Genomic DNA, 55760 nt, shown 5'->3' with positions numbered 1-55760 from the left:
GCATCTCGGGCGCGAGCGTCCTGGTCGACCCGGCCCGCTCCTGGATCTGCTCCCACTGGGCACGCAGCCGGTTGATGTCGTGGGTGAGCTCCTGCTCGGAGGCCCCCTCGGCGGCGGTGCGCACGATGACGCCCGCCCCGTCCGGCAGACGGTCCTTGAGGATCTTCTTCAGCCGGGCGCGCTCGACGTCGGGCAGCTTCCGGGAGATCCCGGTCATCGACCCGCCCGGGACGTAGACCAGGTACCGGCCGGGCAGGGAGATCTGGCTCGTGAGCCGGGCGCCCTTGTGCCCCACCGGGTCCTTGGTGACCTGCACCAGGACCGAGTCCCCGGACTTCAGGGCGACCTCGATCCGGCGCGGCCCGCCCTCGAGCCGCGACGCGTCCCAGTTGACCTCGCCGGCGTAGAGCACGGCGTTGCGGCCCCGGCCGATGTCGATGAACGCGGCCTCCATGGACGGCAGCACGTTCTGCACCTTGCCCACGTAGACGTTGCCGATCAGGGAGTCCTGCTGGGTGTGCGAGACGAAGTGCTCGGCCAGGACGCCGTCCTCGAGGACGCCGATCTGAATCCGGTTGTCCTTCTGCCGGACCAGCATCTGCCGCTCGACCGACTCGCGGCGGGCCAGGAACTCGGCCTCGGTGATCACCTGGCGGCGGCGGCCCGTCTGGCGGGATTCGCGCCGGCGCTGCTTCTTGGCCTCGAGCCGTGTGGAGCCCTTCACGGCCACGACCTCGTCGACCGTGGCGGTCTCCGCGGCGCGGGGCGCCCGGACCCGGGTCACCGTGTTGGGCGGGTCGTCGTCGCTGCCGCCCACGAGCTCCATGTCGACCTCGCCGCGGCGGCGGCGCCGACGGCGGCGGCTGGTGGCGCTCCCGCCGGTCCCCTGGCCGGCCTCCTCGCCCTCGTCGGCGAGCTCCGCCGTGTCCGGCTCCTCGGGGCCGTCCCCCGGGTCCTCGGCGGAGGCGTTCTCCTCCTGCTGGCGGCGCCGCGCCTCCCGGCGGCGGGCGGCGCGCTGCTGAGCGGCCTCGCGCAGCTCGTCGAGGTCCGGGGCGTGGAACATCAGCGAGGTCGCCGTCACCGCGGCGGCCGGCGCCGTGCGCGGCTCCCTGTCGTCGTCGGTGTCCGCCTCGTCGTCCTCGGCGGACGGGGCGGAGTCCTGCCCGGCTCCGGCCGGCGCGTCGGCGGCCGGAGCCTGGGCCCCGGGGCCCAGGTCCTCGGTCTCGCCGGCGGGCTCGACGCCCTCGGCGGCCTCCTCGGCACCGGGCGTGCCGGGCGCGGGGTTCGCGGGCGCGGCGGCCTCCTGGGCCACCGCACCGGGGCGCTCGTCGCCGGGGACCGCGGTCCCGGGCGCGATGTCGAGGGTGTCGGTCCCCGCGGCGTCGCCGGTGGCCGGCGCGGACGGCGCGGCCTCCGACGGCTCACCGAGGACGTCGCCCGGCGTGTCGGGCCCGGCCTCCGGAACGGCGTCCGGAGCGAGTCGCGCGTCCTCCGACGGCTCCTCGGGCACGTGGCCCGAGACCTCCGGGACGGCGTCCGGCACGGCCGGCGCGTCCTCCGACGGCTCCTCGGGCCCGTGGCCCGGGGTCTCGTAAGCGGTGTCCTGCACCGTTGCCTCCGCCACCGGGAGGTCCCGGCGGGCGTCGTGCGATGTGTTCTCCTGACCAGCGTCCAGGGCGTCCTGCGCCCCGGCCTGGTTCACCTGTTCGGCATCCATATACAGCTGTGCTCCTGCCGCGGTACGCCGTCCGTACCCGGTCCCCGCAGCTGCTTGGTCGGCGTATCGCCGGTGGGGGTCCACGCGGCGGCCAGAAGTCCTGTGCGTACCCGTCGCGTCCCGCACACCTCGCGAACGGGCGGGGACGGCAGCGAGCCAGTCCGGGGCTTCGAGCCGCTGCTCACGAGGGCAACGGTCTTGGGCCGGCGGCGGACGCGCTCAATCCGATGAGAGCCGCGGGTCCTGCCGACCTGGGGTCGAAGTCCGACTGGGCCGAGATCCCGCGTACGGGCGGGCTCGACCGTGGCCAGTATCTCACAGACGCCCCGGTGCGGGCCGGATTGGCCTCGTCACGGCCCGCAACCCGCGGGCACGGGGCCGGGAGAGCCCCGGGGGCGCATCGGGGCGCATCGCCTAGGATCGGCGTGTGACCTCCACTCCGCCCACCCTCGATGACTCCCCCGCCGTGTCCCGCGGCCCGGACGCCCGCGCCGACCGGCGCTGGGGCCTCGTGGCCCTCGTGACCGGGCTCCTGGGCTTCTACGGTGCCGCCACGCTGGTGTACGAGCGGCTCCAGCTCTTCCTCGACGCCGGCCACCGCACCAGCTGCGACATCAACTCGTGGCTGTCCTGCGGCACCGTGATGCGCACGCCCCAGGCGGAGGCCTTCGGCTTCCCCAACCCCTTCATCGGCATCGTCGCCTACGCGGTCGTCGTGGCCGTGGCGCTCGCGGTGCTGGCGGGTGCCCGGTTCGCCGCCTGGTACTGGTGGGGGCTGCAGATCGGGGTGACCCTCGGCTGGGTCTTCGTGCTGTGGCTGTGGTGGCAGACCACCTTCGAGATCAACGCCCTGTGCCTGTACTGCATGCTCGTGTGGGTGATGCAGACCGTCCTGCTGGTGCACACCACGTCCCGCAACCTGCGCGGCGGGGTGCTGCCGGCGCCGGCCGGCGTGGCGCGCGGCGCCGAGCAGTGGGCGTGGTTCGTCTCCGCCGCCCTGCTCGTGCTGCTCTTCGGGACGGTCCTGGTCCGCTTCGCCGGGGTCATCTTCCCGGCCTGAGCCCGCCCGGTGCAGTGCGGCTCCGCGGGACGCGGCACGGCACCGACGAGGACGGCCTCCGCCCGTGCTGGGCGGAGGCCGTCGTCGTCGGTGCGCCCCGGGTTCCGGCGGGCTGAGGGCTCAGGCGAACCAGATGCCGATCTCGCGCTCGGCGGACTCCGGGGAGTCGGAGCCGTGCACGATGTTCTGCTGGACCTTCTCGCCCCAGTCCCGGCCGAGGTCGCCGCGGATCGTGCCCGGCGCGGCGGTGGTCGGCTCGGTGGTCCCGGCCAGGGACCGGAAGCCTTCGATCACCCGGTGGCCCTCGACGACGGCGGCCACGACCGGGCCGCTCAGCATGAACTCGACGAGCGGCTCGTAGAACGGCTTCCCCTGGTGCTCGGCGTAGTGCTGCTCCAGCACGGATCGCTCCGCGTGCAGCAGGCGCAGGTCGACGAGGCGGTAGCCCTTCGCCTCGATCCGGGCGAGCACCTCGCCGGTGAGGCCGCGGGCCACGCCGTCGGGCTTGATGAGGACGAGGGTGCGTTCCGTGGTCATGGGGGTCCTTCCGAGGTGCGGGTCCAGGATGTCGGTGCCCAGCCTAGCCGTCCGGGTGCTCCCGCTCCCACTGCGCCTGGGCGGCGTCGCGGGCGGCGTTCTCCCGGTCCAGCCGCGCCCCGGTGCGCACGGCGTACCACCAGGCGAGCACGGACAGGCCGCCCACGAAGAACATCGTGGGCAGCACGAAGCCGGTGGCCAGGAACACGGCCTGCAGGACCCAGCCGACCGTGTACCCCCAGGGCCGGCCCAGCACAGCGGGGGCCAGCCCCAGGAGCAGCGCGAGCGCGGTCCCGCCGGCCAGGATCGCCGTCCGGGCCCCGTCCCCGAGCTCCCGGCCGAGGACCCCGTAGGCGGTGAGGGCCGCGAAGAACGCGATGAACGCCTCCATGACCAGCACCGAGGAGGCAAACATCGTGCGGATCGAGCGCCGCGGCCGCGGCTGCCCGGGGCGCCGGTCGCGCTGGGCTCTGGTCATGCGTGCCACGTGGGACGGGTCCTCTCGTGCGGGGGGGGTGCGGTCGGTGCGGGGCGCGGGGCACGGTCACAGCCCCAGCAGCGTGCGGGCCTCGCCGACCACGGTGATCGAGCCCGTGACCAGCACGGCGCCGTCGAACTCCGGGCGGGCGGCGGCGTCCTGGACGGCCTCGGTCATCGCGTCGTCGAGCTGCGGGACGGCGTGGACCACGTCCTCCGGGAAGCCGAGGTCCACGGCGAGCTCCACGAGCTCCTGCGGGTCGACCGCCCGGGGCGAGGAGGACCGGGTGAACCAGAACTCGGTGTGGAACTCCTCGTACTCGTCGAGCAGGACCCGCAGCATCGCCTCGGCGTCCTTCTCCCGGAGCATCCCCACCACGAGGTTGAGCTTCCCGAACGTGAAGGCCTCCTTGAGGGCGGCCGCCGCGGCCGTGAGCCCGTGCGGGTTGTGCGCGGCGTCGAGGACCACCGGGGGCGCCTTGCGGGCCAGCTCCAGGCGTCCCGGGGACTCGACGGCGCCCAGCCCGGTGCGGACCAGCTCGGGGTTGAGCTCCTTCTCCCCACCGCCCAGGAAGGCCTCCACGGCGGCCAGGGCCAGGGCCGCGTTCTCCGCCTGGTGGGCGCCGAACAGCGGCAGCAGGACCTCGGGGTACCGCCCGGCCAGGCCCTGGAGCGTGAGCACCTGACCGCCCACGGCCGTGGCGCGGGCCTCCACGCCGAACTCGACGCCGCCGAAGCGGAACGGGACGCCGAGCTCCCGGGCCCGGGCGAGGAGCACCTCGGCGGCCTCCGGGTCCTGCGCGGCGGAGACGAGGAACCCGCCCGGCTTGAGGATCCCGGCCTTCTCGGTGGCGATCTCCCCGAGCGTGTCGCCGAGCAGGTCCGTGTGGTCGAGGTCGATCGGGGTCACCACGGACACCGCGGCGTCCGCCACGTTCGTGGCGTCCCAGGAGCCGCCGATGCCCACCTCGAGGACGACGACGTCGACCGGCGCGTCCGCGAAGACCGCGAACGCGAGCGCCGTGACGGTCTCGAAGTAGCTGAGCCGAGGCTCCCCCCGCTCGGCCAGCTCGGCGTCCACGAACCCCAGGTACGGGGCGATCTCGCCGAAGACGCGCACGAAGGTCTCGTCGTCGACGGGCGCGCCGTCCACGCTGATCCGCTCTGTGACCCGGGAGAGGTGGGGGCTGGTGTAGCGGCCCACCCGCAGGTCGTGGGCGAGCAGCAGGGCCTCCACCATCCGGGCGGTCGAGGTCTTGCCGTTCGTGCCGGTCAGGTGGATCACCGGGGCGGCGCGCTGCGGCTCCCCCAGGACCTCCATGGTCCGGTGCATCGCGTCCAGGCGCGGGGCCATCCGGTTCTCGGGGGCGCGCTCGAGCAGCCGGGCGTAGACCTCTTCGACGGTCCCCGCCCCACCGGTCCCGGCGAAGGGGGCGCTCACGCCCGCACCGCCCCGGTGCCGGCGGAGGTGCCGGCGGAGGCCCCGGTCGGGGCGCCCACGACGGACACGGCCACGGCCGGTTCGCCCACGCGCAGCTCGAGCTCGGCGGAGAGCGTCTCGCCGGCCACGAGCCCGCGGTTGGCCTCGAGGGCGGCGACCGTCCGCTCGTCGGCGGTGACGACGGTGCGGATCCGGTCGGATACCTGGAGGGCGGCGTCCTTGCGGGCCTGCTGGATCGCCCGGACCATGTCCCGGGCGGTGCCCTCGGCCTCGAGCTCGGGAGTGAGCTCGGTGTCGAGGACGAGGAAGCCGCCGCCGGGCAGGACCGCCACGGCGCGGGACCCGGCCGCGGCGTCCTGCGCCACGACGGTCTCGAGCTCGTACTCGCCCTCCTGCAGCGCCGTTCCGCCAGCGGTGACGGTGCCGTCCTCGGCCGTGCTCCAGTCCCCGGACTTCGCGGCCTTGATCACGGCCTGCACGCCCTTGCCCAGGCGGGGTCCCGCGGCGCGGGCGTTGACCTTGAGCTGCTGGGAGATGCCGAACTGCTCCGCGGAGGCCTGGTCGGCGTCGAGCAGGGTCACCGACTTGAGGTTCAGCTCGTCCGCGACGATGCGCTCGAAGGTGCCCGCGAGCTCGTCGCCCCCGGGCACCACCACGGTCATCCCGGCCAGCGGCTGGCGCACGCGCAGCTGGTGGGCCTTGCGCAGGGCGGAGCCGTTGGAGCAGATCGTGCGGGTCGTCTCCATGCGCGCCACCAGGCCGGCCTCGGCGGGGAACAGCGAGGCGTCCGGCCAGTCGGTCAGGTGCACGGAGCGCCCGGCGGTCAGCCCGCGCCAGATCTCCTCCGCAACCAGGGGCAGCAGCGGGGCGGCCACCCGGCAGACAGTCTCCAGGCAGGTGTACAGCACGTCGAAGGCGACGGTGTCCTCGTCGAAGAACCGGTCCCGGGAGCGGCGCACGTACCAGTTGGTCAGGGTGTCCATGTAGGAGCGCAGGCGCTCCGCGGCCCCGGAGACGTCGTAGCGGTCGAAGGCGTCCTGGACGTCCGTCACGAGCCGGCCGGTGGCGGCCAGCACGAAGCGGTCCATCACGTGCTCCGAGTCGTGGCGGGTCCGAGCCTCGTAGCCGGCGCCGCCGTTCGCGGCGTTCGTGTAGAGGCCGAAGAAGTGGTACACGTTCCACAGCGGCAGCATCATCTGGCGCACGCCGTCGCGGATGCTCTGCTCGGTGACCACCAGGTTCCCGCCGCGCAGGATGGGGCTGGACATCAGGAACCAGCGCATCGCGTCCGCGCCGTCCCGGTCCAGGACCTCGTTGACGTCGGGGTAGTTGCGCAGGGACTTCGACATCTTCTGCCCGTCCGAGCCCAGCACGATGCCGTGGCTGATGACGTTGCGGAACGCGGGCCGGTCGAACAGCGCGGTCGCCAGGATGTGCAGCGTGTAGAACCAGCCGCGGGTCTGGCCGATGTACTCCACGATGAAGTCGCCGGGGTTGTGGGTCTCGAACCACTCCCGGTTCTCCATGGGGTAGTGCACCTGGGCGTACGGCATCGACCCGGAGTCGAACCACACGTCCAGCACCTCGGGCACGCGCCGCATCGTGGCGGCGCCCGTCGGGTCGTCGGGGTTCGGGCGGGTCAGCTCGTCGATCCAGGGCCGGTGCAGGTCGACCTCGCCCCGGTCGTTGACGGGCAGCCGGCCGAAGTCGGCCTCCAGCTCGGCGAGGGACCCGTAGACGTCGCGGCGCGGGTGCTCGGGGTCGTCGGACTCCCACACCGGGATGGGCGTGCCCCAGTACCGGTTGCGGGAGATCGACCAGTCGCGGGCGTTCTCCAGCCACTTGCCGAACTGGCCGTCCTTGACGTTCTCCGGGATCCAGGTGATCTGCTGGTTGAGCTCGACCATCCGCTCCTTGAGCCGGGTGACCTCCACGAACCAGGAGGACACGGCGCGGTAGATGAGCGGGTTCCGGCAGCGCCAGCAGTGCGGGTACGGGTGCTCGTAGCTGGCCTCCCGGACCAGCCGGCCCTGGGCCCTGAGGTCCCGGACCACCGTGCGGGCCACGTCCTTGTCGAAGACGTTGCGCCCGGCGATCCCGGCCAGGGGCGCGCCGGGGGCGAGCCGCTCGTCCTCGAAGAGCCGGTAGAACACCCCGGACTCGTCGAGGGAGAGCACCACGGGGATGTCGTAGCGGGCGCAGACGTTCTGGTCGTCCTCGCCGTAGGCGGGCGCCTGGTGCACGAGGCCGGTGCCGTCGGTCGTGGTGACGTAGTCGGCCACGACGAACTGCCAGGACGTGCCCGTGCCGAAGCGCTCGGCGTCCGCGAAGTAGTCCCACAGCCGCTGGTAGCGCAGCCCCTCGAGGTCGGCCCCGCGGTGCCGGGCGGTCACCGCCGCGGCCGCGGCCGCCGCCGGGTCCTCGGCCTCGCCCCAGCCGAGGTCCTTCGCGTAGGCGTCCAGCAGCTCCTCGGCGACCAGGAAGCGCCGGCCCTCGAGCTCGCCAGCGCCGGGGACCACGGCGTAGACGATCTCGGGGCCCACGGCGATTGCCTGGTTGGTCGGCAGCGTCCAGGGCGTGGTGGTCCAGGCGAGGGCCTCCACCCCGGCGAGCTCGGCGGCCAGTTCGGGCCGGACCGCCCACGAGGCGTCGTCGAGCACGGGGAAGGTGACGGTCACCGTCTGGTCCTGGCGGTCCTGGTAGACGTCGTCGTCCATCCGCAGCTCGTGGTTGGACAGCGGGGTCTCGTCCTTCCAGCAGTAGGGCAGGACGCGGTAGCCGGAGTAGACGAGGCCCTTGTCGTCGAGCGCCTTGAACGCGGCGATCACGGACTCCATGTAGTCCGGGTTGAGGGTCTTGTAGTCGTTGTCGAAGTCGACCCACCGGGCCTGGCGGGTGACGTAGTCCTGCCACTCGGAGGCGTACTTCATCACGGAGGACCGGCAGGCGTCGTTGAACGCCGCCACGCCCATCCGCTCGATCTCCTGCTTGTCCGCCATCCCCAGCTGCTTCATCGCCTCGAGCTCGGCGGGCAGGCCGTGGGTGTCCCAGCCGAAGCGGCGCTCCACCCGGCGACCCCGCTGGGTCTGGTAGCGGGCCACGAGGTCCTTCACGTAGCCCGTGAGGAGGTGCCCGTAGTGCGGCAGTCCGTTGGCGAAGGGCGGGCCGTCGTAGAAGACGAACTCGTTGGAGCCGTCCCGGCCGGGGTCGCGCTGGTCCACGCTGGCCTGGAACGTGCGGTCCTGCGCCCAGTAGGCCAGGACGCGCTCCTCCACGGCGGGGAACGCGGGCGCCGCGGGGACGCCGCGGGCCGCGGGGTCGGTGGTCGCCTTGGGGTAGACGGGCTGGTCTGACACGGGGTCCATCCTCGTTCTGACGTCGGTGCTGCTCGTGCGGGTCAGGGTGCAAGGACGCTGCCGGCCGGTCGCCCGGGGCGGAACGCGGTACCACCTCGCTTGCGCCCCGGCCCCCTAGGGGACGCGGGTCGCCGCTCGTCGACTGCTGTGACGGGCTTACCCGTTCGGTTCTACTGGGGCGCGCCCCGGGACGGGGCGGGCCTGTTCTTCCGAAGGCTCCCCGGTGATGGCCGGATCGACGCCGTGATGACTGCACCCATGTTAACCCACCCGGGAGCGCGCCGAGGCTGCGGCTGCCGGCCGGCGGAGTGCGCCGGGTCGTCGGCGGCCGCGACCTCGGCGGGGGTGGGTGAGTTCGCGGGGAGGGCTACCGGCCGCGGATCAGCTTGTGCGGGGCCGCCTGGGCGACCGGCTTGATGGTCACGGTGTCGAGGTCCACGTGGTGGGGCAGGTTCACCGCGAAGGCGCACACCTGGGCGACGTCCTCGGCGGTGAGGGGCTTGTCCACGCCCGCGTAGACCTTCTCCGCGGCCTCCTGGTCCCCGCCGAGGCGGTTGAGGGAGAACTCCGGAGTGTGCACGAGGCCCGGGGCGATCTCGACGACGCGCACGTTGTGCTCGGCCTCCTCGAGCCGCAGCGCCTCCGTCATGGCCCGCTCGGCGAACTTCGCGGCGTTGTAGCCGCCGCCGCCCTCGTAGGCCCGGTGCGCGGCGAGGGACGTAAGGTTCAGGACGGTGCCCTCGCCGTTGGCGCGCAGCGCCGGGAGGAAGGCGCGGGTCAGGCGCATCGTGCCGAGCACGTTGACCTGGTACATCCACTCCCAGTCCTCGGTGCTGGCCTCGGCCACGCGGTCCGTGCCGCGGGCGCCGCCGGAGATGTTGAGCAGCGCGTCCACGCGGCCCTGCTCCTCCAGCACCTGGTCCCGGAGGGCCTCGACGTCGGCGTCCGAAGTGATGTCGCACGGCGCGGGGACGGCCCCCGTCTCGCGGGCCAGGGCCTCGAGCCGTTCGGCGCGGCGGGCCACCGCGTAGACGGTCCAGCCGGACCGGCGCAGCTCGCGCGCGGTGGCCTCGCCGATGCCGGTCGACGCGCCGGTGACGACGGCGACCCTGCCGGTGTGCGTGGTGGAGCTCTGCTGATCGGTCATGGGTCCCACGCTAGCCGGGCGCCGGGCGCCGCCCAAGCACCGGGACGTCGGGGCGCGCGCCAGGGCTCGTGAGAGACTGGTCGGCATGGCTGACAACACGCAGGGCACAGACACGCCCGGAACCGCACCGGAGACCACGCCCGAGAGCACGCTCGTGACCGTTCCCGACAAGCCCGCGCTGGAGGGCCTGGAGCAGAAGTACGCGCGCAGGTGGCGCGAGGAGGGCACCTTCGCCTTCGACGAGGACACCACGCGCGAGCAGGTCTACTCCATCGACACTCCCCCGCCGACCGCCTCGGGCTCCCTGCACGTCGGCCACATGTTCTCCTACACCCAGACGGACGTGATCGCCCGCTTCCAGCGGATGAGCGGCAAGAACGTCTTCTACCCGCTAGGCTGGGACGACAACGGCCTGCCCACCGAGCGCCGCGTGCAGAACTACTACGGCGTGCGCTGCGACCCCACGAGGCCCTACGTCGAGGACTACCGCCCGCCGGAGAAGCCCGCGAAGAACCAGCGCGACTGGGACGTGGTCTCCCGCAAGAACTTCATCGAGCTCTGCGAGGAGCTGGCGGTCGAGGACGAGTTGGTCTTCGAGCAGCTGTTCTCCACCCTGGGCCTGTCCGTGGACTGGACCCGCACCTACCGCACCATCGACGCCCGCTCCCGGGCCGTCTCCCAGCGTGCCTTCCTCCAGGACCTCGCGGCCGGCAACGCCTACATGGCCGAGGCCCCCACCCTGTGGGACGTCACCTTCCGCACCGCCGTGGCCCAGGCCGAGCTCGAGGACCGGGAGCGCGAGGGCACCTACCACCGGGTCGCCTTCCACCGTCCCGACGGCGAGCCGGTGCACATCGAGACCACCCGCCCCGAGCTGCTGCCCGCGTGCGTGGCCCTCGTGGCCCACCCGGACGACGAGCGCTACCAGCCGCTGTTCGGCACCACGGTGCGCTCCCCCCTGTTCGACGTCGAGGTCGAGGTGCGGGCACACCCGCTGGCCAAGCCGGACAAGGGCTCCGGGATCGCCATGATCTGCACCTTCGGAGACCTCACCGACGTCACGTGGTGGCGGGAGCTGGACCTCCCGACCCGGGCGCTGATCGGCCGTGACGGCCGCTTCGCGAGCGAGACGCCCGAGTGGATCGCCGCCGGCGCCCCGGCCGAGCGCTACGCCGAGGTGGCGGGCAGGACCGTGTTCTCGGCGCAGCAGGCCGTCGTGGAGATGCTCCGGGAGTCCGGGGACCTGGTGGGCGAGCCCCGGAAGGTCATGCACCCGGTGAACTTCTACGAGAAGGGCGACAAGCCGCTCGAGGTCGTCACCTCCCGCCAGTGGTACATCCGCAACGGCGGCCGCGACGCCGACCGGCGCGAGGCGCTCATCGGGCGCGGGCGCGAGATGGACTGGCACCCCGCGTTCATGCGGTCCCGGTACGAGAACTGGATCGAGGGCCTGCACGGCGACTGGCTGATCTCCCGCCAGCGCTTCTTCGGAGTGCCCTTCCCGGTCTGGTACCGGCTCGACGGCGACGGCAACCCGGACTACGACGACCCCGTCCTGCCCGCCCTCGACCAGCTGCCCGTGGACCCGGCCGCCGACCCGGCCCCCGGCTTCGACGAGACCCAGCGGGACCAGCCGCACGGCTTCACCGGCGACCCGGACGTGCTCGACACCTGGGCGACGTCCTCGCTGTCGCCCCAGATCGCCACCGGCTGGGCGTTCGACGAGCGGCTGCACGCCAACACCTTCCCGATGGACCTCCGGCCCCAGGGCCACGACATCATCCGCACCTGGCTGTTCTCCACGGTGGTGCGCTCCGAGTCGCTGGCCGGCACGGTGCCCTGGACCAACACCGCGCTCTCCGGGTGGATCCTCGACCCGGACCGCAAGAAGATGTCCAAGTCCAAGGGCAACGTGGTGGTCCCCACCGAGGTGCTCGAGAACTACGGGGCCGACGCGGTGCGCTACTGGGCCGCCTCCGCCCGCCTGGGCGCGGACACCGCCTACGACGAGGGACAGATGAAGATCGGCCGCCGGCTGGCCATCAAGCTGCTCAATGCCTCGAAGTTCGTCCTCGCCCAGGGCGTCACCGAGGCCTCCGTGCTCGGCGCCGGGGCGTCCGCGGACGTCGTGACCGACGCGGTGGACCGTGCGCTGCTCGCCCAGCTGGCCACAGTCGTGGAGCGCGCCGGCCAGGCGTTCCGGGACTACGAGTACGCCCGGGCCCTGCAGCTCACCGAGCAGTTCTTCTGGACCTTCACCGACGACTACGTCGAGCTCGTGAAGGACCGGGCCTACGGGGCCCGCGGGGCGGCCGCGCAGGCGTCCGTGCACGCCGCGCTCGCCACGACCCTCGATGCGTTGCTGCGCCTGTTCGCCCCCGTCCTGCCGTTCGCCACGGACGAGGTCTGGTCCTGGTGGCGCACCGGCTCCGTGCACCGGGCCTCGTGGCCGGGCGTCGAGGGCTTCGCGGAGGCGGTGACCGACGCCGACCCGGAGGTGCTCACGACCGTGGGCGAGGCCCTCTCGGGGCTGCGCAAGGCCAAGTCCGAGGCCAAGGTCAAGCAGCGCACCGAGGTGCGCTCGGCGACCATCACAGCCGCCGCCGAGGACGTCGCCCGCCTCGAGGCGGGCCTGGGCGACCTCAAGGCCGCGGGCAACGCCGCCGAGCTCGTGCTCGTCGCCGGGCCCGAGGGCCTCGCCGTGCGCGACGTCGAGCTGGTCCCCGCGGAGGAGCCGGCCCGGTAGCGCCGCCCCCGGCACGCAGCACGAGGGCCCGGCCGCCGCGGCGGCCGGGCCCTCGTGCGTCCGGGCCCTCCAGCGTCCGGGATCCCGGACCCGCCGGGGACCGGTCAGGAGAAGTCGGGGCCCTGCTCCCGCCCGCGCTTGAGCTCGTAGAATCCCGGGTAGGAGGCCAGGGCCAGGGACCCGTCCCAGATCCGCGCGGCGTCCTCGCCCGTGGGGGCGGGGGTGAAGACGGGGCCGAAGAAGCCGACGCCGTTGACCGCGATGCACGGCGTGCCGACGTCCTCGCCGGCAACGGCCTGGGCGGCCTCCGTGGAGGCGCGCAGCGCGTCGTCGAACTCGTCGGAGTCCTTGGCCGCCGCGAGCTCCGCCGGCAGACCGGTCTCCTCGAGCGACTCGCGGATGATCTGCTCCAGGTCCTCCACCCCTCCGGGGTGGCGCCGGGTGCCCATGGCGTCGTAGAGCTTCTTCAGGTACTCGTCGCCGTGCTCGCGCGCCGCCGCCTCGACCACCCGCACCAGCCACATCGACTTCTCCCGGCCGCGGTGGTGGTTGTCGGGGTTGTCCTCGTTAAGGATGCCAAGCGAGATGATCCGCCAGTCGACCTCGACGTCGCGCAGCCGCTCGACCTCCTCCATCCATCGGGAAGTCATCCAGGCCCAGGGGCACAGGGGGTCGAACCAGAACTCCACCTTGTCCGTCATCAGGTTCCTCTCGTCAGGGCGTCCGCCGGAAGTGGCGGACGCGTCACCGAGTAGAAGCCACGGCTCAGGCGGTTTTGTTCCGGTTCTGCTCCTCGCGGATCATCTCGTGGGTGATGATCTCCGGCTCGGCCTGCTTGGCCACGGCCTCGGCGGTGACCAGCACAGCGGCGATGTCCTCCCGGCTGGGGAGCTCGAACATGACGGGCTGGAGCACGTCCTCGAGGATGGCTCGCAGCCCCCGGGCGCCCGTGCCCCGCTGGATCGCGAGCTCGGCGACGGCAGTCAGCGCCTCGGGGTCGAACGTCAGCTCGACGCCGTCCAGCTGGAACATCTTCTTGTACTGCTTCACGAGCGCGTTGCGCGGCTCGGTGAGGATGCGGGTGAGGTCGGCCACCGACAGCTCGCGCAGCGTGGTCACCACCGGCAGGCGGCCGATCAGCTCGGGGATCAGGCCGAACTTCAGCAGGTCCTCCGGCATGACGTCGGCCATCACCTCGTGGCGCGGCCCGCTCTGCTTGAGCTCCGCGCCGAAGCCGATGCTCGTCCGGCCCGCCCGGGAGTCCACGATGTCCTCGAGCCCGGCGAAGGCTCCGGCCACGACGAACAGCACGTTGGTGGTGTCGATCTGGATGAACTCCTGCTGCGGGTGCTTGCGCCCGCCCTGCGGGGGCACCGAGGCCACGGTGCCCTCGAGGATCTTCAGCAGCGCCTGCTGCACGCCCTCGCCGGAGACGTCGCGGGTGATCGAGGGGTTCTCGGACTTGCGGGAGATCTTGTCGATCTCGTCGATGTAGATGATCCCCGTCTCGGCCCGCTTGACGTCGTAGTCCGCGGCCTGGATGAGCTTGAGCAGGATGTTCTCGACGTCCTCGCCGACGTAGCCGGCCTCCGTGAGGGACGTGGCGTCCGCCACCGCGAAGGGCACGTCGAGCTTGCGGGCCAGGGACTGGGCCAGGTACGTCTTGCCGGAGCCGGTGGGGCCGACCAGCAGGATGTTGGACTTGGCGATCTCGACGTCCTCGTCACCGGCCGCCGTGGCCAGGGACAGGGGCTTGCCGTTCTCGCCGGCCCGGACCCGCTTGTAGTGGTTGTACACGGCCACGGCCAGCGCCCGCTTGGCGGTCTCCTGGCCGATCACGTACTGGTGGAGGTGCTGGTAGATCTCGTGGGGCGTGGGGAGCTCCTGCTGCTCGAGGTCCTTGACCTCGCTCAGCTCCTCCTCGATGATCTCATTGCACAGCTCGATGCACTCGTCGCAGATGTAGACGCGCGGGCCCGCGATGAGCTTGCGGACCTGCTTCTGGCTCTTGCCGCAGAAGGAGCACTTGAGCAGATCCGCGGTCTCGCCGATGCGCGCCATGAAACAGTCCTCTGGTCGGGGTACGGGAATCCTCGTCCAGGATAGGCGAGGACCGGGTCCCGCCCCAACACCAGGGCGCCCCGGTGCGCCGCGACCGGTCGGGTCGCGGCGCACCGGGGCGCTGCCGGTGGGCTGCGGCGGGTCGCCCGGGTCAGGAGGTGACGGTCGCGGGCTTGTGGATCTTCCGGGACTCCAGGACGTGGTCCACGATCCCGTACTCCTTGGCGGCGGACGCGGTGAGGATCTTGTCGCGCTCGATGTCCCGGTTGACCTCCTCGGCGGTCTTGCCGGAGTGCAGGGCCAGGGTCTCCTCCAGCCACTCGCGCATGCGCATGATCTCGTTGGCCTGGATCTCGATGTCCGAGGCCTGGCCTCCGCCCTGACCGGACATGGCCGGCTGGTGGATGAGCACGCGGGCGTTCGGCAGGGCCAGGCGCTTGCCGGGGGTGCCGCCGGCGAGCAGGACGGCCGCCGCGGACGCGGCCTGTCCGAGGCACACGGTCTGGACCTCGGGGCGGATGAACTGCATGGTGTCGTAGATCGCGGTCATCGCGGTGAACGACCCGCCCGGGGAGTTGATGTACATCGTGATGTCCCGGTCGGCGTCCTGCGCCTCGAGCACGAGCAGCTGCGCCATGACGTCGTCGGCCGAGGCGTCGTCGACCTGGACGCCCAGGAAGATGATCCGGTCCTCGAACAGCTTGGTGTAGGGGTTCTGCCGGCGGTACCCGTAGGGGGTGCGCTCCTCGAAGTCGGGGAGCACGTAGCGGCTGGTGGGCAGGGCGGCCGCGGAACCGGCCGTGGACGAAGGTCCGTGGGTGAAGGTCATGGTTGAGTTCCTCGGAAGTCTGGAAGAGCGTGCCTGATGACGTGGTGGGACCGCCGAGGTCCTACTCCTGGTCCTTCATGGTCCCGCCGCCGCCGGTCATGGAGCCGGCCGAGCTGGCGATGTGGTCGAAGAAGCCGTACTCGAGGCCGCGCTGGGCGTCGAACCAGTTGTCGCGGTCGTTGTCCCGGAGGATCGTCTCCAGGGACTGCCCGGTCTGCTCGGCGGTGAGTTCCGCGAGGCGCTGCTTCATCGACAGGATCAGCTCGGCCTGCACCCGGATGTCCGAGGCGGTGCCGCCCATGCCGCCGGAGGGCTGGTGCATGAGGATCCGGGCGTTCGGGGTGGAGTAGCGCTTGCCCTTGGTGCCCGAGGACAGCAGGAACTGGCCCATCGACGCGGCCAGGCCGGTGGCCACGGTCACCACGTCGTTCGGGATGAGCTGCATGGTGTCGTAGATCGCCATGCCCGCGGTGACGGAGCCGCCCGGGGAGTTGATGTACAGGAAGATGTCCGCCTGGGGGTCCTCGGCCGAGAGCAGCAGCATCTGCGAGCAGATGAGGTTCGCGTTGTCGTCGCGCACCTCGGAGCCCAGCCAGATGATGCGCTCCTTGAGCAGCCGGTTGTAGACGTAGTCGTCCTGGCCACCCACGGGGCCGCCGCCCTGCAGGCGCGGTCCGGTGGAGGTTGCGTGGGTCGAGCCGAACGGCGACTCGTGAGCGGAGGTCATGTAACAGTGCCTCTTTCGTCCGTGTGGTCCGGTGATCTCTGAACAGAACACTAGTGCCCGCCCCGGGTCCCGGCCGGTCCCCGTCCGGGTTGTTCGCTGATGGCGCATGGTCGGGGACGCACCCGCCGCACACGACGACGCCGCCGTCCCGGGCGGGACGGCGGCGTCGTCGGGAGCGGTGTCAGGACGTCACTTGGCGGAGTCCGGGGAGTCGGCCGACTCGGCCGACTCCGGGGAGTTCGCGGACTCGGACGAGTCCGCGAACTCCTCCTCGGTGCCGGGGGTCGGGGCCGCGGTGGTCTCCTCGGGCTCGACCTCCCCGGCAGGCTCCCCCGCCTGCTCCTCGCCCTGCGGGCGCACGAACTCGGAGAGGTCCACCGTGTTGCCCTCGGTGTCGGTGACCGTCGCGTACTCCAGCACCTTGGCCAGGGCCTTGCGGCGGCGCACCTCGCCCACCATCAGGCCGGCCTGGCCCGAGGAGTCGAGCAGCTGGGCGAACTGGTTCGGGTCCATGCCGTACTGCTGGGACATGTTGATGATGTAGTCGATCAGCTCGGACTGCTCGACGCCGATCTCCTCGGCCTCGGCGACCGCGTCCAGCACGATCTCGTTGCGGAACGCGTCCTCGGCGTTCTTCTGCACCTCGGCCCGGTGGTCCGCGGTGTCGTGGTCCGCCTCGGCCTGCGGGTTGTCGAAGTGCTGGGCGATCTGCTCGTCGATCACGGCCTGCGGCACGGGAATCTCCACGAGGGCCAGCAGCTTCTCCAGGACCTTGTCGCGGGCCTCGACGCCCTGCTCCACCACGGTGCCCTCGGCGGCCTGCTTCTTCAGGTCCTCCTTGAGCTCCTCGATGGTGTCGAACTCGGAAGCCAGCTGGGCGAACTCGTCGTCGGCCTCGGGCAGCTCGCGCTCCTTGACCGCGGTGACCTTGACCTTGACGACGGCGTCCTCGCCGCTGTGCTCGCCCCCGGCGAGCTTGGTCTCGAAGGTGGCGTCCTCGTCGGCGGACAGACCGGTGATGGCCTCGTCCATGCCCTCGAGCATCGTGCCGGCGCCCACCTGGTAGGACAGGTCGTTGGCGGCGTCGACCTCCTCGCCGTCGACCAGTGCCTGCAGGTCGAGGGTGACGAAGTCGCCCTCGACGGCGGGACGGTTCACGGTCTTGAGGGTGCCGAAGCGCCCGCGCAGCTCGTCGAGGGCCTTCTGCTCGTCCTCGGCGGAGGCCTCGCGGGCCTCCACCTCGACCTCGAGGCCCTTGTAGTCGGGCAGCTCGATCTCGGGACGCACGGCCACGTCGATCTCGACCTTGACGTCGGCCTCACGGTCCGTCTCGTCCGGCTTGGCGAGGACCTCGACCTGGGGCTGGGTCAGCGGGGTGATCTCGTTCTCCGCCAGCGCCTGCTGGAAGAAGGTGTTCAGGCCCTCGTTGAGCGCGTTCTCGACGACGAAGTCGAAGCCCACGCGCTGCTCGATCAGCCGCGCCGGAACCTTGCCGCGGCGGAAGCCGGGGACCTGGATCTGATTGGCGAGCGAGGTGTAGGTCTGGTCGATGAACGGCTTCAGTTCCGCGAACGGGACGTCCACCACGATCTTGACCTGGGTGGGGTTGAGTTTCTCGACGGCGCTCTTCACTTCCGCTGCACTCCTGAGTGGTAGGTCGGTTGGGTCTTCCGGTGCCGCTCTCCGGCCCGGGACAGTCGGGAAGGCGGCTGCCCGGCAGGACCGGGCAGCCGCTCCAACGTCGGGGCGACAGGACTCGAACCTGCGATCTCCTGCTCCCAAAGCAGGCGCGCTAGCCACTACGCTACGCCCCGGTACCTGCAGCCTCGGCTGCAACGACTGCGGTCCGGTGCACGAGCACGGACCACCGGCGAGTCTACCGGCTGGGCGGACGGGGCCGCACCTCGGCCCGCCGGACCCCGCTCCGCACGGGCCGCCGGCGTTCTGCCGGCCGCGCTCCACGGGTGCGCCGAGGCCCCGGGATTTGACACCGCGCGCGCCGGGCCGGTTAATGGGAAGGCCTCGACAGAGCGCTCCGCGGGGATGTAGCTCAATGGTAGAGCCTCAGTCTTCCAAACTGATTACGCGGGTTCGATTCCCGTCATCCCCTCTCCGTGCACGAACGCCCCGGTCCCGCTGGACCGGGGCGTTCGTCGTTCCGCCAGTACCTCGGCCCGGCTCCCGGCGCGTCTCAGCGGCGCAGCCCGACCACCCGCCACACCGCGCCCAGGTCCGCGTGCACGGGACGCAGCCCGTGCTCCTGCAGGACGGCGAGCATGGCCGCCGGGGAGTGCACGTAGGTGCGGAAGGGCGTCCCGGCGGCGCGGAGGCCGAGGTTCTCCAGGGCGGCCAGCGCCCGCAGGAGGCGGTGCCCGGGCGGGTGGCTGAACACGAGCCGGCGCGTGGCACGGTCCGCGGCGGCGCCCAGGAGCCGTTCGTGGTCGGGGTAGCAGCACACGACCCGGTGCAGCACCACGACGTCGTGCGGGGCGACCGCCTCCGGGTCCGTCGCGATGTCGAGCTGCCGGCGCACCACGCGGCCGGACACCCCGGCGGCGGCGGCCAGCTCCGCGGCCTCGGCCTCGTAGGAGTCCACGAGCTCCAGGTTCGTGGTCCGCGCGGCGCCCCGGCGCAGCAGCTCGAGCTGGATCCCGCCCACGGCGCCGCCGATCTCCAGCACGCTGGCCCCCTCGACGCCCTGGGCGGCAAGGAACTCCACCACTCGCCGGGAGGCACGGTCAAGGCCCCGGCGCGGTCAGCGCTGGCAGGAAGGGCACCAGTAGAGCGTGCGCCCCTCCAGCTCCCCCGCCGCCACGGGCGTCCCGCACCGGCGGCACGGCAGGCCCTGGCGCTTGTAGACGAGGTGGGCGTGCCCGGGCCACGCCTGCGCCTCCGAGATCCCCGGGCGGTCCGCGGCGTCGGTCGTCAGGATCCGGCCCAGCCGCACGCCCGTGCGCATGAGAGCCGCGTTCTCCGCCCACAGCTCCAGCAGCACCGGCTCGTCGAGGGCGCGCCCCGGCGTCATCGGGTCCAGTCCGCGGCGGAACAGGGACTCCGCCCGGAAGATGTTGCCCACCCCGGCCACCACGGCCTGGTCCATGAGCAGCGCGCCCACCGGGCGGCGGCTGCGCCGCACGGCGGCCACGAACGGCGCGGGGGCCGCGTGCGGGTCGAGCGGGTCCGGGCCCAGCCGCGCCCGGGCCGCCTCGGCCTCGGCGGAGCTCTCCAGCACGCACAGCGTCGGCCCGCGCAGATCGGCCCAGCCCTCGTCCCCGACCAGCCGCACGCGCACCGCCCCCACGGGGGCCGGCGGCAGCAGCGGGCCGGCGGGGGCGGCGTCGTCGTCGTCGTGCGCCTCCCGCTCCCCGATCCGGCGCGGGGCCCCGATGGAGGAGGCGCCGCGGAAGTGATCGGTGCCGCCGAAGCTCCACGCGCCGTAGAGGCCGAGGTGCGAGCGCAGCACCCGGTCCCCGGCGAAGTCGAGGAACAGCTGCTTGCCGTGGGCCCGCGCCCCGTCGAGCACGGCGCCGTCCAGGGCGTGCGCACCGGCGGCGAAGCGCCCCTGCGGGGAGCTCACGGCCAGGGCCTGTCCCACGAAGCAGTCGGCGAACTGGCGGGCGAGGCGGTGGACCGAGTGGCCCTCCGGCACTCAGGCCTCCCGGGCGGCCGGGAACTCGCGCGGGCGCAGGTCCTCGAGCCTGCCCGCGACGGTGCCGGTGGACTCGTACTCGCCGATCTGCGCGATCCGGCGCTCGTGGCGCTCCTCGCCGGAGAAGGGCTCCGCGAGGAACGCCCGGACGATCGCCAGCGCCTCCTCCTGAGGGTGCTGGCGCCCACCGACCGCCACGACCTGGGCGTCGTTGTGCTGGCGCGCGAGCCGGGCGGTGTCCAGGTTCCAGGCCAGGGCGGCACGGATGCCCTCGACCTTGTTGGCGGCGATCTGCTCGCCGTTGCCCGATCCGCCCAGGACGATCCCGAGGGAGTCGAGCCCCGCCTCCCGGTCCGCCCGGACGGCGCGCGCGGCGCTGATGCAGAACGCGGGGTAGTCGTCGAGCGCGTCGTACTCGGCGGGGCCGTGGTCGACGAGGTCGTAGCCGGCGGCGACGAGCTCCTCGACCAGGTAGCGGGAGAGGTCCAGGCCGGCGTGGTCGGTGGCGATGTGGACGCGCATGGGCGGCGTGCTCCTGGGGTTCGCGGGAACGGGGCGGGATCGAGGCGCAGGGCCCGCGCGAGCGGACCGGCCGCCCTCCAGCGTAGTGCGTGCCGCGCACACCGCAGGGCCTCCCCGGGCGGCCGGGACCCGGCTGACATAATGGGACGATCCCCTGCGGCCCACCGGTCGCGGACGCCCCGATCCCGAGCCATCCCGACCCGACCCCGACCCCGACGAGAGGACGGCACTGAAGTGCCCGGAACCAACCTGACCCGCCAGGAGGCGGCCGCGCGGGCCGAGACCGTGGCGGTGGACGCCTACGAGGTGGTCCTCGACCTGACCCGCGGCGAGCGCGTCTTCCGCTCCACGACCACCGTGCGCTTCCGGGCGACCCCGGGCGCCTCGACGTTCATCGACGCGATCACCGACGCGGTGCACTCCGTGGTGCTCAACGGCACCGAGCTCGATCCCGCCGAGGTCTCGGACGGCGTGCGGATCCAGCTGCCGGGGCTCGCCGCGGACAACGTGCTCACGGTCGAGTCGGACTGCCGGTACATGAACACCGGCGAGGGCCTGCACCGGTTCGTGGACCCGGTCGACGACGAGGTCTACCTCTACACCCAGTTCGAGGTGGCGGACACCCGGCGCGTGTTCGCCGTGTTCGAGCAGCCGGACCTCAAGGCGCGCTTCGCGTTCACGGTCACAGCCCCCGCGCACTGGACGGTCGTCTCGACCCAGCCCACCCCGGAGCCCGTCGCCGCCGGCGAGGGCGCCGCCACGTGGTCCTTCACCCCCACCCCAGTGGTCCCCTGCTACGTCACGGCGCTGATCGCCGGCCCGTACGCGTCCGTGCACGACGAGCTCACTAGTGCCGACGGCCGCACGATCCCCCTGGGTCTGTACGCCCGCCGTTCGCTCGTGGAGCACGTCGAGGCGGAGGAGATGTTCGGCATCACCAAGCGCGGCTTCGAGTTCTTCGAGGAGCAGTTCGGGGTGCCCTACCCGTTCGAGAAGTACGACCAGCTGTTCGTCCCGCAGTTCAACGCCGGGGCCATGGAGAACGCCGGCGCGGTGACCTTCGTGGAGCTCTACGTCTTCCGCTCCCGGCCCACGCAGGCCCGGGTGGAGCGGCGGGCCATCACGGTCCTGCACGAGCTGGCCCACATGTGGTTCGGGGACTTCGTGACCATGCGCTGGTGGAACGACCTGTGGCTCAACGAGTCCTTCGCGGAGTTCATGTCCACCCTCGCCGCGGCGGAGAACACCCGGTACACGGAGGCGTGGACCACGTTCGCCGCCGGGGAGAAGTCATGGGGCTACGAGCAGGACCAGCTGCCCACCACCCACCCCATCAAGGCCGAGATCCGGGACCTCGAGGACGTGCTGGTGAACTTCGACGGCATCACCTACGCCAAGGGCGCCTCGGTGCTCAAGCAGCTGGTGGCCTGGGTGGGCCAGGAGCAGTTCATGGCCGGGCTGAACCGGTACTTCCGGGAGCACGCGTGGGGCAACACCGAGCTGCGCGACCTCATGGTCCGGCTCGAGGAGGCCAGCGGCCGGGACCTCGACGAGTGGGCCGCGAAGTGGCTCGAGACCGCAGGGGTGAACACCCTGACCCCGGAGCTCGAGACCGACCAGGACGGGATCATCCGCTCCTTCCGGATCCAGCAGACCGCCCCCGACGAGCACCCCACGCTGCGCCCGCACCGCCTGGCCGTGGGTTTCTACGACCACGACGGGGAACAGGGCAAGCTCGTGCGCACGCACCGGGTCGAGCTCGACGTCGACGGCCCGTCCACGGAGGTGCCGCAGCTGGTGGGCCGGGAGCTGCCGGACCTCGTGCTGCTCAACGACGACGACCTCGCCTACGCGAAGATCCGCCTCGACGAGTGCTCCCTGGACACCGCTCTGACCCACCTGAAGAACTTCGAGGACACGCTCCCGCGCGCCCTCGTCCAGGCGTCCGTGTGGGACGGCGTGCACGACGGCGAGACGCCCGCCCGCCGCTACGTGAAGCTCGTGCTCGGCAACATCGCCCACGAGACGGCCTCGACCGGCATCCAGGTGCAGCTGCGCCAGCTGGACACCGTGCTCGACGGCTACGTGGCCGAACCCGTGCGCGGGGCCACCGTGCGCGCCGCCGCCGACCGGCTCCGCCGGCTCACCGAGGAGGCGGCGCCCGGCTCCGACCAGCAGCTGCAGTTCGTCCGGGCCTTCGCCCGGCACGCCCGCACCGACGAGCAGCTGGACGTCCTCGAGCAGCTCCTGGACGGGCGGCGCGCTCTGGAGGGCCTCGCGCTGGACACCGACCTGCGCTGGAACCTGCTCACCGCGCTGTGCGCCGGCGGGCGTGCCGGCGACGCGGAGGTGGACGCGATGCTCGCGCAGGACAACACCGAGAACGGCGCGATCGCGGCCGCCCGCGCCCGGGCCGCGATCCCCACGGCCGAGGCCAAGGCCCGGGCGTGGCAGCAGATCATGGTGGACGGGTCCCTGCCCAACTCCATCCAGGACGCGGCGATCGACGGCTTCCGCACGGCCGCCGACACCTCCCTGCTGGCGCCCTGGGCCGAGCAGTACTTCGCGGCGATCCCCGGCGTGTGGCGCACCCGGACCCACGAGCTGGCCCAGCAGATCGCGACCGGCATGTACCCGAACATCCCCGCCCAGGAGACGGTCGACGCCGCGGACGCCTTCCTCGCGGACCTGCCCGAGGACCTGCACGGACTCCGCCGGCTGGTGCTCGAGCAGCGCGACGCGACGGCCCGCGCGGTCCGCGCGCAGGCCGTGGACGCCGCCTACGAGGTGGTGCGCGCATGAGCGACGAGCAGCAGCACCCCGGTCCGGCCGGGCACGGTCCCGATGGGGCCGGCTCGACGTCCCAGGCCGGCCAGAACCCGCGCACCGATCCCGCCGCGGCGGCGCCGCCCGCGGCGCGCTCCTTCGCGGTCGGGGCGCCCCTGTCCCAGCTGCGCCGCCCCGTGCCGCAGGTCGGCGACGAGCGGGAGCAGGCCGAGGCGGGCACGGCGTCGTCGTTCTACGACCAGGTGGGCGGGCACGAGACGTTCGTGAAGCTCGTGCACGAGTTCTACGCCCGGGTGGCCGAGGACGAACGGTTCCGGGCGCTCTACCCGGAGGACGACCTCGGCCCCGCCGAGGAGCGGCTGCGGATGTTCCTCGAGCAGTACTGGGGCGGGCCGACCACCTACTCGGAGCAGCGCGGGCACCCGCGGCTGCGGATGCGGCACATGCCGTTCCCCGTGGACACGTGGGCGCGCGAGACGTGGCTGACGCACATGCGCGCGGCCCTGGACACCCTGGAGCTCTCCCCTCTACACGACGGGATCATCTGGGACTACTTCGACCGCGCCGCCCACGCCATGATCAACCGGCCCGGCTGAGGTCCCGGGAGTCTCAGCGCTTGGCCAGGACGTGCCCGCCGGGGGTGCTCAGGCGCACCCAGCGGCCGTGCTCCGCGACGGCGACCTCCGCGCCCGGGCGCAGGAAGCCGAGCGAGTACGCGGCGAACGCCGCGCCGTCCGGCAGCGGCGCCCCTGTCAGCCGCCCCGCGAGCGGCTCCGCCCACCCGGACGACCGGCCCCAGACCTGCGAACGCACGGTGTCCACGACGGCGGCGCCCGCGTCCGTGGGCACCGCCCGGGCGACCTCGGCGATCCCGGCCCGGGCGACCTCGCGCAGCGCGTCCCCGGCGACGGACCCCACCGGGGTCCACCCGCCCAGGGGCGGGGCGATGCCCGCCCACGAAACGTTCGCGTCCACGGGGGGCAGGCCCACGTCCGTGGCGTCCTGGTCCTGGCGCGGCATCCGGTCGAGGACCCCGCCGAGCGGGACGGTGACGTCCAGAGCCTGCTCCCCGGCCAGCGCGGCGGTGCGCAGCCCCAGGACCGTGGGCGTGGTGTCGAGCAGGCCGTGGGGCTCGAGCACGCACACGTAGACGCCGAGGGCCCGCCCGCGCGCCTGGAAGCGCACCGCGCCCTGCGGGTCCACCCCACGGGCCCGGGACAGGTACGTCCGCAGGTCGGCGACGTCCCGCGGGTCCGTCAGGGGAAGGGACCGGACCACGGGGCTCAGGCCTCCGCCGGCGCGGGCCGGCGGGCGAAGCGGGTCGGGGCGTCCTGCCACTGCTCGAGCAGGCCCCGCTGCGTGTCGTCGAGGCGCACCGGCCGTCCGGAGGAGCGGTCGATCACGACGACGACCGTCTGGGCCACGGCGTAGACGCGCGAACCGTCCTCCTCCTGGACCGCGTAGTCCAGCACGAAGCTCGACCCGCCCACGGAGGAGACCCACACCCGCACGGACACCGGGTCGTCGCGGTACAGCAGCTGCTGCGTGTACTCGACCTCCTGCCGGCCGATCACGGTCATCAGGTCCCCCAGCAGGGTGCGGAACGTCGCGCCCTCCGGCACCCCCGCGGCGGCGTCCTCGGGCAGCGGACGGGCCATGAGCCGGACCCGGGCGTCCTCGAGGTACTGGAGCATGGTGACGTTGTTAACGTGGCCGTAGCTGTCGATGTCGCCGAAGCGCATCTGGATGGGGATCAGCAGCGAAGACATGCCCCCATCCCATCACACCCGGGCGCGCCGGACGCGCCCCGGCGCGACCGGCGGCTTGGCTAGAGTGAAGGCCATGACCTACAGCCCGATCCCGGACCCCACGCAGGCCCTGCTCGACATGCTCGACCTCGCGGACGGGGGTGGCGCGCGCACCCTGGAGGACATCTACGTGGGCCACTCCATCTCCCCCGCACGCGGCCGGGTCTACGGCGGGCAGGTCCTGGCGCAGGCCGCGACCGCCGCCATGCGCACCGTGGAGCCGGAGCGGATCATCCACTCGATGCACGCGTACTTCCTGCGCGCCGGGGACGTGTCCCAGCCGATCACCTTCGGGGTGGAGCGGATCCGGGACGGGCGGTCCTTCTCCGCCCGCCGCGTGCACGCCTACCAGGACGGGCGCGCCATCCTCTCGGCCATCGCGTCCTTCCAGGTCCCGGCCCGGGGCCTGGACCACCAGGACGAGTCCCCCCGGAACCTGCCCGAGCCGGAGTCCCTGCCCAGCGCCGTGGAGCTGCTGGGCCACGTCGACGCCCCCGAGGCGCAGGCGATCGCACACGAACGGCCCTTCGACATGCGGTACATCACGGAGCCGATCTACTTCAAGCCGGACTCCCGGGGAGAGCCGTTCAACGCGGTGTGGATCAAGACCCTCAAGCCGCTGCCGGACGACCCGAACATCCACCGCGCCGCGCTCGCCTACGCGAGCGACTACACGCTGCTCGAGCCCATCCTGCGCCTGCACGGCAGGACGTGGATCGAGCCCGGCATGAACATCGCCTCCCTCGACCACGCGATGTGGTGGCACCGGGAGACCCGCGCGGACGAGTGGCTGCTCTACGTGCAGTCCTCCCCCAACGCCTCCTCGGCCCGCGGCCTCGGGGTGGGCCGGATGTTCTCCCGGGACGGCCGGCTCGTCGCCACGACCGCCCAGGAGGGCATGATGCGCTTCCCGGAGTTCTCCTGACCGCACGGGAGCACGCCGAAGGGGCCCGCCGGGCGGGAAGGAGCAGCTCCTTCCCGCCCGGCGGGCCCCTTCGGCGGCACGGGCTCCGGGCCCGGCCCTGCGTCAGTCGCGGGTGAGGCGGCGGTGGGTGACGCGGTGCGGCCGCGCGGCGTCGGCGCCGAGGCGCTCCACCTTGTTGGCCTCGTAGGACTCGAAGTTGCCCTCGAACCAGTACCACTGGTCCGGCTCGTCCTCGGTGCCCTCCCACGCGAGGATGTGGGTGGCGACCCGGTCGAGGAACCACCGGTCGTGGGACACGACCACGGCACAGCCCGGGAACTCCAGCAGCGCGTTCTCCAGGGAGCCGAGGGTCTCGACGTCGAGGTCGTTGGTGGGCTCGTCGAGGAGCAGCAGGTTGCCGCCCTGCTTGAGGGTCATGGCCAGGTTCAGCCGGTTGCGCTCTCCGCCCGAGAGCACCCCGGCCTTCTTCTGCTGGTCAGGGCCCTTGAAGCCGAACGCGGAGACGTAGGCGCGCGAGGGCATCTCGACGTTGCCGACGTTGATGTAGTCCAGACCGTCCGAGACGACCTCCCACAGCGACTTGCTGGCGTCGAGGTTCGCGCGGTTCTGGTCCACGTAGGAGATCTTGACGGAGTCGCCGATCTTCAGCTCCCCGCCGTCCAGCTCCTCCATGCCGACGATGGTCTTGAACAGCGTCGACTTGCCGACGCCGTTGGGGCCGATGACGCCCACGATGCCGTTGCGCGGCAGGGAGAAGGACAGGCCCTTGATGAGGGAGCGGTCCCCGAAGCCCTTCTGCAGGTCCTTCGCCTCGATCACGAGGTTGCCCAGGCGGGGTCCCGGCGGGATCTGGATCTCCTCGAAGTCCAGCTTGCGGGTCTTCTCGGCCTCGGCGGCCATCTCCTCGTAGCGGGCCAGGCGGGCCTTCGACTTCGCCTGGCGGCCCTTGGCGTTGGAACGCACCCACTCGAGCTCGTCGGCCAGCCGCTTGGCCTGCTTGGCGTCCTTCTTGCCCTGCACCTCCATGCGGGCGCGCTTGGTCTCGAGGTACGCCGAGTAGTTGCCCTCGTAGCCGTACAGCCGGCCGCGGTCGACCTCGCAGATCCACTCGGCCACGTGGTCGAGGAAGTACCGGTCGTGGGTCACGGCCATGACGGCGCCGTGGTAGTCCTTCAGGTGCTGCTCCAGCCACAGCACGGACTCGGCGTCGAGGTGGTTGGTGGGCTCGTCGAGCAGCAGGAGGTCCGGCTTCTGCAGCAGCAGCTTGCACAGGGCCACGCGGCGGCGCTCACCACCGGAGAGGACCGTGACGTCGGCGTCCGGCGGCGGGCAGCGCAGGGCGTCCATCGCCTGCTCCAGCTGGGAGTCGAGGTCCCAGGCGTTGGCGGCGTCGATGTCCTCCTGGAGCTTGCCCATCTCCTCCATGAGGGAGTCGAAGTCGGCGTCCGGCTGGGCCATCTCCTCGGAGATCGCGTTGAAGCGGTCGACCTTCGCCTTGATCTCGCCCACACCCTCCTCGACGTTGCCCAGGACGGTCTTCTCCTCGTTCAGCGGCGGCTCCTGGAGCAGGATGCCGACGGTGTAGCCGGGGCTGAGCCGGGCCTCGCCGTTGGACGGCTGGTCGAGGCCGGCCATGATCTTGAGGATGGTGGACTTGCCGGCCCCGTTGGGTCCCACGACGCCGATCTTCGCGCCGGGGTAGAACGACATGGTGACGTCGTCCAGGATGACTTTGTCGCCCACGGTCTTGCGGGCCTTGGACATTGTGTAGATGAATTCCGCCATGCCCTCAAGGCTACCCCGCCCGGCGGAGGCCGAGGGGCGGCCACCGGGCGGGGACGGACCGGTGGCCGCGGCACCGCGGCCACCGGCTCCGTCCCCGTGCCGGGACGGCTCTGCCCGAGGAGCTCAGGCGGTGGCGGGCTGGCGGCGCGGGCGCCGGCCCGGCCGGGCAGCGGCCCCGAGGAGCTCACCGGTCTCCGGGTCGACGTCTTCCGGGACCGCCGGGGTTCCGCCCCCGCCGTCGGGGTCGCCGCTCGACTCCGACAGGTCCCCGTCCGGGGCCGCCGGGGCGTCCGCGGCCCCGGTCGCCGCCGCGTCCTCGGGCTGCCCGGCGGGCCGGTCCCCCGTCTGCTCGGCGGGCGGCGAGGAGCTCACGGTGCGCTGGAAGCAGGCCGTGCCGAGGGCGAGGTCGTGCCCCAGGGACACCGCGTCCACGTCCACGGCCGTGTTGCGCCCGTGCTCGCCCTCCCAGAACCGGACCTTGAGCTTGCCGACCACCACCACGGGCTGGCCCTTCTTGATGCTGGCCAGCGCGTTGAGCCCCAGCGAACGGAACGCCTGGACGGAGAACCAGTTGGTGTGCCCGTCCCGCCACGCACCGGCCTGCTGGTCGAACCAGCGCGGGGTGGAGGCGAGGCGGAAGGTCACCACCACGGTGCCGTCGGGCAGGCTGCGGGACTCGGGATCCGTGGCCACGTAGCCGCGGACGGTGATCTGCTCGGTCATCGGGAACTCCTCTGGACGGCGGCCGGTGCGGCCGGTGCTGGCCCCGGTGGCGGGGTGCACCCAGCGTCCTGCCGGAGCCGGTGCCGCCGCGGCGGGCGGGCCCCGGTTGTGGGAGGCCGCGCTCCTCGGGTTCCGAGACCATGCGCTGTGCAGTGCGACCGGCGTGCGGCCGGCGCGCGGTCCGCGAGCGCCCGTCAGTCGATGTCGACGGCGTTCCAGGCGATGACGGCGAGGGGCTCCCGGTGCCGCTCCTGCTCGTGGGAGCATGCCCAGCACCACGGGCCGTAGAGCGGTGGGGCGCCGCACTGGCAGAGTCGGATCCGGCCCATCGGACTCACCTCGATGTTCGTTGCAGTGGCCTGACAGGCGGCGGCCTGCCGGACGACATCCTGCGCGGGTGTCCTTACCCCTACTACCGGCCCAGGGGCTCCTGTGGATGCACCGCGGACCGGTTTTCGGGGCCGGCACGGCGCCCGGACCGCCGGAGCCGCACCCGCCCCGTCCCCGCGCGTCGCCCCGCCGCTCGGAGCCGTCGCTCCGCGCGGCGGGGCGACGACCGCGGACGTCAGCCACGGGCGTCGTCCGCGATCTCGCCACGGCAGGCCGGTGCCGGTGCAGTGCGGGCGCCCGGACGGGAGGCGGCGGTCTGCCTCGCGCCCGGCGACCCCCGCAGTCTCCGGGCACGGCGCGACGGCGCCGCACCCGGCTCGCCGCAGGCCCCCCGTGCGTTCCGCTCAGCTAGGCGGCGTGCCCCGGCTCGACCACGATGCAGTCCTCCCGGAAGTCGAGGTTCATGCAGTGCAGCGCGACGACGCCCCGGGTGATCGCCTCCAGTTGCTGCGGATCGATGTCCGGGCCGACGTTGCGGACGATGAAGTCACGGGTGTCCTCCGTGGCCTCCTCCACCGTGTCGTAGTGGTAGTAACGGGCCCCCCGGCCGGTCCACTGCCTGATGATGGTGACGCTCATGGTTCCTCCCCCTGAATCGGATCCGGACGCGTGGTCCGTGGCCGCCCCGGGCACCCCGTCCGGGAACTGCGGCCGTCCCGGCGGGCTGCCGCCGGGGTCGTCGCGGAGGTGCTGCTCCGGCTCCTCGTCCGTCCTGGCGCGGAGCTCAGGTGGCCGGATCACTGCACCCCTCGATGTGCTACTTAACGTATGCGAATTCACAGGGTGGTGCTTGTCCACACTTTCGCGACCGCAAACTATCCAGAGGGGGGTTGCAGCTCGAGGAGAGGCATCGGCGGGACCGCCCGGGAGGGGGACTGCCGGGCCGTGCCCGCCGAGGGCCACGGAGGGGCCGGTCGTCCGGGGTGTGGCGGGGAAGGGCTCCGGCTTCGGGCGTCTGCCAGGAGGCCGCTCAGGGCCTGCCGGCTCCGCCACCGACGAAAGATGGCCCGCCCGGTCCAGTAAGACCGAGCGGGCCGCGGGCACATAGACGGCGAGATCTGCGTGCCCATCGCACAGCCTACCCCGCCCCCGCTTCGCTCGGAGGTACCGCTCCACCGAGCGGGCGCCGGCACGCTCATCCGGTCCGCCGGCCCTGCCCGCAAGGGCCGTCCACCTCGCCACCGGAGATATCCCGCCGGGCACCGCAGCACGACGTGCCTTCGGATCGGCCGTCGGAGACGACGAGATCCCCGCCACCACGGACCGTGAGGCCCGGGACGGCGGGGATCGCGAGTGTGCCCCAGGAGGGAGTCGAACCCCCGACCAAGAGATTACCAATCGGGGGTTTACGTTGGGTATCCGCACATCCCTGGACATGACATCTGCCGCACGATCCTAGGGTTATTCGGCGATTCGTCATGACGCTAACTGACGTAACATTCCGGTGTTTTCGTTGGGTATTCGTTGGGTCCAGGCGCTATTCAGCCTCCGTGCGAGTTCCAGTCTTCGAGGACGTCGTAAGGGTGCCGCCATTCCGACTCGTCCCGCGGGATCGGCTTTACCCATGTCTCGGGTATGAACACGTCGAGGATGCCGAGGACGCCGGCATCACGCCAGAACTCCACCAGGGGCCCGCGCTCCGTCATCAACACCTTTCCGTCGACCACAAGCTCCCCCAAGGCAGTGGGGATGCGGGCACGCCCGTACGGCTCCCGGTTGTACGGGTAGCGGCTGGCCCCAGCACCGGGCGTCATACCGGGCGCGGAGACGCCTTGGATAGCTGCCATGTGTTCAGGAGTGAATTGCACACAGTAAGAGGTACTCGGATCATCCGACGAGATAGTGCCCAGACAATCGCGTGGGGTGCCCCGTCTATAGAGGCCCTGGCTCCCATCACGGAGAATCGGCGCCGCACTGGGGTAACTGGGCATGGTGGATCGACGCAATGGACGGAGGTCACACTCGGGCAGATGTCGTGTCATTCCCTAAAGTGATGAGCAAAGTGCCCCCTCCAGTCAGGAAGACAACCATGTCACCCCACCCCCTGAAGAAGTTCAAGCAAGAGCGGCTCCTCGGGCGCATGGGTTTAGCCACCCTTGCACTCGTCTTGGTAGCCGGTTGCGGCGCATCTGGGGACGATGGTGGTGGAGGTTCTTCTGTTGCGCCCCCTAGCGCTTCTTCATCAGAAACCGTTGAAGCAACCCCGGCACCGGAAACCCCGTCAAGCTCGGTTCACGAGATTGGGGAGACCGTCACCATGGGGGCGTTGGAGCACACACTCCACAGCGTCCGCTTTGCTCCCGGCGACGAGTACACGACCCCGGAACCCGGCACCCGCTGGTTGGTCGCTGACATCGAGGTAACCAACAGGTCAGACGAGCCAGCGTCGATCTCGTCCATGGGGATGTGGACCCTGTACGACCCGGACAACCGCAGCGTTGACCAGACCATCACGGGCGATGAGCAGGGCAGTCTTGACAGCGAGTTGGGCCCTGGTCGCTCTCTGCGAGGCGAAATCGCGTTTGCTGTAGACGAGTCCCACGACAACTGGGAACTGATTTTTTCGCCTGAAGTGCTGGAGTTTGGTCAGTCAATTTATGGGGTGCCCGCGCCAAAGGCACCGGAGAGCGCGCCCGAAACGGAACCGGCGAACTCAGAATCCACCGAGCCTGATATGCCTGGTGCCGTCCCGGACCAGAACTTCACCTACGAAGAGGCCCTGGCCGCTTTGGAGGACGGTATGCCGTACTACGACGCCTTCTGCATCCACTACGAGCCCACCACCGACGGTGGTCGCTCCCAGTGCGAAGGCATCGAGGCCGGCACCGTCGACAGCATCACGGGCGAGTACATCGGCGGCTAGCGCCCTCCTTGCTCAGAACGAGCTCAACTAAGACAACAGCACCCCGGCATCGCTGCCGGGGTGCTGTCCTGTCATCACTGATTATGAGAGTCGCGCGACGCGAATCCGCTCCACGGCTTCGCTCAACGGCATCCCCGAATCCCCTTGTGCGTTGAAGTTGCTGAACGCCCCCCACCCCAAAAGGATGATGCCCAAGGTCATGCCGCTGCTCGCGATGGGCCCTACGACTCCACCTGCAAAAAGTGACAAAACCATGCCGACAACGGACACCAGCAACAGCAGCGCCCCGACGTTAGGTGCAATGTCGACACTCAGTTTCTTCATCAGGGACACCTTCCAAGGGGGGGGGTAGGCCGTCCACGCAGACGACCGGGGAACCATGTCAATGACATGTCATTAACTGGACCAAAGTCTAGGTAGCGCCACCCCGAACACACGCGACACGACACCCTAGTTACCGAACTGTAACCAAGTAGGGCAGGAAGACTCGCGGGCAAGTCACACTCCGGCAAACAAACTTCCGTTCCCTAAAGTGAAGAAGACACATCGCCCCCCATCAGAAGGACCGTCATGTCCCACAACCCCCCTAGCGGCCCAAGCCCTCAAGGCCCTCAGTACAACCAACAGCCCGGTCAGTACCCGCCCCCCGGCTACGGCCAACAGCCTCCCCAGAAGAAGGGGAAGAAGAAGTGGGTCATCGGTTGCCTCGGCCTAATCGTCTTGGCAATCGTCCTATTTGCCGGCTGCGCGGCTCTCTTCACCCCGGGCAGCACAGATCCCGTGCCCGTACAGAACGAAACGACCGATATCCCGCCTGAGAACGCCACTTCGGAATCTGAGGACAGCGAATCCACAGAGACTGCGGCCAACCTTGCGGTCGGCGAGACCGTCGCCATGGGAGAGCTTGAGCACACCCTCCACAGCGCACGGTTTGACACGGGGGGCGAGTTCGCTACACCGGAAGCGGGCACCCGCTGGCTGGTCTTGGACATCGAGGTGACCAACAATTCTGATGAGTCTGAGGCAATTTCATCCATGATGATGTGGACTCTCAACGATTCTGAGAACCGGAGTGCTGAGCTGTCGATCATGGCGGATACTCAGGGCAGCCTTGACGGTGAGCTGGGGGCCGGACGCTCGATGCGTGGTGAGGTCGCCTACGAGGTAAGCGCCGATGAGTCCAGTTGGGAACTGCTGTTCTCGCCGGAAGTATTCGGATTCGGCCAAGCGATCTACGACATCCCGGCGAACGCCGTACAGTAAATCTTTACTGATCAAACACGATTGGGACGCCCCCGGCGATATGGCCGGGGGCGTCCTTTTGCTATAAGGCAGAAACCTGCGCCACCACCACAGGCACCCGCGCCAAGAGGCCCAAACGAAGCTGCTCCCCCACCACAAACGGCCCGCCTGTTGCCAACAGGGGCACAGTCACATCGCGGAAGCCCTGCAAGTGCGACTACGGCGAGCTTGAACCTCAGCGCCCAGGCAAGCAAGGGCCGACGAAGCAGGGGGTCCATTACTTTCCCGGGGAAGGATCTTGCTATGCCGAGGGCGCAAGATCAGGACGGGGTCGGGAGGGTGTACGGGGTGGGGTGCCTTCGTGGTCCTGGGCGGTCGCGTGCGTACGCGTGACGGGCTTGCCTGGTCATGGTGTCCCCACGTTGCTCTGGTGAATTCGAGGCGCGTAGGCGGGCGCTGAGCGGTTCGGTTGTCTGGCGTTTTCCTGCTGGTGCTGGTCGTGGTCGCGCGTGACCTTGATGAAGAGAAGGTTTGTCTCGTTGTCGTGGTCGAGCATCACCTCTTGTTGTGGTCGAGCATCACCCCGATGTCGATGCAGTCGAACATCTCATCGATGCACGTCGTCGTCGTGATCGTTGTTGTCGCCGAAGTCCGGGCATGACGAAACGCCCGCCGCTGCGAACCGTGATGGTCTGCTGCGGCGGGCGCTGTCGTCGTGGTGCTACTGCTGTCCGTGGTGCTCGTGGTGCGGGTGCTGCTCTCTGTCCGTGCGCCGTGCTTCTCCTACTCTGTCCAGGATCCAGCGCAGCGTGACACCTCGTGCTTGTGGTCTGCCGGCCCACTCCCTGAATGCGTCGAGCCATTGTTGATGGCTCCCCCACTCCCCCGGCCGGTAAGTGGTCCAGGGTGGTGGCGCGGTGCTGGGGCGGGTGCTCCTGCGTCTGGGCATCAATACCACCTCCGCGTGGTCTTGGGTTTGGTTACTGGGGGTAGGGCCGTGGAGCCCTTGCTGCTGCTCCTGGTCGGTACACCTCCGGGGTATCGGGCCTGGAATTGTTCGACAGTGAGATCCTGCCGGCGACGGTTGCACACGGAATGGCTGCACGCGAGGTTGGACACCGCACGGAGATCCCCTCCCTTGTTGAGTGGGATCTTGTGGTCTGCCTCGAAACTAAGCGGTGCTCCGGGTGGTCCGTCCCAATCGATCGGGCCGAGGGCACCCAAACACAAGTGGCACGGCAATCCGTTCTTTTTGCCTGCGTGCTTGAGAGCTTTCCGGTTCTTCAGGAAGGTGTGGTCTGATCGTGGGCCTTGCCGTGGTGGATTCTTAGCCGGCACTGTTCCTCCTGCGCAGTTCGGTTTGTCGTATGGCCCGGGCCCGTCGTATGACGTCGAGCCAATCGCGGGCGTCGAGGGTGCTGGCGTAGATCCTGACGTCTTCCCACCACACCCAGACGTCTGGGTGGGGGTCGGGTCTGTTGATCACCCATGCGGGGTGCTGCAGCCCACGGTCGAACGGTTTACGCCTCCGAGGCATGGGTCTCCCTCCGCTGTCCATTGGTGTGGATCGTGTAGACGTGGGGGAACACGTCGAACACCGCGGCGGGGTCGGTGTCGAACAGGTGCATGACGTACTGGTAGGCGTCGTCCCACCAGGCTCCGGGGTCCTGTCCCGGGCCTGGCCCGTTGATCACCCAGGACGGGTGCCGGCTGTCCTCGTCTGGTCGTCGTCGCCGGGGCATCAGTACCTCCGCGCCCGGTAGGCGCCGCGGGTTCGGGACTGCTCGTCGGGGTCCTCGAGGCTGGGGAGGTTGAGTGTGGCGAGGATCGTGGCGAGCTGCTTGATGTGGGCACGCTGTTCGGCGAGGGCAGGGTTAGCGCGGAGTCCTTGCGGGGACGCGATGGTGTACCCGTGGTTCTCGATCTCTTTCTCTAGGGCTTGGACCTTGTCTGCGGTGCGGCACGCAATTTCGAGCAGTGGGATGTTGTGTTCTTCGATCTCAAACTCGGCGGTGACCGTGTCCCAGATGCGCCGGCCCTTGGAGCCGAGGTTTCGGGGGGTGCGCGGTTGCTGCGGTGCGGTGGTGACGGGGCGCAGGTGCCGCTGCTCCTGGCCGTCCTGCTGGTGCTGTTGCATGGGTCCTCCTGGGACAAGGCAGGGCCCGCACTCGGTGGTGAGTGCGGGCCCTGCGGGTCTTACTGGTGGTGCGGTGGACTAAGAGACAACCACGCGGGACGCGCGGCGATTCTTCGGGGCGTCTGCTTCGACAAGGTTCTCGGGGTCCTCGGGGTCCCACTCGACCTGACGGATGCCGTACCCGTTGTGCACCTGCTTGATCTCCATAGGCCGGGGTGCCCGGTATGCCCTCATGTCGTCCAGGTCAGTCGGGGCGACGATCTCCACCCCGAGTGCGAGGAGCGCGGACCAACGGCGGCAGTTGCCTTCCGTCTTAGAAAATGCTTCGTACACGCGGCGTCGGTGTGCGTCTCCGGGGTTGGTGGCGAGCGGGATGACCCGGTCCGGGGTTGCGCCGGCCCAGCCTGCGAGGTTGGCGGCGTCGGTGAGGACGGTAAGGGACTGGTCGAGGGTCGCGGCGTGCTGCTGCGCGTCCATCCACGCGGCCCGATCCTTCTGGGTCATCTTCACGACAGCGCTTGCGTCGGTCTCGGGGTCCACGAGGCTAGCTGCCTTCGTGAACTTCTGCGCGGCGTCGTTGAAGGTCGCGGCGGCGGCTTCGTACACCTCAGCGGCAACCTCCCGGTAAGCCTTGAACGCCTCCGTGTAGATCACATCGGCAACGGCGTTGCGCACGGTGGCGTCCTGCACGGTTCCGGCGTTGGCGGCTGCGAGGGCGAGGACGTGGAACGTCTGGAGGTCCTTGGAGTCACTGAGGACGGCTTCCGCCACGAGCGGGGCGAGGTTGCGGTCCACCTGCTGGTAAGCGCTCCAGGACGCAGCGATGGCGTCGAGGGGCGGGCACTGGGTCCCGGTGGCCTCGAGGACGCGGCGGGTGCTGGTGAGGTACTGGGACAGGGATGCGGCGGTGATGGTGTTCAAGGTGTTCTCCTCAGATGTTGTTGTTGAGAGCGGCCCCGACGATGCGGGCGAGAGCCTCGTCGTCGTTTAAGGCGATGGGGCGGGATGCCTGTCGGGGTGCCTGGTGGTCGCCTAGGCCGTCGTCGTGGCGGTCCTGTTCGTCCTGATTGGCGTTCTCGAGCGCCTTGCGGAGCAGAGTCTCGATGTCGTGGTTACGGGTCACGCTGCGTTCCTTCGGTTGGTTTCGATGACGTCCACGACTTCGTCCGCTAAGCGGAATGCGCCGTCTTCGGTCAGGGTCATATGGAGGAATCCGTTAGTGAAGATTGCTACCCCGGTTTCGGTGATCCCTCCGGGGCATTCGAGAATCGCGGTCTTGGCGTAGACGTTTTCCGAGTCACGGTGAGATTTTTCCCAAAATTTAGGGCGGGAGTAAAAGGGCCTATCCATTGTTCGAGTTTTCCTTATCGTGTTGTTCCGCCAAATCGATTAGCAGGTTCGATACGGCGTAAATGTCTTCGTGCGGAATGAATACGGAGTTAGACCCCCGTCTAATCCATATGCCGGGGACACGTGCCCCGTTCGCGCCGACGTGGAACTGGTAATACCTGACGTGGGTTTCCCCGGGCGTGTAATGCGTCATGAGGCTTCCCGCGCTGCTGGCAGTACTGGCACCCCGGTCATGACTGGCCCCCGTTCAACCGCGACTGCACCGGTGCGGTGGCGAGGTCATCCCGCGCCCGGCGCAACCTGACGTTGGCGGCGTCGAGACTGCGGACGAGATCTTGCAGCTCCGCCTTCGTCTTGGCGAGCTTCAGCATTTGGTCCACACGCTGCTCGTCAAGGTCGCTCATGCCGCCTCACCCTTGTCGATGCGCCGGCAGGTGAAGCAGGCCCCCGGACGAGGAGCACCCTGGTGGATGGGGCAGGTCTCCGAAGGGGTCACGCCCTCGTGCACTGACCCCTTTGACGCCTTTGACGCCTTGGGGGTGTCGGTGACACCTTCGGTGACTTCCGTGACACCTTGGGGCTGACTATGGGAAACGCCCATATATGGGGGCTCATGCGCTGCCAAGGTGTCAAAGGTGTCACTGCCTGCGTGCGCGACACCTTCAGTGACCCCTTCGTCCTCCACGCGCCACACCCAGCCGCCCTGGTACGCCCGGGACTTCTCCGAGACGATGCGCGGGTCCTTGCAGCGCTTCCGTGCATTCTTGATCTCGTCCCGGGTGAACCCGGTGGCAAGACCGGCCTTGATCACGTCCCCGGCGTTGCCCTCACGCCCGGCCTGGGACCGCAAGTGATCGAGCAGGAACGCCTGGGCCGCGTTGCGGTCCTCGTCGTCCCCACCGTCCACGTGCTCCCGGTTGATCACGTCGGAGACAGTCACGTCCGACTCACCCAGGAACCGGACCCGGGCAACCTCCGCTACCCCGTCCTCGGTTGGGACGTCCACGGACTCCAAGGCGAACTTGTAGGAGCCGGTGCCGGTGCCGTAGTTGTTCTTGTCCTGCGTCAGAATCCGTTCCCCGGTCTCCTCGTCGGCGGCGAACGCCAGGTAGGAGCGGGTGACGTCGCGCCACGCGTGGGAGCCGGACAGCTTGTTGGATACGCTGCCGGCACCTTTCCCGAAGTGATTGATCAAGCTCATGGACAGCTCGTGCCGCTGCGCCAGCGCCATCAGAGGCCCATAGGCGTTGCGGACGTCCTGCACCTTGTTCATGTCGCCGGACATCAGCGCCGGGGCCGGGTCGATGATGACCAGCCGCGCCCCGGTTTCCTTGACCGCCTCCTCGAGTTCGGTGACGTCCAAGGGGAACCGGAGTTCCCGCTGCATGCTGAACGCCTCCGTGGTGGTCTCCACGGCGATGGAGTACACCCGGTCGAGGTCCGCGCTGGCGGCGATGAGACGGGGCACGACGACGGTGTCCCAGTCGTCCTCTGGCCCCATGTAGATCACCGCGCCGCGTGTCCCGTGGAGGTCTCCGGGGAGCTCCCCCCGGGTGAGCTGCCCGGCGATATCGAGCATGAACGTGGACTTTCCCTCGCCACCCTTGCCCGCGCAGATGGTGCCCGTGCCCAGTGGGATCACGCCATCCCCACCCGGTGCCCACAACCATTTCTGCCGGCGCGGTTTGATCATCGACGCGGGCGTGAGCAACAGCCGCTTCAGTGCCTCATCGCTCATGCGGTCACCTGCCGTGCTCTGAACATTCGATGGAGCTCCTGGTGGGTCATGTTCTTGTGGACTCGCCCAGCGTGGAACTTCCGGGCGAAAGGGTAGAGAAGGTCGTCGTCCGGGCCGGTGCCACGGTCGAGGGCTGCTGCGAACTGTGCTCCTATGTCGGTCACTGGGTCCCCCCAATCAACTCGGGCGCCGGGCCGCTGAGCACTCCAGCCAGGAAGATGGCGACATGAGCGCCGGCGATGATGACGGGTAGCGCAAAGCGCTTCACGAGGCCGGTCACGTCCGCACCATCGCTTTGGAGTTGACGCCCTGCGTCGTTCCGATAATCTGGTGGTAAGACATATGGTTCTCTCCTAAAGGAATCGTTTAGGCCCAGCTGCTCGTCTTGCCGGACGTGGAAGCAGCGGGGCCTTTGTCGTTAAAAAGGCATGGTTGTTAGCGCCACCGTGGGCGCTACGCCGGGATTCTGGCTCCCGGTGAACCGTCTATTCGTCACTTCAAATAAGCGCCCGTGTCGTTTTCTGCCGGGCTGACCGCCGTCCGCTCAGCGGTTCTCCTGCCGACCCTCCTGGAGCCACCGCTCCACGTCGCTGGGAAGGTAGAAAACCAAATGGCCTCGTTTGATGAAGGCGGGTCCGGTTCCCCGGTGGCGCATCTGCGCTAGTGCCTGCTCGCTGACGCCAAGCCACTGGGCAACCTGCGGCCCGCGTACGGGCTTCTCGATCGTGTCCATGTTCACCTCCCCTCCAGATCAATCTCACGAGATGTGTTGGCTCGCGATGTAGCTTCAGCATACCCACGTGATGTGTTGGGATGCAAGTACATCTTGTGAGAAAGTTGATGCATGGCTGAAGAAGGCACGATGAATCGACGTTTCCGCGAGAACATGCGCCGCATACGGGAGGAGAAGGGGTGGTCGCAAGGGGAGCTTTCCCGTCGGCTGGTGGACTCGGGCTTGTCGGTGTTCCACCAGACCACGATCACGAGGATCGAGAATGGGTCCCGCCCCGTAAAACTCGACGAGGCCGGCGTAATAGCAGAAGCACTTGGCGTCACCCTTGAAGTGATGACCTACGACTCCATGTCCGCAGCCGTCGCGGGAATGGTCCGGCAGGCCTCTGAGATACGAAGTGAGTTGTCCGTGTTGGGACTGCGATACGTCGAGGCGCAGCACTACCTACACAAGTCGCTGACCAAGTTCGAGGGGAGCATGGAACCTGGAGCGCGCGATCTTGCCACGGAAGTACTCGGTGAGACGGCAGGGGATGCTGCGATGATCGCTGTTCGGCACCATATGTCGGAGTATGGGTTCAACGACTACGGAGAGTTTGTGCAGGTTTATGCTCGGCACAACAAGGTCCAGCGTGGCGACAATGCCTAGGCCACCGCTCCCAATCGGCGCGTACGGGAGGATTAGCCTCACACCCACCCCAGGCGGGGCGTACGTCGCGAAGGCTAGATTTCGCGACTACGACGGTCGGACAAGACTGGTCGAACGGACCGCCGGCTCTAAAGCCAAAGCGGAGAAGGCGCTCAAGGAAGCGTTCATCGACCGCGCCACGCCCTCAAACGAAGACATCACCGGTGACACCCGCATCCATGCACTCGCTGCCGCCTGGTGGGTGGGTTTCCTCGAGAAGGACCGTGCGCCAGCCACCGTGCGCCGGTACAAAGAAGTTCTCGACTCATACGTCCTGCCGAAACTCGGCGGGGTCCGTATCCGTGAAGCATCCGTAGGGCTGTTGGACAACGCGCTCCGCTCCGTGCGGGACAAGCATGGTGCGCCCACGGCGAAGCTCTGCCAAACCGTGCTCCGTCAGATGTTCGCCCTCGCTGCGCGCCGCAACGCCGTACCCATGAACCCGATGCGCGACGTCGAGCCCGTACATGTCGAGCACAAGGCCGTTCAAGCACTCACGGTTCCCCAGGTCCAAGACCTGCGTTCCAAGCTCTCAGGGGACGTCCTGGACGTCTTAGACGTGCTGCTCGCGACCGGGGGCCGCATCGGTGAAGTACTCGCGATCCGGTGGGAAGACGTCGAGCTGAACGGCACCAAGTCACGGGTGTCCATCACGGGCACCGTCGTTCGATCCGACAAGGGATTGATCCGTCAGGACAGGCCGAAGTCCGCGGGGTCCATGCACCGGCTGTTCCTGCCCGAGTTCGGCGCTGACGTGTTCCGTCGGCGGGCCGAGGTTTGCGAGTTCGTGTTTCCGAACAACGCCGGCAAGCTCTGGGAGCCAACCAACTTCCGCAAAATCTGGCGCGAAGCCACGAAGGACGCCGGCTACGGGCATGTAAACCCGCACCTGATCCGGGCGACAGTGGGCACACTGCTCGCACGGGCCGAGGGCGTGCCTGCTGCGTCTGCTCAGCTCGGGCACTCATCCGAGACGATCACGGTCCGCCACTACGTCGAGAAGCTGGCGGACGCGCCCGATGCATCGGATGCGCTCGAGGTGTTCGGGGCGTAAGCGTTGGGTTTGCGTTGAGTTGGTCACCTGCGAACGAAAAAGCAACCCCCTCTCACTGGCATTAGGCCTAGTGAGAGGGGGTCTCTTGTGCCCCAGGAGGGAGTCGAACCCCCGACCAAGAGATTAGAAGGCTCCTGCTCTATCCACTGAGCTACTGGGGCGTGCCGCCCGGGACCGCGTCCCGGGCACCGCGGTCGAGTTTATCAACTCGCGGGGGCCGCACTTGCTCCTCAGATCACGGCGCTCTGCACCGGGGGCTGGTAGTGGCCGCGGAAGAGTCGCCGGGTCGCCGGGTCGATGAACCACAGGTACACGCCGTAGGAGAGGGCGACGACCGCCGCGATCAGCCGGCCGGAGCTGAGGTCGAGGTCGAGGTACGGGAAGACGTCCAGCTGGTCGGAGACCGCGTAGATCATGAAGAAGACGGTGAGGAAGAACAGGATGTCGACCTGCCAGTCGCTGCGGATTCCCGTGACCGCGAACAGCGGGATGAGCCACACCACGTACCAGGCCTGGATCATCGGGGAGAACAGCACGATCGCGGCGAACGCCCAGGTCAGTCGGCGGATGATGCGCTCGTCCCGGCCCACGAACATCAGCCAGAGGATGACGGGCACCGCGAGGGCCTGGCCGGCCGCGTGGACCACCTCCCGCCACTGGCCCGCGTCGGCGCCCACGGCCGCGGCCAGGGTGGTGGCGAGCACGCCGGCGAGACCCACCGGGGCGTACCAGATGGACACGGAGCCGGGGGTGGACATGGCGGAGACCCAGCCGAAGCCGAAGCCGTTGAGCAGACCCATCAGCCCGAGCAGGGCGATCGCGTAGAGGAGGACCAGGAACCAGATGACGAAGCGGCGGGTCCACGACGCGTTCCGGCCCGCCCACAGCAGGCCGATGAAGGGCAGGAAGACGAGGGTGATGGGCTTGATCGCCACGGACAGCGTGACGAGCGTGGTCCCGAGCAGACCGCCCTTCCAGTTGCGGTGCGCAGCGGCCGCGTAGGTGCCGCCGAGGGCGAGGGCGATCATGATGGCGTCGTTGTGCACGGAGACGACGAAGTTCGTGAGGAACAGGGGGTTGGCCACGCTGAGCCACAGGGCCCGGGCCGGGTTGATGCCGTGCAGCCGCGCGAGCCGCGGGATCAGCCACATGCAGGCGATCACGGCGAGCACGCACATCCCCCGGAACCAGAGCACCGCGGCGTCCGGGTCCGCGCCGGTGACGGCCACCACGAACTGCTCGAGCCACAGGAAGAGCGGCCCGTAGGGCGGCGGGGACTCCGACCACATCTGGTCGGCCCCGAGCTGGAAGAAGTTGTCGATCGTGGAGACGCCGTGCTCGTAGGGGTTCAGCCCGCTGGCCATCACCCGGCCCTGGCCGATGTAGGAGTACACGTCCCGGCTGAACAGGGGGATCGTCACGAGCATGGGGGCGGCCCACGCCGCGATGGCGATGAGCACCCACCGGCCGCTGCCAGGTCCCCACGTGTTGAGCTTCTGCCCCAGGCGCAGCCACTCGCGGATCAGGAGCATCCCGCCCACGGCGAGCAGGAGGATGGAGACGATCACACCGGTGGTCGTGAAGCGCATGCCGATGATGACCGGCGCCTGCCGCAGCGGGGAGACGGAGGCGAGCCAGCCGACGCCCAGGGAGCCGACCAGGAGCATGAGCGACCCGAGCGTGCCCATGAGCACCGTCCGCAGGAGCGAGTCGGAGTCGTACCACGAGCTCCCGGGATCCGCCGGCGGCCGGACGCCGTCGGGTCCCTCGCCCGGCACCGGCGTCGTCGAAGTGGTCTGCACTGCTCTCCCGATGCGCCCGTCCGGTGGTTGCGGGCGCCCCGGCTGGGCGCAGCACGGACCCGTGGTCGCCCCGATCCTATCCCCGGCTCCTCGGGGAGTCCCCGACCGGCCCCGGCGGCGACCGGCGGCGTCGGGGCGGCACGGTAGATTGTCCGGGTGGCTAATTCGAACGGACGCATTGTGTGGATCGACTGCGAGATGACGGGGCTGTCCATCGAGGACGACGCCCTGATCGAGGTCGCGGCGCTCGTCACCGACGACGAGCTCAACGTCCTCGGGGAGGGTGTCGACGTCGTGATCCGCCCGGACGAGGCGGCGCTGGCGCAGATGGGGGACTTCGTGCGCAACATGCACACCTCCTCCAAGCTGCTCGACGAGCTCCCCTCCGGTCTGACGATGGAGCAGGCGCAGGAGCAGGTCCTCGCCTACATCAAGGAGTGGGTGCCCGAGCCCGGCAAGGCCCCGCTGGGCGGGAACTCGGTGGGCACGGACCGCACGTTCCTGGTGCGCGACATGCCGGAGCTCGTGGCCCACCTGCACTACCGCGTGATCGACGTCTCCACCATCAAGGAGCTCTCCCGCCGGTGGTTCCCGCGCGCCTACTTCCAGGCCCCGCCGAAGACCGGCAACCACCGGGCCCTGGGCGACATCCGGGACTCGATCGACGAGCTGCGGTACTACCGCCGCGCCGTGTTCGCCGCCGAGCCGGGGCCGGACTCGGAGACCGCGAAGGGCATCGCCGCGGAGATCGCCGCGTCCCGCACGGGCGCCTGAGTCCCCCGTCCGGGCCGGGACCCCGGCCCGGACGGTCGGGGGTCCCGGCGTGGTCCGGAGCCCTCCGGGAATGCGGTACACTCGTATGCGTTGCCCAGCGGAAGCACGGTCTTCCGGCGGGCGTTCATGGTGGGCGTAGCTCAGTTCGGCAGAGCGCCTGGTTGTGGTCCAGGAGGTCGCGGGTTCAACCCCCGTCGCTCACCCACCGTGAAAGGCCGTCCCGTTGACTCGGGGCGGCCTTTCGTCGTTCCCGAACCGGTTCGAAGGGGCGCAGGCCCCGGCAAGTCGAAGGAAGTGCGTCATGGCCGTCCGTCCCGTGGTGATCACCGGCGATCCCGTCCTCCACCGCCCCGCCGCCAAGGTGGCGCAGTTCGACGAGGACCTGCGCGCCCTCGTGGCAGACATGTACGAGACCATGGACGCCGCCCACGGCGTGGGGCTCGCCGCCCCGCAGATCGGCGTGGGGCTGCGGATCTTCACCTACACGTTCCAGAACGACGACGATGTGGCGCCGCGCGGGGTGCTCGTCAACCCCGTGCTGACCCCGGGCCGGATCTCGCAGGAGGCGCCGGACCCGGACGAGGAGTCCGAGGGCTGCCTGTCCGTGCCCGGCTACAGCTGGCCGCTGAAGCGGGCGGACTGGGTCCGGGTCGGCGGCTTCGACGTGGAGGGCCGGCCGGTGGACTTCGAGGCCACCGGGTGGTTCGCCCGCGTCATGCAGCACGAGTACGACCACCTGGACGGCAAGCTCTACGTGGACCGGCTCAACGACAAGTGGGGCCGGAAGGCGCGCCGGGCGGTCAAGGCCGAGGGCTGGGGCCGCGGCGGCCACACCTGGACCCCCGGCGTCGACGAGGACCCGTTCGGCCACTGATCCGTGCGCGCACCGACCTCGGTGCGCGCACCGGGCTCAGTCCTCGGTGCGCACGACGACGAGCTCGCCCGCCGAACGGGCCGTGGGCTCCGTCAGCTCGGCCCGCCAGCGCTCCTGCGCCGCCGCGAGCAGGTCCAGCGGCGTCTCCAGGCGTTCGCCGGCGGCGGCGCGCTCGACGAGGTGCCGGGCCAGCAGGCCCCGGGTGTGTTTGGCCATGTGCGAGACGATCTGACGCCTCCCGTGCCGCTCCCGCACCACCTTCACCCCCACCGTCCGGGCCCGGGGGCCTCGCCACGCCGCCGCGTAGGCGGCCGACCGGCAGTCCACGACGAGCCCGTCCCCGGCCGCGGGCTCCAGCACCGCGGGCAGGTGGTGCTTCCAGTGCGCCGCGAGCCTGCCGAGCCCCGGCAGCGCGGCGCCCATGGACAGGCGGTAGGCCGGGATCCGGTCGTCGGGGCGCACCGCGCCCCACAGCGCCGAGACGACGACGAGGGACGCTGCCGCGGCGGCCCGCTGCGCCCCGGTCATCCCGGCCGGGTCGAGGGCGTCGTAGAGCACCCCGGTGTAGACGCTGAGGGCCGGTGCGGCCGGCTCGGCGCCCAGCCGGGTGTTGCGCTCGACCTCGCCCCGCAGCCGCTCCCCCACGCCCAGCACCTCGAGCGCGTCCTCGCGGGCGCTCGTCGCGGCCAGCTCGGCGAGCACCTGCTCCCGGGCGGCCGTGAGCTCGGGGAAGGACAGGACGGCGGGGTCCACGGGGGCGCCGGCGCCGGGGGCGGTCTTGGTCTCGGAGGGCGGGAGGAGGATCAGCACTCGCAGCAGTCTAGTGACCCCGCGGGCCGGTCCGGGCGCCCCGGACCGGCGGGTAGGATGGGCCTCGGACAGGTCGGCCGGGTGACCGCGGGCCGCGCAGCTCCGGCTGTCGCGGCGCGAGGAAAGTCCGGGCTCCGCAGAGCAGGATGGTGGGCAACGCCCACTCGGGGAGACCCGCAGGAAAGTGCCACAGAGAACAGACCGCCCGCCCCCGGTCCGTCCGGGCGGCGGGTCAGGGTGAAAAGGTGGTGTAAGAGACCACCAGCGCGCCGGGTGACCGGCGCGGCTCGGTAAACCCCATCCGGAGCAAGGCCAGACAGGGTGCGTCCGAGGGCTGCTCGCCCGAGCACCCGGGTAGGCCGCTCGAGCCCACCGGCAACGGTGGGCCTAGATGGATGGTCACCGGCACGGCACGGGCGACCGGCCGTGCGCACAGAACCCGGCTTACAGGCCGGCCTGTCCCCCGCACCGCGCGCTCCGGCGCCGCTCCGGGCTCGAGCGGTGCCGGGAAGCCTCAGGGGCGGACGAGGAGCACGCCGCACTCGGGGCACGTCAGCACCTCGTCCGGGGCCGCCGCCCGGAACGTCGCGGCGTCCGTGGGGCTGAGGGCCGTTCCGCAGGACCCGCACGCGGTGTCCCGCAGCTCCGCGGCCGCCGGCCGGTCGGTGCCGCGCCCGGTCCGGATCTTCTCGTACCGTGCCAGCAGCCCGGGGTGCCCCACGCCCTCCGCGGCGGCGGGGCGCGCGCCGGCCAGCTCGTCCCGCTCGGCCGTCAGGGCGCGGCCCTCCGCGTCCCGGGCCTCGACCCGGCGCCGGGCCTCCGCGTCGGCCTCCTTGAGCCGCGGCGTGATGCGGGCCCGGTGCGCCACGGCGTCCTCGAGCTCCTGCATGACCTCCAGCTCCGCCTCCTCCGCCTCGGCCAGCTGCCGGGTCCGGGTGTCGATCTCGTGCTGCAGGCCCATGAGGTCCTTGGCGGAGCCGCCCTGCTCGAGGCGCCGGCGGTCCTTCTCGATGGAGGCCTGGACGCGGGCGACCTTCTGCTCGGCGGCGGCCAACCGGTCCCGGACGTCCTGCTCGGCGGATCCGAGCTCCTTGGCGGTGGCGATCGCCCGGGCCCTGAGCTGCAGCGCGGCGGCGACCTCGGGGTCGGTCTGCAGCTCCGCGATCCGGGCGGTGATCCGGCGCAGCCGGGCGTCCACCCGCTCGAGCTCCAGCAGGGCTCGTTGCTGCTCGGGCGTGGCGGTGCTCATGCGGGTCCTCCTGCGGTCGGCGCGGCGGGGTCGGGGGCGGAACGGTCGTGGCCGGAGCGGACGAGGTCGGACCCGTCGTGGCCGGGGTGGTCGAGGCGGAAGTCCCACGGGTCGGAGCACCGCTCGGAGACGTCGACCTGGACGTCGTGGCCGCCCGCCGCGAGCGCCTCCCGCAGCGCGGCGGCGCCCACGGGCAGCCACAGCCACTCGCTCGCGAAGTGGGAGAGGTCCACGAGGTACGGGGTGCCGCCGGCGTCGGGGCCCAGTGCGGCCTCGCGCGCCTCGGACGCCGGATGGTGGCGCAGGTCCGCGGTCACGTAGACGTCGGCCCCGGAGGACCGCACCTCGTCGAAGAGCGAGTCCCCGGCTCCCCCGCACACGGCGACACGCCGGACGAGGGCGTCGGGGTCCCCTGCCACCCGGACCCCGTGGGCGGTGGGCGGCACGGCGTCGGCCAGGCGCCGGGCCAGCTCCCGCAGGCGCACGGGCCGCGCCAGGTCCCCCACGCGCCCGATGCCCACGGCCGGATCGGCGGGGTGCGGCGCGAGGGGCGTCGTCGTCGTGAGTCCGGCGGCCCGTGCCACGGCGTCCGAGACGCCGTCCGGGGCGGAGTCCGCGTTGGTGTGGCAGGCGAGCAGGGCGCACCGGTGCTCGATGAGCTCGTGCACCACGGCGCCCTTGAAGCCGTCGGCGGCCACGGACGTCACGCCGCGCAGGAGCAGGGGGTGGTGGGTGACCAACAGGTCGGCGCCGGTGGACACGGCCTCGGCGACGACCCCGGCCACGGGGTCCACGGCGAACAGGATCCGGCGCACGGGCTGGTCGGGGCGGCCGGTGACGAGCCCGCTGGCGTCCCAGGGCTCCTGCAGGTGCATCGGCCACAGCCGCTCGACGGTCTGCAGCACCTCCGACAGGGAGGGGGCGGGCCGGGGCGGGGACGTGCTCTGCTCGCTCATGCGCTCCAGTCTAGGAGCCCGTTCCGCGCCGGCCGCCGAGGCGGGTGCGGGAATGATGCGGGCCGTGCGGTGTTGTACGGGTCATGGTCTTCTCCACGCACGACGACGCACGCCCCGCCCCCGATCCCCGCCCCGCCGCGACGGACCCCGCCGCGACCGAGACGTTCGTGCTCGCGGGCGGGTGCTTCTGGTGCCTCGACGCCGTCTACCGGATCACCCGGGGCGTCACCTCCGTGGTCTCCGGCTACACCGGCGGCGACCCCGGGCGCGCCGACTACTACGCGGTGTGCACGGGCACGACCGGTCACGCCGAGGCGGTCGCCGTGACCTTCGACCCGTCGGTGGTGCCGGCGGACGTGATCCTGGACCTGTTCTTCACCGGTCACGACCCGACCACCCTCAACCGGCAGGGCTACGACGTGGGCTCCCAGTACCGGTCCGCCATGTTCTGGGCCGACGAGGCCCAGCGGGAGCTGTTCGAGCAGTCGATCCGCCGCACGCAGCCGGCGTGGGACCAGCCGATCGTCACGACCCTGGAGCCGCTGGGCCCGTTCTGGGAGGCGGAGCCCGAGCACCAGGACTTCTACGCCGCGCAGCCCTGGAACGGCTACTGCCAGGTGATCATCAACCCCAAGCTGGCGAAGGTCCGGAAACGTTACTCCGCGTGGCTTACCGCGTAGTAGCGCTTGCGGGGCCTGGCTAGGCTGAGCTAGGACCGCGCCGCCGCGGGCCCCCCAGAGCACCGGCGGCCGCAGCACGACCCGAGCAGCACCCAGATCCGACAGAGAACCGACCACGCAGAAACCGAGGTACGCACATGCCGAAGATCTACAACGACGTCACCGAGATCGTGGGCCGCACCCCGCTCGTCCACCTCAACCGGCTCGACGAGGGCCTGCCCGGCAACGTCGCCGTGAAGCTGGAGTTCTACAACCCGGCGAACTCCGTCAAGGACCGGATCGGCGTGGCCATCATCGACGCCGCCGAGAAGTCCGGCCAGCTGAAGCCGGGCGGCACGATCGTCGAGGGCACCTCCGGGAACACCGGCATCGCGCTGGCCATGGTCGGCGCCGCCCGCGGCTACAAGGTCATCCTGACCATGCCGGAGACCATGTCCACGGAGCGCCGGGTCATGCTCCGCGCCTACGGCGCCCAGATCGTGCTCACCCCGGGCGCTGAGGGCATGCGCGGCGCCGTGGAGAAGGCCCAGGAGATCGTCGACAGCACCGAGAACGCCGTCCTGGCCAAGCAGTTCGCCAACGAGGCCAACCCGGCCATCCACTACGCGACCACGGGCCCGGAGATCTGGGAGGACACCGACGGCCAGGTCGAGGTGTTCGTCTCCGGCGTGGGCACCGGCGGCACCATCACGGGCGCGGGCCGCTACCTGCGCGAGCAGAAGCCGGACGTGCGCCTCGTCGTCGTCGAGCCGGCCGACTCGCCCCTGCTCACCGAGGGCAAGGCCGGGCCGCACAAGATCCAGGGCCTCGGCGCGAACTTCGTCCCCGACAACCTCGACCGCGAGATCTACGACGACGTCTACGACGTGACGGTCGAGGACTCCGTGCGGGTCGCCCGCGAGCTCGGCACCAAGGAGGGCATCCTCGGCGGGATCTCCTCCGGCGCCATCGTGTGGGCCGCCCTCCAGGAGGCCGCCAAGGAGGAGAACCGGGACAAGCTGATCGTGGCGATCGTGTGCGACTTCGGCGAGCGCTACATCTCCACCCTGCTCTACGAGGACATCCGGGGCTGAGCCGCGCCATGGGCCCACGACCCGTCCCCTCCGGGAATAGCGTCGCCTGCCGGTGACGTTGCCCCCGGTGGTGGGCGGGTCGTTCCCGTCCGCGCCCCAACACGTCCCGCCGGTCCCGGCGGGCCAGGACCCCCGCCACCGGAAGAACAGAGGTAGACCGTGAGTTTCTGGAGCAGACTCGCCGAGGATCTGCAGACGGCCCGGACGCACGACCCGGCCGCGCGCTCCCGGGTGGAGATCGCCCTCAACTACTCAGGTCTGCACGCCATCTGGATCCACCGCCTGTCGCACCGGCTGTGGCAGCAGCCCGACCGGCGGCTGCTGGCCCGTACGGTCTCCCAGCTCGGCCGCTTCCTGACGGGCGTGGAGATCCACCCGGGGGCGACCATCGGGCGCCGCTTCTTCATCGACCACGGCATGGGCGTGGTCATCGGGGAGACCGCGCAGATCGGCGAGGACGTGATGATCTACCACGGGGTGACCCTGGGCGGGCGCTCCCTGGAGAAAGTCAAGCGGCACCCCACCGTGGGCGACCGCGTGGTGATCGGCGCCGGGGCGAAGATCCTGGGCCCCGTGGAGATCGGCGCCGACTCCGCCGTGGGCGCCAACGCCGTGGTGGTCAAGGACGTGCCGGAGGACTCGATCGTGACCGGGATCCCCGGCAAGGTCCGCCCGCGCACCTCCGAGAAGCAGCAGCCCCTCGTGGACCCCTCCAGCTACATCGACCCCGCGATGTGGATCTGATCCCGTCCCGCCCCGGCCGTCCGCACGTCTACCGCGCCTCCGGTCGCTGACGGGCTCCCGCGCCGCGAGCCGCCCGCCCCCATCACGACGCCGGCCGGCCGCCCCCGGGACGGGGACGGCCGGCCGGCGTCGTCGTGCGGGGTCCCGGTCAGGAGACGACCTCGGAGCGGTCCCCGCTCCACAGGGTGTGGTAGGTCCCCTCGGCGTCGTCGGTGCGCCGGTAGGTGTGGGCGCCGAAGAAGTCGCGCAGACCCTGCGTCAGGGCCGCGTTGAGCCGGGGCCGGCGCAGCGAGTCGTAGTAGTTCAGCGTGGTGGCGAACACCGGCGCGGGGATGCCCCGCTCCACGGCCCGGGCCACGACGCGCCGCCAGGACGGCAGGGCCTCCTCGACGGCGGCGACGAACTCCGGGGCGAACAGCAGGTTCAGCGGCTGCTTGTCCCCCTTGTACGCCTCCATGATGACCTCGAGCAGCTCCGCCCGAATGATGCAGCCCTCCCGCCACAGGCCCGCGATGGTCGCGAGGTCCAGGTCCCAGCCGTACTCCCGGCCAGCCATGGTGAGCATGTCGAGGCCCTGGGCGTAGCTGACCAGCTTCGAGGCGTAGAGGGCCTTGCGCACGTCCTCCACGAACTCGGGGTCGTGCACGACGTCCTCGGTGGTGCCGCCGATGCCGGCGGGCAGCACGCGCTGCGCCTCGAGGCGCATCTCCGGCTCGGCGGAGGACAGCGCCCGGGCGAAGACGGACTCGGCGATCGCGGTGACCGGGGAGCCGAGCTCGAGGGCCTCCTGGACGGTCCAGCGGCCGGTGCCCTTCTGCCCCGCGGCGTCCACGATCACGTCGATGAGGGGCTGGTCCGTGCGGGCGTCGACCTGGCGCAGCACGTGCGCGGTGATCTCGATGAGGTAGGAGGCCAGCTCGGTGCGGTTCCACTGCTCGAAGACGTCGGCCTGCTCGGCCGGCTCGAGCCCGGCGACGGAGCGCAGCAGCTCGTGCGCCTCGCCGATGACCTGCATGTCGGCGTACTCGATGCCGTTGTGCACCATCTTCACGAAGTGGCCGGCGCCGTCCGTGTCGATCCAGGCGCAGCACGGCGTGCCGTCCTCCGCCTTGGCCGCGATGTCCTCGAGGAGGGGGCCGAGGGAGTCGTAGGACTTGCGGGGGCCGCCGGGCATGATGGAGGGCCCGAGCAGGGCGCCCTCCTCACCGCCCGAGACGCCGATGCCCACGAAGTCCAGGCCCTTCTCCGCGAGCTCGCGCTCGCGGCGCCGGGTGTCCTGGAAGTAGGAGTTGCCGCCGTCGATGATGATGTCGTCCTTCTCGAGCAGCGGCACGAGCTGCTCGATGACGGCGTCCACGGGGGCGCCGGCCTTGACCATCACGAGGATGCGGCGGGGGGTCTCGAGGGCGTCCACGAGTTCCTGGAGGGTCTCCGTGCGGATGAACGTCCCCTCGTCGCCGTGGGCGTCGAGCAGGGCGTCGGTCTTCTCGACGGAGCGGTTGTGGAGGGCGACGGTGTAACCGTGCCGGGCGAAGTTGCGGGCGAGGTTCGCGCCCATGACCGCGAGGCCGGTGACCCCGATCTGAGCTTTCTGTTCTGCTGCCATGCCCCCAGCCTACAAACTCCGGGAGGGCGCTCCGTCCGGTGCGCACTTGTTGCCGCGGCCCGCCGGGGTCCTCACCGTGCTCGCCGAGGAGCGGGCCGGGCGAAAAGTCCGGACCGGAGGCCTGGCGGAGAAGTCCACGGAAGAACCTGCGTCACAATTGCCAATCCCCCCGCCGGGGCTCCTACATTGGTGGTGGAGCACGAGAGCCGGGGGGCTTGGCATGGACGCGTGGAAGAGGACACTGATCGGGACCGCGGCCTGCGCCGCCCTGTGGTCGGGCGCCGGGTTCGCACCCGCCGCGGCGGCCGCCGACGGCAAGGTCGACGTGGTCGTGGGCGCCAAGGAGGTGCTCAACGAGGCGACGATCACCCGGGCCAGCGAGAAGGCGGCCGAACTGTGCGGTGGCACGGCCTCCTCCTACGTGAAGAAGGCCCGGAAGGCCGACAGCACGGGGAGCATCGTGGTCCTGTGCACCCGGGCCGGGTCCAAGCAGGTGTACTTCCGCTAGTCGTGCACCGCACCGGCTCCCGCGGGCGGCGCGACCGGCTCGTGGTGGGTCCTACCGGGATCGAACCGATGACATCCACGGTGTAAACGTGGCGCTCTACCAGCTGAGCTAAAGACCCTGACAACCGGGTGGGCGGTTTTCGCAACCGCCGGCACCCGGTTCCCGAACAGGCTACCCGCCGGGGCGCACCGGTGCCGACCGGGTGCGGGGCCCGCCCGGCGTGAGGTTCGACATATTCGCCGTCCGCCCTACGGCCGGGCGAGTCGCCGCTCGAGCCCCACCAGGAAGGCGGTCGCGGACGCGTCGACCTTCAGCCGCGCCGCGGCGTCCCCCCGGGTGCGCCCGTGGTTGACGATCACCACTGGCACGTCGGTGCGCACCGCGTGCCGGACGAAGCGGCGCCCCGAGTTCACGGTCAGGGACGAGCCCACGACCAGCAGGGCGTCGGCGGCGTCCACCATGCGCAGCGCGCGCAGCACCCGGTGCCGGGGCGCGTTCTCCCCGAAGAACACGACGTCGGGCTTCAGGACCCCGCCGCAGACCGGGCAGTCCGGCACCCGGAACCCGGCCGTGCGCGGCACCACCGCGTCGGCGTCCGGGGCGAAGTCGATGTCGTCCGGGGACGGGATCGAGTCGTAGAAGCCCGGGTTGAGCTCGTCGAACAGGTCGGAGAGCACCGCCCGGGGAATGCGGGTGGCGCAGCGCATGCACCCGACCTGCGTGTAGCGCCCGTGCAGGTCCACGACGTTGAGGGACCCCGCGGCCTGGTGCAGGCGGTCGATGTTCTGGGTGACCACGCCCGTGACGGACCCCGACTCCTCGAGCCGGGCCAGGGCGGCGTGCCCGGCGTTGGGCCGGGCACGCGCCAGGTGGCGCCACCCGTACTGGTTGCGCGCCCAGTAGTGGCTGCGCATGGCGGCGCTGCCCATGAACTCGTCGAAGGTCATGGGGGTGCGGGGAGTCGAGCCGGGGCCGCGGTAGTCCGGGATCCCGGACTCCGTGCTGATGCCCGCGCCCGTCAGGACGGCGGTCCGCCGCCCGCTCAGGAGCGCGACCGCCCCGGCCAGGCCCGCCTCGAGCCCGGCGGCGTCGGGGTCGGGGAACTGGTCGGGGTGCACGGGGGCGCCGTGGCCGGCGCGGACGGTGGGCATCGCTGCTCGCTGGGGACCGGGCCGGCCGGGATCAGCCGTGCAGCTTGGTGAGGGCGGTGCGGTAGGCCTCGAGCTCCCGCGGCGTGCCGCGCTCCGACCGGAAGGCGTCGACGACGACGCCCTGCGCGTCCAGCACGAAGGTGGCCCGCTCCGCCAGACCGGCCACCGGGTCGAACACCCCGTAGCGCTGGGCCACCTCACCGTGGGGCCAGAAGTCGGACAGCAGGTCGAAGTCGAAGGACTCCTCCCGCGCGAACGCCCGCAGCGTGTACTTCGAGTCCACGGACACCGCGAGCAGCCTCACCCCGGCGTCGTCGAACACGGAGAGGCTGTCCTGGAGCCGGCACAGCTCGCCGGTGCAGACCCCGGAGAACGCGAACGGGTAGAACACGATCGCCACGGGGCGGCCGCGGAGGTCGCTCAGGGTCACCGGCTCGCCGAACTGGTTCTTGAGGGTGAATTCCGGGGCGGGCGCGCCGATCTCGAGCATGCGTGGTCTCCTCCGCTGGGGTCCGGGACGCCCGGTCAGACGTTGCGCTTGGGCATGAGCCGGGTCGCGGCCCAGTCCGCGCTGACGCGTGCGGTCGTGGTCACGTGCAGGCCCGCCGTGGGCGCGGCCTCCTGGACCTCCGCGGGCGGCACGTAGCCGTCGCGGCCCGCCTTGGGGGTCAGCACCCACACCACGCCGCCCTCGTCCAGGGTGGTGGTGACGTCCACCAGCGTGTCGACGAGATCACCGTCACCCTCGCGGAACCAGAGGAGCACCGCGTCGACGACCTCCTGGTCGTCCTCGTCCAGCAGGTCCGACCCGATCACTTCCTCGATGCCGTCCCTCAGGTCGAGGTCGACGTCCTCGTCGTATCCGAACTCCTGGATGTAGTCGCCATCCTTGAAACCGAGCTGGACTACCGCGTCACCCGCGGTGGTCTTGGCCTCGCTCACTGTTCTTGCTCCTTCTGGGATCGGGCCGACGAACGACGACCACGCACTGCGTACCGGTGCTGGGCTCCGCCTGCCCGTCGGCGGACCGCGGGGGCACGGTGGCGGGCCGGATACCGGCTTCACCGTCCAGACAACACCGGATCAGGGACTCTTTCAAGCTCCCGCACGGTGAGCGCCCCCGAATCATGGGGGTGACGCGTGGGGTGACACGCCGTGTGACGGCCCGCCCCGGGTGTGGAAGCATGGTCCCCACAGACACCCCGTACGCCCGAGACGGCCCCGGCGGCGCGATCCGCACGACGGGCCCGGTTCCCGGACGTCCACCCGTTCCGGGTGGCGTTCGGACAGCGGAACGGGCAACGGGTATTTTTGAGACTGTCGGACGTCCCGGCCGCGCCCTCGCGCGCGCACCCGCCCGGGATCCGTCGGGCAACTCGACGAAGAGAGGTTGAACGTGCCTTCATCCAGCAACCACCACATCCTCAGTGGCTTGACCAACAACCTGAAGGACTCCGACACCGAGGAGACCCGGGAGTGGATCGAGTCCTTCGAGGGCCTGATCGAGACGCAGGGCACGGAACGGGCGCAGTACATCATGCGCGCCCTCCTCCAGCACGCCGGTGCGAAGAGCGTGGGCGTGCCGATGGTCACCACCACGGACTACGTGAACTCGATCCCGGTGGACCAGGAGCCGGAGTTCCCGGGCGACGAGGAGATCGAGCGGCGCTACCGTGCGTTCCTGCGCTGGAACGCCGCCGTGATGGTGCACCGGGCACAGCGCCCGGAGATCGGCGTGGGCGGTCACATCTCCTCCTACGCCGGTGTGGCCACCCTCTACGAGGTGGGCCTCAACCACTTCTTCCGCGGCCCGGAGCACCCCGGCGGCGGCGACCAGGTGTTCTGGCAGGGCCACTCGGCCCCCGGCAACTACGCGCGCGCCTATCTCGAGGGCCGGCTCACCGAGGAGCAGCTGGACGGGTTCCGGCAGGAGAAGACGAAGGCCCCGAACGGGCTGCCCTCCTACCCGCACCCGCGGTCCATGCCCGACTTCTGGCAGTTCCCGACCGTGTCCATGGGCATCGGGCCGATGAACGCGATCTACCAGGCGCAGTTCAACCGCTACCTGCACCACCGCGGGATCAAGGACACCTCCGAGCAGCACGTGTGGGCGTTCCTGGGCGACGGCGAGATGGACGAGCCGGAGTCGCGCGGCCTGCTGCAGCTGGCCGCCAACGACAAGCTCGACAACCTCACGTTCGTCGTCAACTGCAACCTGCAGCGCCTGGACGGGCCGGTGCGCGGCAACGGCAAGATCGTCCAGGAGCTCGAGGCCTTCTTCCGCGGCGCCGGCTGGAACGTCGTGAAGGTCCTCTGGGGCCGCGAGTGGGACCAGCTGCTCGCCAAGGACGAGGACGGCGAGCTGGTCCGGATCATGAACGAGACCCTCGACGGCGACTTCCAGACCTACAAGGCCGAGTCCGGCGGGTTCATCCGCGACCACTTCTTCGGCAAATCCCCGGCCACCAAGGAGCTCGTCGCGGACATGACCGACGACGAGATCTGGGAGCTCAAGCGCGGCGCCCACGACTACCAGAAGGTCTACGCCGCCTACAAGGCCGCGACCGAGCACGAGGGCCAGCCGACCGTGGTCCTGGCGCAGGGCGTGAAGGGATACGGCCTGGGCAGCCACTTCGAAGCGCGCAACGCGACCCACCAGATGAAGAAGCTGACCCTGGAGGACCTCAAGGCCTTCCGCGACCACCTGCGAATCCCCATCTCGGACGAGGAGCTGGAGAGCGACCTCTACGGCGCGCCCTACTACCACCCCGGCAAGGACTCGCCGGAGGTCAAGTACCTCCTGGAGCGCCGCAAGGAGCTCGGCGGCTTCGTCCCGGACCGCCCGCACGAGCAGCACGAGATCGCGCTGCCCACCGACGCCGCGTACAAGTCCGCGAAGAAGGGCTCGGGCAAGCAGATGGCGGCCACCACCATGGCCTTCGTGCGCATCCTGAAGGACCTCCTGCGGGAGAAGGAGTTCGGCCACCGGATCGTGCCCATCGTCCCCGACGAGGCCCGCACCTTCGGCATGGACTCGTTCTT

54 protein-coding genes, 5 tRNA genes, 1 other RNA gene and 1 pseudogene (1 of these 61 running past the window's edge) are annotated in these 55760 nt (G+C 70.6%); 20 read left to right on the top strand and 41 right to left on the bottom strand.

Going from position 1 to position 55760, the window contains the following annotated elements; translation table 11 throughout:
- Positions 1-1717, bottom strand: the 5' portion of a protein-coding gene (locus RF647_RS05005; RefSeq protein ID WP_368810766.1) for an Rne/Rng family ribonuclease. 1601 nt of this gene lie to the left of the window's left edge; the window shows 1717 of its 3318 coding nt (coding positions 1-1717); the start codon lies at positions 1715-1717; the stop codon falls past the left edge of the window.
- 427 nt (positions 1718-2144) lie between these two features.
- Here RF647_RS05005 and RF647_RS05000 point away from each other — a divergent pair, with 427 nt between their 5' ends.
- The gene (locus RF647_RS05000; RefSeq protein WP_368810765.1) at positions 2145-2777 is read left to right on the top strand and encodes a vitamin K epoxide reductase family protein; all 633 of its coding nucleotides are present in this window, start codon (positions 2145-2147) and stop codon (positions 2775-2777) included.
- Positions 2778-2897: 120 nt separating this feature from the next.
- On the opposite strand, the gene ndk is transcribed toward RF647_RS05000, so the two are convergent.
- From ndk to RF647_RS04975, 5 genes are all read right to left on the bottom strand, one after another.
- Positions 2898-3314 carry a nucleoside-diphosphate kinase gene (ndk, locus tag RF647_RS04995; protein ID WP_368810764.1) on the bottom strand — a complete coding sequence of 139 codons (417 nt, stop codon included), beginning with the start codon at positions 3312-3314 and terminating at the stop codon, positions 2898-2900.
- Between the two features lie 43 nt (positions 3315-3357).
- Positions 3358-3792, bottom strand: coding sequence for a DUF4233 domain-containing protein (locus RF647_RS04990; RefSeq protein ID WP_176337635.1), 435 nt, complete (start codon positions 3790-3792; stop codon positions 3358-3360).
- A gap of 66 nt (positions 3793-3858) precedes the next feature.
- Entirely contained in the window at positions 3859-5232 is a 1374-nt protein-coding gene (locus tag RF647_RS04985; RefSeq protein ID WP_368810763.1) for a folylpolyglutamate synthase/dihydrofolate synthase family protein, read from the bottom strand.
- Positions 5229-8597 (bottom strand): isoleucine--tRNA ligase, encoded by a 3369-nt coding sequence (ileS, locus tag RF647_RS04980; RefSeq protein WP_368810762.1) that lies wholly within the window; start codon positions 8595-8597, stop codon positions 5229-5231. Before ileS ends, RF647_RS04985 begins: the two co-directional genes overlap by 4 nt.
- Positions 8598-8955: 358 nt before the next feature.
- Entirely contained in the window at positions 8956-9735 is a 780-nt protein-coding gene (locus RF647_RS04975; RefSeq protein ID WP_368810761.1) for an SDR family oxidoreductase, read from the bottom strand.
- 85 nt (positions 9736-9820) lie between these two features.
- Between RF647_RS04975 and valS the strand changes: the two genes are divergently transcribed.
- Positions 9821-12481 (top strand): valine--tRNA ligase, encoded by a 2661-nt coding sequence (gene valS, locus RF647_RS04970; protein ID WP_368810760.1) that lies wholly within the window; start codon positions 9821-9823, stop codon positions 12479-12481.
- Between the two features lie 104 nt (positions 12482-12585).
- Here valS and RF647_RS04965 read toward each other — a convergent pair whose 3' ends face one another.
- The 6 genes from RF647_RS04965 to RF647_RS04940 all read right to left on the bottom strand — a co-directional run bounded on the left by RF647_RS04965 (position 12586) and on the right by RF647_RS04940 (position 17912).
- A complete protein-coding gene (locus RF647_RS04965; RefSeq protein WP_133410796.1) occupies positions 12586-13182 on the bottom strand; it encodes a DsbA family protein in 597 nt (198 codons plus the stop codon).
- A gap of 64 nt (positions 13183-13246) precedes the next feature.
- On the bottom strand, positions 13247-14542 hold the full coding sequence (gene clpX / locus RF647_RS04960) for an ATP-dependent Clp protease ATP-binding subunit ClpX (RefSeq protein ID WP_017834586.1): 1296 nt from the start codon (positions 14540-14542) through the stop codon (positions 13247-13249).
- A gap of 151 nt (positions 14543-14693) precedes the next feature.
- Entirely contained in the window at positions 14694-15371 is a 678-nt protein-coding gene (locus RF647_RS04955) for an ATP-dependent Clp protease proteolytic subunit (protein WP_017834585.1), read from the bottom strand.
- A 61-nt stretch (positions 15372-15432) separates the two neighbouring features.
- Positions 15433-16098 carry an ATP-dependent Clp protease proteolytic subunit gene (locus tag RF647_RS04950; protein ID WP_368810759.1) on the bottom strand — a complete coding sequence of 222 codons (666 nt, stop codon included), beginning with the start codon at positions 16096-16098 and terminating at the stop codon, positions 15433-15435.
- Positions 16099-16287: 189 nt separating this feature from the next.
- Positions 16288-17730 carry a trigger factor gene (gene tig, locus RF647_RS04945; protein ID WP_368810758.1) on the bottom strand — a complete coding sequence of 481 codons (1443 nt, stop codon included), beginning with the start codon at positions 17728-17730 and terminating at the stop codon, positions 16288-16290.
- A gap of 109 nt (positions 17731-17839) precedes the next feature.
- Positions 17840-17912 (bottom strand) — tRNA-Pro (locus RF647_RS04940).
- Between the two features lie 225 nt (positions 17913-18137).
- Here RF647_RS04940 and RF647_RS04935 point away from each other — a divergent pair.
- A tRNA-Gly gene (locus RF647_RS04935) sits at positions 18138-18208 on the top strand.
- Positions 18209-18289: 81 nt separating this feature from the next.
- Here RF647_RS04935 and RF647_RS04930 read toward each other — a convergent pair.
- The 3 genes and pseudogenes from RF647_RS04930 to RF647_RS04920 form a co-directional block, all read right to left on the bottom strand.
- Positions 18290-18826, bottom strand: a pseudogene (locus tag RF647_RS04930) (methyltransferase domain-containing protein); the annotation flags it as partial.
- Positions 18827-18853: 27 nt separating this feature from the next.
- Complete coding sequence (locus RF647_RS04925; RefSeq protein ID WP_368810757.1) at positions 18854-19747, bottom strand: Fpg/Nei family DNA glycosylase; 894 nt, start codon at positions 19745-19747, stop codon at positions 18854-18856.
- Entirely contained in the window at positions 19748-20269 is a 522-nt protein-coding gene (locus RF647_RS04920) for a ribose-5-phosphate isomerase (protein WP_368810756.1), read from the bottom strand.
- Positions 20270-20503: 234 nt separating this feature from the next.
- Here RF647_RS04920 and pepN point away from each other — a divergent pair, with 234 nt between their 5' ends.
- Together pepN and RF647_RS04910 are read left to right on the top strand one after the other, a co-directional pair.
- Positions 20504-23071: an aminopeptidase N gene (gene pepN, locus RF647_RS04915; RefSeq protein ID WP_368810755.1), complete on the top strand. Its 2568-nt coding sequence runs from the start codon at positions 20504-20506 to the stop codon at positions 23069-23071.
- 161 nt (positions 23072-23232) lie between these two features.
- Positions 23233-23652 carry a globin gene (locus RF647_RS04910; RefSeq protein WP_081615853.1) on the top strand — a complete coding sequence of 140 codons (420 nt, stop codon included), beginning with the start codon at positions 23233-23235 and terminating at the stop codon, positions 23650-23652.
- Between the two features lie 13 nt (positions 23653-23665).
- Here RF647_RS04910 and RF647_RS04905 read toward each other — a convergent pair whose 3' ends face one another.
- Positions 23666-24334, bottom strand: a complete 669-nt coding sequence (locus RF647_RS04905) for a hypothetical protein (protein ID WP_368810754.1) — start codon at positions 24332-24334, stop codon at positions 23666-23668.
- 5 nt (positions 24335-24339) lie between these two features.
- Positions 24340-24825 (bottom strand): thioesterase family protein, encoded by a 486-nt coding sequence (locus tag RF647_RS04900; protein WP_017834576.1) that lies wholly within the window; start codon positions 24823-24825, stop codon positions 24340-24342.
- A 73-nt stretch (positions 24826-24898) separates the two neighbouring features.
- Here RF647_RS04900 and RF647_RS04895 point away from each other — a divergent pair, with 73 nt between their 5' ends.
- Entirely contained in the window at positions 24899-25789 is an 891-nt protein-coding gene (locus RF647_RS04895) for an acyl-CoA thioesterase II (protein ID WP_017834575.1), read from the top strand.
- A gap of 102 nt (positions 25790-25891) precedes the next feature.
- Here the strand turns inward: RF647_RS04895 and ettA are convergent, their stop codons facing one another.
- The 5 genes from ettA to RF647_RS04870 all read right to left on the bottom strand — a co-directional run bounded on the left by ettA (position 25892) and on the right by RF647_RS04870 (position 30474).
- Positions 25892-27574: an energy-dependent translational throttle protein EttA gene (gene ettA, locus RF647_RS04890; RefSeq protein ID WP_031283621.1), complete on the bottom strand. Its 1683-nt coding sequence runs from the start codon at positions 27572-27574 to the stop codon at positions 25892-25894.
- 123 nt (positions 27575-27697) lie between these two features.
- Positions 27698-28297 (bottom strand): single-stranded DNA-binding protein, encoded by a 600-nt coding sequence (locus RF647_RS04885; RefSeq protein ID WP_368810753.1) that lies wholly within the window; start codon positions 28295-28297, stop codon positions 27698-27700.
- A gap of 194 nt (positions 28298-28491) precedes the next feature.
- Complete coding sequence (locus RF647_RS04880; protein WP_368810752.1) at positions 28492-28626, bottom strand: hypothetical protein; 135 nt, start codon at positions 28624-28626, stop codon at positions 28492-28494.
- A gap of 409 nt (positions 28627-29035) precedes the next feature.
- Positions 29036-29266, bottom strand: coding sequence for a hypothetical protein (locus RF647_RS04875; protein WP_133410803.1), 231 nt, complete (start codon positions 29264-29266; stop codon positions 29036-29038).
- Between the two features lie 902 nt (positions 29267-30168).
- Positions 30169-30474 (bottom strand): hypothetical protein, encoded by a 306-nt coding sequence (locus tag RF647_RS04870; protein ID WP_368810751.1) that lies wholly within the window; start codon positions 30472-30474, stop codon positions 30169-30171.
- A gap of 242 nt (positions 30475-30716) precedes the next feature.
- On the opposite strand from RF647_RS04870, the gene RF647_RS04865 reads away from it, so the two are divergent.
- Positions 30717-31550, top strand: a complete 834-nt coding sequence (locus tag RF647_RS04865; RefSeq protein ID WP_368810750.1) for a DUF4352 domain-containing protein — start codon at positions 30717-30719, stop codon at positions 31548-31550.
- 81 nt (positions 31551-31631) lie between these two features.
- Here RF647_RS04865 and RF647_RS04860 read toward each other — a convergent pair whose 3' ends face one another.
- Positions 31632-31874: a hypothetical protein gene (locus tag RF647_RS04860; protein ID WP_368810749.1), complete on the bottom strand. Its 243-nt coding sequence runs from the start codon at positions 31872-31874 to the stop codon at positions 31632-31634.
- A gap of 246 nt (positions 31875-32120) precedes the next feature.
- Between RF647_RS04860 and RF647_RS04855 the strand changes: the two genes are divergently transcribed.
- Entirely contained in the window at positions 32121-32813 is a 693-nt protein-coding gene (locus tag RF647_RS04855; protein ID WP_368810748.1) for a DUF4352 domain-containing protein, read from the top strand.
- 469 nt (positions 32814-33282) lie between these two features.
- Positions 33283-33453 (top strand): hypothetical protein, encoded by a 171-nt coding sequence (locus RF647_RS04850; protein ID WP_368810747.1) that lies wholly within the window; start codon positions 33283-33285, stop codon positions 33451-33453.
- Positions 33454-33740: 287 nt separating this feature from the next.
- Here the strand turns inward: RF647_RS04850 and RF647_RS04845 are convergent, their stop codons facing one another.
- From RF647_RS04845 to RF647_RS04810, 8 genes are all read right to left on the bottom strand, one after another.
- The gene (locus RF647_RS04845) at positions 33741-34130 is read right to left on the bottom strand and encodes an HNH endonuclease signature motif containing protein (RefSeq protein WP_368810746.1); all 390 of its coding nucleotides are present in this window, start codon (positions 34128-34130) and stop codon (positions 33741-33743) included.
- A gap of 182 nt (positions 34131-34312) precedes the next feature.
- Positions 34313-34534 (bottom strand): hypothetical protein, encoded by a 222-nt coding sequence (locus RF647_RS04840; protein ID WP_368810745.1) that lies wholly within the window; start codon positions 34532-34534, stop codon positions 34313-34315.
- Positions 34534-34929: a P27 family phage terminase small subunit gene (locus RF647_RS04835; protein WP_368810744.1), complete on the bottom strand. Its 396-nt coding sequence runs from the start codon at positions 34927-34929 to the stop codon at positions 34534-34536. Before RF647_RS04835 ends, RF647_RS04840 begins: the two co-directional genes overlap by 1 nt.
- 78 nt (positions 34930-35007) lie before the next feature.
- Positions 35008-35850 (bottom strand): hypothetical protein, encoded by an 843-nt coding sequence (locus RF647_RS04830; RefSeq protein WP_368810743.1) that lies wholly within the window; start codon positions 35848-35850, stop codon positions 35008-35010.
- Between the two features lie 10 nt (positions 35851-35860).
- On the bottom strand, positions 35861-36052 hold the full coding sequence (locus RF647_RS04825) for a hypothetical protein (RefSeq protein ID WP_368810742.1): 192 nt from the start codon (positions 36050-36052) through the stop codon (positions 35861-35863).
- Between the two features lie 457 nt (positions 36053-36509).
- On the bottom strand, positions 36510-36683 hold the full coding sequence (locus RF647_RS04820; RefSeq protein WP_368810741.1) for a hypothetical protein: 174 nt from the start codon (positions 36681-36683) through the stop codon (positions 36510-36512).
- Positions 36680-38017, bottom strand: coding sequence for an AAA family ATPase (locus tag RF647_RS04815; protein ID WP_368810740.1), 1338 nt, complete (start codon positions 38015-38017; stop codon positions 36680-36682). Before RF647_RS04815 ends, RF647_RS04820 begins: the two co-directional genes overlap by 4 nt.
- Positions 38018-38561: 544 nt before the next feature.
- Complete coding sequence (locus tag RF647_RS04810) at positions 38562-38750, bottom strand: helix-turn-helix transcriptional regulator (protein WP_368810739.1); 189 nt, start codon at positions 38748-38750, stop codon at positions 38562-38564.
- A 111-nt stretch (positions 38751-38861) separates the two neighbouring features.
- Here RF647_RS04810 and RF647_RS04805 point away from each other — a divergent pair, with 111 nt between their 5' ends.
- Positions 38862-39398: a helix-turn-helix transcriptional regulator gene (locus tag RF647_RS04805; RefSeq protein WP_368810738.1), complete on the top strand. Its 537-nt coding sequence runs from the start codon at positions 38862-38864 to the stop codon at positions 39396-39398.
- Positions 39391-40491, top strand: a complete 1101-nt coding sequence (locus RF647_RS04800; protein ID WP_368811117.1) for a tyrosine-type recombinase/integrase — start codon at positions 39391-39393, stop codon at positions 40489-40491. Before RF647_RS04805 ends, RF647_RS04800 begins: the two co-directional genes overlap by 8 nt.
- An 88-nt stretch (positions 40492-40579) precedes the next feature.
- Here the strand turns inward: RF647_RS04800 and RF647_RS04795 are convergent.
- Positions 40580-40652 (bottom strand) — tRNA-Arg (locus RF647_RS04795).
- 69 nt (positions 40653-40721) lie between these two features.
- The gene (mptB, locus tag RF647_RS04790) at positions 40722-42293 is read right to left on the bottom strand and encodes a polyprenol phosphomannose-dependent alpha 1,6 mannosyltransferase MptB (RefSeq protein WP_368810737.1); all 1572 of its coding nucleotides are present in this window, start codon (positions 42291-42293) and stop codon (positions 40722-40724) included.
- Between the two features lie 156 nt (positions 42294-42449).
- On the opposite strand from mptB, the gene orn reads away from it, so the two are divergent.
- From orn to def, 3 genes are all read left to right on the top strand, one after another.
- Complete coding sequence (gene orn, locus RF647_RS04785; RefSeq protein ID WP_272026256.1) at positions 42450-43067, top strand: oligoribonuclease; 618 nt, start codon at positions 42450-42452, stop codon at positions 43065-43067.
- A gap of 129 nt (positions 43068-43196) precedes the next feature.
- A tRNA-His gene (locus tag RF647_RS04780) sits at positions 43197-43270 on the top strand.
- Between the two features lie 98 nt (positions 43271-43368).
- Positions 43369-43941, top strand: coding sequence for a peptide deformylase (gene def / locus RF647_RS04775; RefSeq protein ID WP_368810736.1), 573 nt, complete (start codon positions 43369-43371; stop codon positions 43939-43941).
- Positions 43942-43977: 36 nt separating this feature from the next.
- On the opposite strand, the gene RF647_RS04770 is transcribed toward def, so the two are convergent.
- Entirely contained in the window at positions 43978-44751 is a 774-nt protein-coding gene (locus RF647_RS04770) for a YaaA family protein (RefSeq protein WP_368810735.1), read from the bottom strand.
- 69 nt (positions 44752-44820) lie between these two features.
- Here RF647_RS04770 and rnpB point away from each other — a divergent pair.
- An RNA gene (gene rnpB, locus RF647_RS04765) (RNase P RNA component class A) lies at positions 44821-45214 on the top strand.
- Positions 45215-45265: 51 nt separating this feature from the next.
- On the opposite strand, the gene RF647_RS04760 is transcribed toward rnpB, so the two are convergent.
- Together RF647_RS04760 and RF647_RS04755 are read right to left on the bottom strand one after the other, a co-directional pair.
- On the bottom strand, positions 45266-46000 hold the full coding sequence (locus RF647_RS04760; protein ID WP_368810734.1) for a zinc ribbon domain-containing protein: 735 nt from the start codon (positions 45998-46000) through the stop codon (positions 45266-45268).
- A complete protein-coding gene (locus tag RF647_RS04755) occupies positions 45997-46956 on the bottom strand; it encodes a Nif3-like dinuclear metal center hexameric protein (protein WP_368810733.1) in 960 nt (319 codons plus the stop codon). Before RF647_RS04755 ends, RF647_RS04760 begins: the two co-directional genes overlap by 4 nt.
- Before the next feature lie 83 nt (positions 46957-47039).
- On the opposite strand from RF647_RS04755, the gene msrA reads away from it, so the two are divergent.
- From msrA to epsC, 3 genes are all read left to right on the top strand, one after another.
- Positions 47040-47636: a peptide-methionine (S)-S-oxide reductase MsrA gene (gene msrA, locus RF647_RS04750; RefSeq protein ID WP_368810732.1), complete on the top strand. Its 597-nt coding sequence runs from the start codon at positions 47040-47042 to the stop codon at positions 47634-47636.
- A gap of 137 nt (positions 47637-47773) precedes the next feature.
- Positions 47774-48709: a cysteine synthase A gene (gene cysK / locus RF647_RS04745; protein ID WP_368810731.1), complete on the top strand. Its 936-nt coding sequence runs from the start codon at positions 47774-47776 to the stop codon at positions 48707-48709.
- A 159-nt stretch (positions 48710-48868) separates the two neighbouring features.
- Positions 48869-49453: a serine O-acetyltransferase EpsC gene (gene epsC / locus RF647_RS04740; protein WP_368810730.1), complete on the top strand. Its 585-nt coding sequence runs from the start codon at positions 48869-48871 to the stop codon at positions 49451-49453.
- Positions 49454-49601: 148 nt separating this feature from the next.
- Here epsC and gndA read toward each other — a convergent pair whose 3' ends face one another.
- Positions 49602-51059, bottom strand: a complete 1458-nt coding sequence (gndA, locus tag RF647_RS04735) for an NADP-dependent phosphogluconate dehydrogenase (RefSeq protein WP_031283136.1) — start codon at positions 51057-51059, stop codon at positions 49602-49604.
- 220 nt (positions 51060-51279) lie between these two features.
- On the opposite strand from gndA, the gene RF647_RS04730 reads away from it, so the two are divergent.
- The gene (locus RF647_RS04730) at positions 51280-51567 is read left to right on the top strand and encodes a hypothetical protein (protein WP_368810729.1); all 288 of its coding nucleotides are present in this window, start codon (positions 51280-51282) and stop codon (positions 51565-51567) included.
- A gap of 42 nt (positions 51568-51609) precedes the next feature.
- Here RF647_RS04730 and RF647_RS04725 read toward each other — a convergent pair.
- The 4 genes from RF647_RS04725 to RF647_RS04710 form a co-directional block, all read right to left on the bottom strand.
- Positions 51610-51685, bottom strand: a tRNA-Val gene (locus RF647_RS04725).
- A 130-nt stretch (positions 51686-51815) separates the two neighbouring features.
- Positions 51816-52718, bottom strand: coding sequence for an NAD-dependent protein deacetylase (locus RF647_RS04720; RefSeq protein WP_368810728.1), 903 nt, complete (start codon positions 52716-52718; stop codon positions 51816-51818).
- Positions 52719-52749: 31 nt separating this feature from the next.
- A complete protein-coding gene (locus RF647_RS04715) occupies positions 52750-53208 on the bottom strand; it encodes a peroxiredoxin (RefSeq protein ID WP_368810727.1) in 459 nt (152 codons plus the stop codon).
- A 35-nt stretch (positions 53209-53243) separates the two neighbouring features.
- On the bottom strand, positions 53244-53660 hold the full coding sequence (locus RF647_RS04710; protein ID WP_017833737.1) for a DUF3052 domain-containing protein: 417 nt from the start codon (positions 53658-53660) through the stop codon (positions 53244-53246).
- Positions 53661-54114: 454 nt separating this feature from the next.
- On the opposite strand from RF647_RS04710, the gene aceE reads away from it, so the two are divergent.
- On the top strand, positions 54115-55760 hold a 1646-nt coding region (gene aceE, locus RF647_RS04705), incomplete at its 3' end, for a pyruvate dehydrogenase (acetyl-transferring), homodimeric type (protein WP_368810726.1).

Origin of the sequence: Kocuria sp. CPCC 205263, from assembly GCF_040981075.1 — a bacterium.
Taxonomy (GTDB): Bacteria; Actinomycetota; Actinomycetes; order Actinomycetales; family Micrococcaceae; genus Kocuria; species Kocuria rosea.
The sequence above is the reverse complement of the archived record's forward strand: the minus strand, read 5'-3'. Positions and strand labels throughout refer to the sequence as shown.

Coding starts and splice junctions, on each gene's coding strand:
- def (WP_368810736.1), top strand. CDS start 43,369: ATGGCCGTCCGTCCCGTGGTGATCACCGGCGATCCCGTCCTCCACCGC.
- ettA (WP_031283621.1), bottom strand. CDS start 27,574: ATGGCGGAATTCATCTACACAATGTCCAAGGCCCGCAAGACCGTGGGC.
- RF647_RS04965 (WP_133410796.1), bottom strand. CDS start 13,182: ATGACGGACAAGGTGGAGTTCTGGTTCGACCCCCTGTGCCCCTGGGCC.
- RF647_RS04920 (WP_368810756.1), bottom strand. CDS start 20,269: ATGCGCGTCCACATCGCCACCGACCACGCCGGCCTGGACCTCTCCCGC.
- ileS (WP_368810762.1), bottom strand. CDS start 8,597: ATGGACCCCGTGTCAGACCAGCCCGTCTACCCCAAGGCGACCACCGAC.
- RF647_RS04835 (WP_368810744.1), bottom strand. CDS start 34,929: ATGCAACAGCACCAGCAGGACGGCCAGGAGCAGCGGCACCTGCGCCCC.
- RF647_RS04715 (WP_368810727.1), bottom strand. CDS start 53,208: ATGCTCGAGATCGGCGCGCCCGCCCCGGAATTCACCCTCAAGAACCAG.
- RF647_RS04975 (WP_368810761.1), bottom strand. CDS start 9,735: ATGACCGATCAGCAGAGCTCCACCACGCACACCGGCAGGGTCGCCGTC.
- RF647_RS04865 (WP_368810750.1), top strand. CDS start 30,717: ATGTCACCCCACCCCCTGAAGAAGTTCAAGCAAGAGCGGCTCCTCGGG.
- RF647_RS04755 (WP_368810733.1), bottom strand. CDS start 46,956: ATGAGCGAGCAGAGCACGTCCCCGCCCCGGCCCGCCCCCTCCCTGTCG.
- RF647_RS04990 (WP_176337635.1), bottom strand. CDS start 3,792: ATGACCAGAGCCCAGCGCGACCGGCGCCCCGGGCAGCCGCGGCCGCGG.
- RF647_RS04840 (WP_368810745.1), bottom strand. CDS start 34,534: ATGCCCCGGCGACGACGACCAGACGAGGACAGCCGGCACCCGTCCTGG.
- RF647_RS04855 (WP_368810748.1), top strand. CDS start 32,121: ATGTCCCACAACCCCCCTAGCGGCCCAAGCCCTCAAGGCCCTCAGTAC.
- RF647_RS04955 (WP_017834585.1), bottom strand. CDS start 15,371: ATGACCTTCACCCACGGACCTTCGTCCACGGCCGGTTCCGCGGCCGCC.
- RF647_RS04820 (WP_368810741.1), bottom strand. CDS start 36,683: ATGAGCGACCTTGACGAGCAGCGTGTGGACCAAATGCTGAAGCTCGCC.
- RF647_RS04885 (WP_368810753.1), bottom strand. CDS start 28,297: ATGACCGAGCAGATCACCGTCCGCGGCTACGTGGCCACGGATCCCGAG.
- RF647_RS04800 (WP_368811117.1), top strand. CDS start 39,391: ATGCCTAGGCCACCGCTCCCAATCGGCGCGTACGGGAGGATTAGCCTC.
- gndA (WP_031283136.1), bottom strand. CDS start 51,059: ATGGCAGCAGAACAGAAAGCTCAGATCGGGGTCACCGGCCTCGCGGTC.
- valS (WP_368810760.1), top strand. CDS start 9,821: ATGGCTGACAACACGCAGGGCACAGACACGCCCGGAACCGCACCGGAG.
- cysK (WP_368810731.1), top strand. CDS start 47,774: ATGCCGAAGATCTACAACGACGTCACCGAGATCGTGGGCCGCACCCCG.
- RF647_RS04895 (WP_017834575.1), top strand. CDS start 24,899: ATGACCTACAGCCCGATCCCGGACCCCACGCAGGCCCTGCTCGACATG.
- RF647_RS04810 (WP_368810739.1), bottom strand. CDS start 38,750: ATGGACACGATCGAGAAGCCCGTACGCGGGCCGCAGGTTGCCCAGTGG.
- RF647_RS04880 (WP_368810752.1), bottom strand. CDS start 28,626: ATGGGCCGGATCCGACTCTGCCAGTGCGGCGCCCCACCGCTCTACGGC.
- ndk (WP_368810764.1), bottom strand. CDS start 3,314: ATGACCACGGAACGCACCCTCGTCCTCATCAAGCCCGACGGCGTGGCC.
- RF647_RS04875 (WP_133410803.1), bottom strand. CDS start 29,266: ATGAGCGTCACCATCATCAGGCAGTGGACCGGCCGGGGGGCCCGTTAC.
- RF647_RS04900 (WP_017834576.1), bottom strand. CDS start 24,825: ATGTCTTCGCTGCTGATCCCCATCCAGATGCGCTTCGGCGACATCGAC.
- RF647_RS04805 (WP_368810738.1), top strand. CDS start 38,862: ATGGCTGAAGAAGGCACGATGAATCGACGTTTCCGCGAGAACATGCGC.
- RF647_RS04860 (WP_368810749.1), bottom strand. CDS start 31,874: ATGAAGAAACTGAGTGTCGACATTGCACCTAACGTCGGGGCGCTGCTG.
- RF647_RS04870 (WP_368810751.1), bottom strand. CDS start 30,474: ATGGCAGCTATCCAAGGCGTCTCCGCGCCCGGTATGACGCCCGGTGCT.
- msrA (WP_368810732.1), top strand. CDS start 47,040: ATGGTCTTCTCCACGCACGACGACGCACGCCCCGCCCCCGATCCCCGC.
- clpX (WP_017834586.1), bottom strand. CDS start 14,542: ATGGCGCGCATCGGCGAGACCGCGGATCTGCTCAAGTGCTCCTTCTGC.
- RF647_RS04815 (WP_368810740.1), bottom strand. CDS start 38,017: ATGAGCGATGAGGCACTGAAGCGGCTGTTGCTCACGCCCGCGTCGATG.
- RF647_RS04950 (WP_368810759.1), bottom strand. CDS start 16,098: ATGACCTCCGCTCACGAGTCGCCGTTCGGCTCGACCCACGCAACCTCC.
- RF647_RS04720 (WP_368810728.1), bottom strand. CDS start 52,718: ATGCCCACCGTCCGCGCCGGCCACGGCGCCCCCGTGCACCCCGACCAG.
- RF647_RS04730 (WP_368810729.1), top strand. CDS start 51,280: ATGGACGCGTGGAAGAGGACACTGATCGGGACCGCGGCCTGCGCCGCC.
- RF647_RS04760 (WP_368810734.1), bottom strand. CDS start 46,000: ATGAGCACCGCCACGCCCGAGCAGCAACGAGCCCTGCTGGAGCTCGAG.